This window comes from Microbulbifer sp. GL-2 (genome assembly GCF_007183175.1).
GTDB lineage: Bacteria > Pseudomonadota > Gammaproteobacteria > Pseudomonadales > Cellvibrionaceae > Microbulbifer.
This window is the reverse complement of sequence record NZ_AP019807.1, coordinates 4,466,099-4,523,769: the sequence shown is the minus strand read 5'-3', so window position 1 is coordinate 4,523,769 and position 57,671 is coordinate 4,466,099. Positions and strand designations below refer to the sequence as shown.

Sequence of the window (57,671 nt, the reverse complement as noted above, 5' to 3'; positions counted from 1 at the left end):
TTCTTTTTCTGCCCGTGAACGTATTCGCCGAGCTCGTGGTCATGCAGAGAATCAGTTGATTTGGATGAGTCATAAAGACTACAACCCGCTTGGTGAGGCCCTTGACGTTATTGATCGCTGGATGTCGAACATTGTCGAAAATCCATCCAAGGGAGTGGTTGGCAATCGCCCGGAAGATGCTCATGACCGTTGTTTCGACAAGAAAGGTAATGTGTTGGCTGCTGGCTCTGAAGTCTGGAATGGGGAGTGGAATGGCTTGGCCTCTGGTAAGTGTATGCGTGAATACCCTATCCATAGCACCTCCAGGCAAGAGGCTGGAGCACCAATCACTGACGACGTTTTCAAATGTGCGCTGCAGCCTGTGGAGCGGGCCCTAGCTAAGGGAGTGTACGGTCCTCATACAGAAGAAATTACCGGCCGAATAGATGATTTGTTACGCATATTTCCAACTGGGGTATGCAATTACAATGAACAGGATTTGGCACGGCCCAAAGATCAGTTAATTCCGCGGGGAATTCCAGTGAAGATAGCGGGTCATTTGATTGATCCAGATTACCGGCAGGGTAAGGTTCTTCAGGGGGCTAGTGCGGAAGAGGCTGAGATCAAGAGTGCTCCGGTATCTGTTCCAGTGGAAGGAGTACCAGAGCAGGAGCTTTAAAATTTGGCGCAAAAATTGTTGACAGGGAAATCCATTCCGGTAATATGCGCCTCGCTCAAGGGGGGCAAGGCCCTTACAGAAAAGAGCATTGGGTGGTTAGCTCAGTTGGGAGAGCGACGGCCTTACAAGCCGTAGGTCACAGGTTCGACCCCTGTACCACCCACCAACTTCCCTTTGGGAAGTGCACTACCGAGGACCGGTAGTTCAGTTGGTTAGAATGCCGGCCTGTCACGCCGGAGGTCGCGGGTTCGAGTCCCGTCCGGTCCGCCAAATACGAAAAAGCCCTCCTTCGTGAGGGCTTTTTCGTATTTGGGGTTTCCATTTCCACCTTGTGGTCAGCGATAAGTGGCAGTCGCTGCGATATTTATTTTGCCAAACCGTATCACTCGTGGGGGTGTGGGTTGAGCGAAAATACCAATGGGCTGCCGAGGCGCTTTTTTCCTATAGGGATGAAAATTGGCAAGCTGCCGAAAAGCTAGATTGACGATGCGATATTTCGCATTAATACCCGGCTGAAAAAAATATTAAATTATTGGAGCCCGCTGGAATTTCTGGCGGGTAAGTGTGAGCAGCTAATGATGACAATCTAGCAAGATCTACGCTGTCTGCTTAGTGAGTAACTCTAACCTAGGTGCCATCCAGGTATGGTGGGTCGCTACAGGTAAGTGGGGCTGTTCGATCTAAATTTTTTGTGCTACTAAGCTGTTTGGGTGATCTAGGCAGGTGTGGCCTAGTATCGGCTATCATTTTTTGCGGTATGACCAAGGCCTCTAAAGGGCAAAGACCTGCGACTGCGGAATAGCTTGGAGTTGGGCGAAGGTCGCAGGCTCATCCTTTGAGAGTGGCTGGGCCTCTTGCTTCGTTGCCAACCTTGCTGTAAATGTCAGCTGGCGGGCGTGAAGCGGCTGAGTAATCCTGAGAGCATTCATGGGGGCTAGTTGTTTATCCAGGCTGACACAAAAATTGTACTAACAAGGTGTAGCCATGTTACCCAGCTTTCTAGATCGTCTGGACCTGCAGGCATTTACCGATGCAGCTCGCGAAGTTCCATACCAGCAATTGAGTAATGCGCTTTTCCCTGGCTTAGATGTTTGGGTTAGGCGAGATGATCTAGTTGATCCGCTCATTTCAGGTAATAAAGCCTACAAACTAATTTTCAACCTGATAAAAGCGAGAGATCAGGGTGTCAGGACTATTATTACCTGTGGTGGAGCTTGGTCAAATCATGTGCATGCTGTTGCTGCTGCAGGGGCTCGATTTGGGTTTCAAACGGTAGGGATTATTCGCGGCGAGAGATCTCGGAGGCTTAGTGCCACCCTGCGGGACGCCGAACGCTTTGGTATGAAGTTGGAGTTTGTGTCGAGGTCCCAGTACCGGCAGCGAGGGGCATGTGGCTTTTTATTCGATTTGGGCTTGGAAAGAGAGGGGGGCTATTTTGTACCCGAAGGAGGTGCTAATTTAGCTGGGGTGAAGGGGGTCCAATTATTAGGCCGGGTAATTGAGGAAACATCTCCTGTCGCATTTGATCAAGTTTGGGTGGCTTGTGGCACAGGAGCTACGTTTGCGGGACTATTCTCAAGTATTCAGAGTATGTCTGTGGTGGGAGTTGAGGTCCTTAAGGCGGGGGATAGTATTTTGTCCAATGCTTCTTATTGGATTAAGAGGTTGGCTTGCGATTCTGCTTCTGGGCAAGCAGATGTTCAAAGGCTCTCTGAAAAGTCTCTTGGTGGCTGTAGTCAGAGCTTGTTAAGCAGCTTTCACTGCGGGGGCTACGGCAAGTTTTCGCCACCTTTACGGAAATTTAAGAGAGCCTTTGAGGCACAAGAACGCGTCCCCCTGGAGCCCGTATACACTTGTAAGTTATTCAACGCCCTTCACCGAAGGGCCTGTGAGGCAAGACGTGACGAGGTGGAAAGGGTACTTCTGTTGCATTCAGGTGGCCTCCAAGGATTACGTGGTTACGAGTAATTTGTGACCTAAGCAATTGATTTCCATCCTTTTTAACGCGCCAATCATATATCTACTATTCGACTCTAGAGATTCACTCCGGCATAATAGCCCGCTTGGTGTGTTGGACGGCTAACGTAGTAAATGTAAAAATCATTTGAGTAGAGGGTTTGGCTGATTACTTGATAAGGCCTGTGGGTGCGTGATAGGGGAAACATGTCAGAGTTTCAAAATATAGGCTTGATAGGCCGAACTGAAAGTGATAGTGCGGTCATATCCCTAAGGCGATTAATTGCTTTCCTTGAGGGTGAGGGTTTTTCCATAGTATTGGAAAGCGAAACTGCAGAAGCAGTTTTGGGGCACGAAGCTCGAGTATCCTCACGGGAGAGGCTGGGGCAATTGTGTGACTTGGTTATCGTTGTTGGGGGTGATGGCAGTTTACTATCGGCTGCGCGGGCCCTTGCCAAGTTTAGTGTACCTTTGCTAGGTATTAATCGTGGCCGTTTAGGTTTTTTAACAGATATCACACCTGATCAAATAGAGCAAAAAGTGGGCGAAGTGCTGGCTGGTAAGTATATGGCTGAGAGTCGCTTCTTGCTGGATATGTCGGTGACCAGAAATGGTAAGGCTGTGGGTGCCGGATCTGCCCTTAATGATATCGTTCTACACCCCGGAGAGTTCATAAGAATGATAGAGTTTGAGCTCTATATAGATGGACAGTTTGTTTACACACAGCGTTCTGATGGGCTAATACTTTCCACTCCTACGGGCTCAACTGCCTATGCGCTGTCCGGCGGGGGGCCAATCATGCATCCGAAACTGGACGCCGTAGTACTGGTTCCCCTTAATCCACATACGCTTACCAGTCGCCCTATTGTTGTGGAGGGGAGTAGTGAATTCAAACTTATTATTGGTAAGCAAAATATCACGAAACCTTATGTAACATGTGATGGACATGAACAATTGACTACCGAGCCTGGGGATGTAGTGCGAGTTCACAAAAAGCCACACCGACTTACTCTTATACACCCTATTGGTCATAACTTTTATGAGACATGTAGGTCAAAATTGGGTTGGCTTAACTAGCATCTCTGCGTGGGTTTTGAGTATGGGTAAATTGAAAGCTCTATATGGGGCTTTATTGTAGTTGGAGCTAAGACTAGGGGAGAGGTTTCGCCGGTGAAAGCGCGTATTTGGTTAATGTCCGGATTTAATACTAAATTTGTTTCTTTGATTAAGGGTAATTTGTTCCCGGCCTCAGTTAATTTTGAAGTAATTAGCAATATCCTCTCGATAGAAAGTGCAGCTATCCTTAATGAAGGAGAAGACTGTAAAGAGCTATTTATTTGTATGCATCCAAGTATATTGGTTGCCACTGCTATTGATTCTGGGGCGGATTTTTCTGAAACCCTAAATCTATGGATGGAGGAGGCGGGGGCCCTATTAAATGTAACTAATATAATGAAGGCCTCTCCAATTGTAATTTTTTATAATCAAATAATGAATTGCAAAGATCATGGTTTTAGCATCATTCGAAGTGCCTTAAATTATCCAGAAAGTAACAATAATGATTTCACAAAAAATGCGTTGGTAGAGCCTGCAGGGCTTGCTCTATATTTGGCTAAAGAATTTATTAAGTCTCATGAAAAAGCTACGTATTTTGAAAAAAGACTAGCTGAGAATTGTCTAAAGTTGAATGATGATGGAATTAGGGTGGCTTCTATTTCGCAGTTGCTGCAGGAATTCAAATTAAATTCCCTGCAGCTCTGTGATAAGAAAGAGCGGGCTAGAAGCTTAAAGGAAGAGAATGAGATTTTGCTGGCGGAGCTTCATCGAGTGGAGCGAGAAATGCAGAGTTTATTAATGAAAAAAAACAAGGTGAGGTATTACCGGAGTTTTTTGCTTTCTAGTATTTATCGCTACCTGTATAAGTCGCTAAGGGAGGTGGTCAATCCGAAAAATCCTTTGATATGGCGTTATACCACAAGGTTACGCTCCTTAGTGCGTTCGCTATTAGGAAGGCTGAGAGAAAACTAAAAAGAAATTTTTTATCTCTCACCGTGAATTGTATTAATCCTGTTTGGCACATGGTTTGATTATCTTATGAATAGCTGCCGTTCATGTTTCGCTATGGGTTTGGAGAAAGTATCCGCAATAATTGAGGGAAATCCAAATTACAATTTAGTGTTAGGAGAGCGTCTGAATCGACCAGAGTACAAGGTGATTAGGGGTGAGAACGGTAGAGTTTCAAGTGACCGCGCATTGATATTTATTCAGAAGCGCTTAAGACGAGCAAGTGTTGAGGTTTTTGATATAAAAGGCAATGATCGGAAGTCTGAAATTATAGCTTATGGGGTATCGGAGAATAATAGAAAAGAGTTTAAATTTATATCTGGGCTTTTGAGCAGGAATGGATTTGAATCTAAACTCTTGAATATCCGTGATCTTGATAGCTTTGCGATGCCCTTTTGGTTTTCCGCCAATAAACTTCTGAAAGCCGAAGTGAATGAGTCACTTCAAGCGTTTATATTGTCCCGGGATGATGTTAGTGTGGGCTTGCTGCATCAAGTGGTTAATTATTCAGTATCATTTTTTAGCGCACTTGAGACTTTGAGGCGCCTTAAGAGTAAGTTGTTTGTCGCTGCAAATGATCATTCCCCTGGGGCAGTTGCCTTTTTTGTTGTTGCCAAGTTGCTTGGCCTGCCAACTTTATATTCTCAGCATGCTGAAGTTACAAAGAGATTCCCCAAAAATGATTTTGATTTTTCAATTTTTAGAAACTCGGCTTCAAAGATAATTTATAGCGAGCTTTCTCGGGGAAGATTAAATTCTAGTATTTGTCTGCCAAGAACGGATAATACGATCTTGCCAGATGAGGTAATTTTGAGGCGAGATGAGTTGCGTAGGGCCGGTACAAATGTAGTGGTGATCTATCCTAGCGGCATTGTGGCCTTGGAAAGCCTTTCTGCACTAATTGAGAAGCTGAAAGGGAATGATTTAGTAGGAAAAATTTCCATTAAGCCTCATCCCGGAATGCGTAATATTGACTCAGTTTCTTGTTTGGGGGTTGAAATCGTTAATGCGATACCGGACTTTCCACATGTCGCAATCTGTGGGAATTCGTCAGTGGCTATTGAGCTTCTTTCGAAGGGGTGTTTGGTTTTTCAGTATTATGAGTTGGATGGTATTAAGAATGACTATTATGGGTTTCAAAGTGAGGGGCTGACTTATAAAATATCTCTTGAAGAGTGTGGAAGAAAATTTTGGTGTGAAGTGGATTGCCCTAGCTTTATCCCTAATTTAGCTAATTATTTACCTGAACTTAAGTCAAGCGATAACCTCCTTGAAAGTTCAAGGGAAAAGCTTTTCTTTTATCAGCTAATGCAAATGAGTAATTGTTCAGGGATTTCTTGCGCAGATGCTCTCAAAGAATATCAGCTCTTTAGAGGAATTTTTTTTCTCAAAGAAAGCTTTTTATACTCCCATAATATAAAGTGGCTTGAAGAGTATAATGACTATTGGACAGTATCTACCCTTAATACATACTTTGATGATCGTATTGCTGAGCTAAGTGAAGCCTATCGGATAGTAAATGTCAAACGATGTTGGTCCGTCTTACACTTTTGGCTTATTTCTAAGAAGATAGAGTGGACCGGTTATTTTCCTCATATAAACCTGCTTAGTGAGCTGCTTCAATTTGCTTTAGATCATAATAAATGTGAAAAGACAAAAATATGGTTAGAAAAAAAGATTTTTGATCTGATTATGCGTTATGGTGATGTTGATATTTTGGATCAGTTTTTGGCTAAAGCTAGCTCTTTTTCAATTAGGCGCGCCAGTATAAATCGAAAGGTTGCATATCTGCGATTTATCACTAAGAAATCAGCACAATCAAGTGCACTTGCAGATTTCTTCAACCCTGATGATGATAGCAGCCTTTCCAGCCTGGAAAGGCTGAAGTTGGAGGTTCAGGCTGATTGGGGGCGAGAAACACCACAAAATTATAAGCAGATTGAGTCTCGATATTTAAAGGCTCTTCCAGAGCTAAGTGTTGAATATGAAAAGTATGTTATAAAAGTATTTGATCAATTCGGGGATCGGGCAAGGTATATTGATGTCGCAAAGGACAACAGTCAAGCCGATAATTTTCTGTCGTTAATAAAGGAGAATTTAATAAAAGGCAGAGGGTTTTCTTTTATTCGCCTTAGTGATGGTGAGGGATATATTTTTCGTGAGTTCTCAGATTTTTTTAAAAAAGAAGATGCAAAAAATCGTGAGCGGCATTGGTGGGGGCAACATATTCCTGATGCTATTTCTACTGGACTAGTGTCGTCCGGTATTAGTGCTGTAAAGCAAGCTGATATATTGGGTGTCCCTACTATTTATCGCTTTTTAAGGGATAGTGAAAACTCGAAGAAAACGTTAGTTGGGACTATCCAGGGGCGAGGTCTATTATCTGTATTGGCGGGTGTCAAAAAAATAGATAATGGAAAAACTTTATACACGGATGATAAAACAAATCTCGCGATTTTTAATCAGTTAGAAGTGGTTAGGCAGTTGGGGCGATTAGCTAATAAGGTCGTTATTGTTTCCAGCGGCGATCCTGAAGTTTTAAAAAGGAAAATAGGGGGAGATATAGAGTGTATTGTTGTTAATATCCCAACTCACCATAAAACTATCAATAATGAAAAATATATAAGATCGGAATTAGCTCTGCCATATGTTTACCAGGAAATATCTTTAACTCTAAAGAGAGTAGTTTGTAAGGGTGACTTGGTGTTGGTAGGGGCTGGTGTCGCAGGTAAAAGTTTTGTGAACATCGCTAAGAGAAGCTCAGCCGTTGGCCTAGATATGGGAAGTGCAATGGATGAATTTCTTGAGGCTGGTATTCATTCGTTATATTAATTTTTTGGAGTATATATAATATGTTTAATAATGCAACAGTTCTGGTGACAGGCGGGACAGGCTCTTTTGGTCATACATTCGTCCCGATGCTTCTGGAAAAATATAATCCGGAAAAAGTGATTATTTTTTCGCGTGATGAAATGAAGCAATGGGATATGGCGAAGAAGTTTCTAAATGATCCCCGTGTACGTTTCTTTATTGGTGACGTTAGAGATCGTGAGAGAGTATATCGTGCACTTGATGGTGTGGATTATGTTGTACATGCCGCGGCAACAAAAATTGTACCTACGGCAGAGTATAATCCCTTCGAGTGTATTAAAACAAATGTTGTTGGCGCTATGAATCTTATTGATGCTTGTATAGATAAAGGAGTAAAGAAAGTTGTTGCTTTATCAACCGATAAAGCGAGTAGTCCAGTTAATCTATATGGAGCCACAAAACTCACGTCAGATAAGCTATTTGTAGCAGGAAACTCGTATGCAGGATCTCATCAAACACGTTTTTCTGTTGTGCGGTATGGTAATGTTATGGGGTCTAGGGGTTCTGTAATTCCCTTTTTTATGTCAATCCGAGGAGAGGGAAAACTCCCAATTACCGATCCAAGGATGACTCGATTTATGATTTCTCTGGAGCAAGGTGTTGAGCTTGTTTGGCATGCATTTAATGATATGGAGGGTGGGGAAGTTTATGTTAAAAAAATTCCATCAATGAAGGTCACTGATGTGGCTAAAACAATAGCTCCTGATGCAGAGCATGAAATTATCGGAATTCGCCCAGGTGAAAAACTTCATGAGCAAATGATTAGCGCTGAAGATTCTTTTTACACCTATGAATATCCAGAGCATTTTAAAATTCTACCGGCAATCCATAATTGGGATAAAGATATCAATAGAATCAAAGATGGAAGGAAGGTCCCAGAAGGATTTGTTTATGCTAGTGATAACAATTGTGAATGGATGGGTGAAGATCAGTTGGGTGAGTGGATTGACCTCAATAAGAGCAAAATAGGGAGTATTTAAGTGATACCTTATGGTCGCCAGAATATCACGCAGGCCGACATTGATGCCGTAGTGGAAGTCCTAACATCGGATTTTCTTACTCAGGGGCCTGTTGTCCCACGTTTTGAGCAAGCTCTAGCGAGTTACGTTGGTGCTAAACACGCGCTCGCAGTTAATAGTGCTACTTCGGCTCTGCATATCGCCTGTTTGGCGCTTGGGCTTGGAAAGGGTGATTACCTTTGGACCAGTCCTATTACTTTTGTTGCTTCAGCAAATTGTGCTCTTTATTGTGGAGCATCTATAGACTTTGTTGATATTGACCCTAAAACTTATAATATCTGTCCTCGCTTACTTGAAGAGAAGTTGATAGAAGCGAATCGAAATGGTTGCTTACCTAAAGTTGTAGTGATTGTACATCTTTGTGGGCAACCTTGCGATATGAAGAAAATTAGGGAATTAGGGGAACGCTTCGACTTTAGAATTGTCGAAGATGCTTCTCACGCTGTAGGCGGTAAGTATAGTGGGGAATTTATTGGTAGCTGTCACTATAGTGATATTACAGTTTTCAGCTTTCATCCCGTAAAAATCATTACTACCGCGGAAGGTGGTATGGCCCTAACAAATGACGACGAATTAGCTGAAAAGCTATCATTACTACGTAGTCATGGAGTTACACGCGATACATCTCTGATGACACATGAGCCTGATGGAGCATGGTATTATCAGCAAGTCGATCTAGGGTTTAACTATCGCATGACAGAACTCCAGGCTGCACTGGGAGTTTCCCAGCTTAAACGGCTAGATTCTTTCGTAAGGCGTAGACATGAGTTGGCTGCTCGATATAACGAATTATTAAGTGATCTTCCACTAACCACTCCGTGGCAGCATCCAGATAGTTATTCGGGTTACCATCTATATGTTATTCGGCTGCAGTTGAGTAAACTTCAAAACAGTCACCGCCAAGTATTTGATTCATTACGAGAGCAGGGTATTGGTGTTAATTTGCACTATATACCGATTCACACTCAACCATACTATAGACGTATGGGATTCTGTAAAGGCGATTTCCCTGAAGCAGAGAGATACTATAGTGAAGCGATAAGTTTACCTATATTTCAAGATATGACTGATGAACAGCAAAATCAAGTTATCAGTGCGTTGCGTGAGGCTCTCAAAGTATGAACTTTGCAGTTATCCCTGCACGTGGTGGAAGTAAAAGAATTCCACGTAAAAATATAAAGGAGTTTGGCGGTAAGCCAATGATAGCTTGGTCGATTGAAGCCGCATTAAAAAGTGGGTGCTTTAACCAAGTCATTGTTTCAACTGATGACCCTGAAATCGCAGAAACGGCTATCTCTTATGGAGCGAGTGTGCCGTTCATTCGGCCAGCAGAGTTATCCGATGACTATACCGGTACGATACCAGTTATTCGCCATTCTCTTCAATGGCTTCAAAACCAATATACGGATGTAAAATATATCTGCTGTCTTTATGCAACCGCACCATTCGTAAGGGCAAGCGATATTAGTACCGCCTTGAAGTCATTGGATAATTCTGATGCTGATTATGCTTTTTCTGTAACAAGTTATAGCTTTCCTATTCAGAGAGCAATTCGGCTCAAGAATACAACTCAAGTTGAGATGGTCTACCCCGAGCATTCCAATACTCGATCTCAAGACTTGGAAGAAGTCTACCACGATGCAGGTCAATTTTACTGGGGTAGAGTAAATGCTTGGCTTGCGGAGAAGATGATATTTTCACCCAACTCAATCCCAGTACGACTCCCAAGACACTTAGTACAAGATATTGATACTCTAGAGGACTGGAAGCGAGCAGAATGGATGTTCAAGGCTGCGCTTGCAGAAAAGGGTGAATGACTGGTGAAGATTGCATTTCGGGTTGATGCATCATTACAAATTGGTACTGGCCATGTAATGCGCTGTCTCACCCTTGCTGAAGAGCTTAAAAAAAATGGTGCAAGCTGTCATTTTATCTGTAGGGAACACACCGGAAATTTATTTGGTTTGATCAAGGATCGGGGGTTCGAGTTAACTCCCCTCCATTTTGAAGTGCCAAACAAATCTATTTCTAGTAAAGAACATAGCGATACTTTGAAGTATGCTTCTTGGTCGGGTGTCGATTGGAAATTAGATGCTGAGCAAACTGTCGCAGCTATTTCTAATTTCGAGCCAGATTGGCTTGTGGTTGACCATTATGGGCTGGACAGGGCGTGGGAGACCTATGTTAAGTCTTACACTCGCTACTTTATGGTTATAGATGATCTTGCTGATCGTTTCCATACCTGTGATCTTCTTCTCGATCAAAACCTAGGAAGGGTTGTAAGTGATTACTCTGCACTAACCCCTAAACAAAATGTAAGTTTAATTGGCCCTAAATATGCGTTATTACGCCCTGAGTTTGCTGCTCTAAGGGAATACAGTTTAAACCGTAGATCATATTCACAGCTCAAAAGTATCATGATTAGTATGGGGGGGGTAGATAACTATAATGCAAGTGGACAAGTGTTAAAGTCACTAGAATCAAGTAATCTTCCATTAGATTGCCAAGTTTCTATTGTATTGGGCCAGCATTCCCCATGGCTACAAAATGTAAGACAGGCAGCTAAGAAATCTAAACTACAAGTTAATGTGTTCTGTGATGTTAAAGACATGGCACGAAAACTGGCAGACTGTGACCTAGCAATTGGTGCTGGCGGTATTACTTCATGGGAGCGAGCGTGTTTAGGGGTGCCGTCTTTTATAGTTGTTCTTGCTGATAACCAACGACTTGGAGCTTCTGCATTGCATAATTTAGGTGCGGCAAAAATTATCGGGCAGATAAATGATATTCAGATTCAGTTACCCCTGAGAATTTCTGAAGTTATAGGAAGCTCTTTATTGGAAACTATGTCAAATAGCACTGCTGAAATTACGGATGGATTAGGCGCTTCTCGAGTGGTTGAGGTGATGAGGAGAGTGATTTCTTCATGAGTAAAAGCTTAATTCGGAGGATGACTGAGGCTGACCTAGAGCAGGTCTTGGAGTGGCGTAATCATATTGATATTCGAAAGTACATGTATACTCAGGATAAAATTAGTATGTCTGAGCATGTAAAATGGTATGAACGTTGCTCAAAAATGGACACAAAAACTCTATTAATTTTTGAGAGTCATGGGAAGTCTTTGGGTTTCATTAATTTTAGCCGAATCAAAAATAGCGACATTAGTGATTGGGGTTTTTATGTCGCACCAAATGCGGCGAAAGGCTCTGGACGTGAACTTGGACGGTTAGCAATTAATTTTGCTTTTGCTGAATTAAAGTTTCATAAAATTTGCGGTCAAGCTCTATCATATAATGAGCGTTCAATTAACTTTCATCGAAGTCTTGGGTTTCAGAAAGAAGGGGTACTGAGAGATCAGTATCAAGTTGATAAACAATTTTATTCCGTTGTGTGCTTTGGTCTTTTAGTAAAAGAGTGGCATATGACATTTAAGGAGCGGTAAGTGCAAAATTTTCCGAGTATAACAATTGCAGGGCGACGTATATCTACATGTGATACACCATATGTCATAGCTGAATTATCGGCAAACCATAATGGGAAACTTGAAACAGCCTTTGAAATTGTACGAAAAGCTAAGCTAGCAGGAGCAGATGCTATTAAGCTTCAAACGTACCGCCCTGATACAATTACACTGAAAAGTAATTCGAAAGATTTTAGGGTTGAAGGTGGGCTTTGGAATGGGCGTACCCTTTATGATTTATATGAAGAGGCTCATATGCCTTGGGAGTGGCATAAACCTCTGTTTGAGTTGGCGCGAGAGCTAGGTATTACCATATTTAGCTCTCCCTTTGACAATACAGCAGTTGACCTACTGGAAGACCTTGATGTGCCAGCTTATAAAATAGCTTCGTTTGAAGCTATTGACATACCGTTAATTAAGTATGTTGCAAGTACTGGTAAACCAATGATTATTTCCACGGGTATGGCTGATAAAGAAGAAATTCAGGAAGCAATAGAGGCTGCTCGTGAAGGAGGGTGTAGTGAGCTTGCAATTCTTCACTGTGTTAGTGGTTACCCCGCACCTGCGGGTGACTATAACTTAAGAACATTAGTTGATATGTCACAACAGTTTCGACTAGTAACAGGACTTTCTGATCACACATTAGATAATACAACTGCAATTGCTAGTGTTGCCTTAGGAGCTTCAATAATTGAGAAGCATTTTACTTTAGATCGAAATGGCGGTGGTCCTGATGATAGTTTCTCACTTGAGCCTCAAGAATTACAGGCATTATGCCGGAATAGTAAAACGGCATGGGAGGCTTTGGGGGGTGTAGACTATGGTCGTAAATCGAGTGAGCAGGGTAATGTTCGATTTCGTAGATCACTGTACTTTGTAAAATCCCTCGAAGCAGGGGATATAATTAACCGTGACTCAATACGTAGTGTAAGGCCAGGCTTTGGAATGGCGCCAAAGTTTTATAACTCAATTGTTGGGCGGAAAATAAAAGTAGCTGTTGATAAAAATACACCGGTCCTCAAGGAGGTTGTTGAAGGTTTTGATTCTTGAATGCATGCTAATTTTATTGATGAGTACTTTGGGGATTAATTAAGATTGTATAGGTATAGATGCGCACGTGAAGTTTTCCATCATCGTTCCTGTCTTTGAGCAATGGCATTTTGTTGATAAATTGTCAGCTTGTTTAGAAGCGCAAACAATCTGCAGGGACAGCTTTGAAGTGATATTTGTAGATAATGGATCAAAGGATTTTATTTGCCCTAATACGATGCCCAAAAATTTTAGGGTTATAAGTTGTAAAAAACCAGGTTCCTATTCGGCCCGAAATTATGGAATCAGGCAGTCTAAAGGCCAGTGGCTTGTGTTTACCGATGCGGATTGCCTTCCTGAACCTGATTGGTTGGAGAAAATTGATGAGCAAAGTGTGCTGAATCAAGATAATCATTGCATGATCGCTGGCGACGTAAAAATAGTAACTGAATCACAAAGTCCGAATATTTATGAAATTTATGACTTGGTTAAGGGTATTCCTCAGTCCTACTATGTTGAGCAGGGTTACGCTGCAACTGCAAATCTGTCATTTCATAAAAATTTAAATGACTTGCTTGGAGGGTTCGATGAGCGAAGCTTTTCCGGGGGTGACGTTGATTTTTGTCGTCGTGCAGCTGCTTTAAGAGCAAAGTTAATTTTTGCTAAGAGTGCCGTTGTTGGCCACAGATCTCGCCGCAACTGGACGGAAGTTATCACGAAGGCGCGTAGAATCAAAGGTAGCCAGTTTGGTGGCGGAACACTCGCCCTACAACTTTTTTGTATAGGAAGAACTTTGCTGCCTCCAGCTAAAGTAATTATCAGGTTTGCAAAGTCAAAAGAATATTCATTGTACTTTCGAGCCATTGCTTCTTTTGTTCAGCTTCAAATTTGGATGGTTGAATTATATGAAATATTGAGGCTGCTATTTCGAGCAGGCGCAGAGCGGCGATAAAAGAGACTATATGTATGGGTTTTCTTAAACAAACGAAGATATTTTTTCTCTGGTATGCCCGGGTTTTTGGTGAATTTTGGAGGGTCAAGCCCCGAGTCCTTATAAGTATAGTCTTTTTGGCGGTGATTGAGAGATTTTTTAGTCTTATAGCTTTAATTTTGCCATTAAAAATTATATTACTTGCTAGTTCTGACGGAATTCCTATTTATTTTCAGTTCTTTATGGATCCGAGTGACAAGCAATTATGGATCTTTGGGCTTTCAGCAGCTTCGCTTGGATTCCACTTAATGGGACTTGGTTTCAGTGCTTGGTCCGATAGATTAACTACTTCCGGTGGTGCTGAGGTTGTAGCGAAGGCTAATGATATTAACTTTGCTCACAAGGTAGAGAAACAATTTAAGAGTTACTATTTTGTGTTTTGCCGTGTTTTATCAAGTGCTGTATTTGCCCTTGTAGCATTCTCATTGCTGGCCTGGTTGGATTACTTTCTCCTTGCTGCACTTTTTTGTGCAGTTGCTGGAGAATATATTCTTTCAGCATGGATATTGGAAGGGGGAAGCTCGGGTCTTATTAATAATATTTCTCTTTTTGTTAGTGAGAAGCTGTCTGACTACTTGAATTTCTTCGCATTTCTCAACTTTATAATTTGTTTTGTAGTAGTTTTAATGCCTTTTGTGCTGGGTTATCCGGCTAGTGTTTTGGGGGCAATTGTTTCATTGATTTTACTAAGGCGTGCCATAAGTGATCTCTCTTGTATAGTGAAAGATAGTGTTAAATTATGGAGCTGGAAAGCGCAGATCGATCCCCTTGTTTTTAGGCATGTTCAAGTCAGTAAGGATGAGGTTCGAGAATCCATAAGTATGAATGAACTCCTGATGAAGAGTAATAGAGAAGTATGGATAAAAGATGTTCTCCCTAAAAATTACTCTCACCTAAAAGATGTGCGAGTTGAATGGATAGATCCACCTCAAAAAGGAATGGCAAAATTTAGTATTATTTTTGGTGATGTATATCTAGATAAGGATGAAAAACTACTATTACAAGTTTTAGATTCAAGGTTTCACCACTATATAACAAATGAGCAATATTTGTTTGAACATGTTTGCCGTAATGCCTTGCTTGCCCCCGAGAGTATTTCCACTTCTATTGTGGAAGAGTGTGCGGTTCAACTGCTTGCTATTGGGGTTTCTAAGCAAGTGGCTATTAGTAACTGGGAAGAAGCAGAGAAAAATATTCTTTTGGAGCACTGGGTCTGTGAGCCACCACCAGCTTTGGTGGAGGGCTATATTACCTCTCACCCTCTTCTTTACCAGCGCCTTTCTAAGAAAATTTTTATGAATGTTTCACTGGCGATAGACTCAAACGAGGAAATGAAAATTTTTCATGAGTTTATGCAATTCCACTCTCAGTTAATGGAAATTTTGGAATCTTTACCTTTATATATTTATAATCCAGATCTTCAGCGCAATAATGTATATGTTTCTGATGATGGAAATGATAGCTATTTTGTGGCGGGTTGGGGTAAGTGGAGTTTGGAGCCTGTTGGAGTAAGACTGCCTTTAGGAGCAGATGATGGTTTTCTCTTTGAAATGCTTGAGGAGTTAAAAGCAAAACGTATTGGGCTACCTCAAGAATACAATCTTATATATTTGAAAATTGCATATCAACTATTTCGGATTGAAAAATTAATTGTGGGTCAACGATATAAGGCCGTACTAGTAGAGATGTCTTTTATTATAGATAATTTAAAGCTATTAAAGAGGCAGCCCGTTGCAGAATTTGTATAGTTTTATTGTCACGATTCCTGGAGTGCAATTGATAAGGCGTGCTCTTCTATATATCTTAAGGAGAAAAACCACCAGGATAAATTTGCCCCTAAATCGTATTAGGCCAGCGCCAACAGCGGACAATTCTATTTCTAGTAATGGATCTCAATTATCGAAAGAACCAGATACTTTCGTGCTTTACCGAATAATCGGGAATGATTTAGTTCCTAGGCATGAAAAGGGTCAATCGAGAAAGAATCTTAAATTTATACTCGAAAATGAACCTAAGCTACTTGCCTGCGAGAAAAGGTTTGTTCTAAATAGAATTATTGACCATGATGAGGAACAAAGAATTATTGATATGCTTGAGGAGGCCGGGGTTCCTTACGTACGGATCCCTTTTGAATGGAATGAGTATAAACAAAAAAAATTAGATATAGAAGGCGTCCCCCTTGCTTATGCACCCTATAGTGCTCAATACAATCGGCTAAGTAAATATTCCCAGGCTCAGATAAGAATGCGCTTGCTGAGGTTTAAAAACAATTATGTTATAAATAATAACGGTGCAAGAAATCTAGCCTTGAAAGATGGTCGGAATCGAGCAAAGTGGATTCTTCCATGGGATGGAAACTGTTTCCTTACCGCTAGTGCTTGGGATGCTGTGCGGCGCTCTGTAATTTCCAATTATAAAATACCATATCATATAGTACCGATGGCGCGTGTCACCAACAACCAGGATTTACTTGATAAAAACTTTACCCCTGAACCAGTCGAAGAGCCCCAGATTTTGTTTCGAAGAGATGCTAGGGAAGAATTTAATGATTCTTTTTATTATGGAAGGCGCTCGAAAATTGAGTTGTTTTGGCGTTTAGGAGTCCCTGGAAAGTGGGATTTTTGGCCGATAGAGCCTTGGGATCTTGATTGTCCTAACTACTCACCTGATGTAGGCCAGTTCAATAGTGCTGGCTGGGTGGCGAGATTATACTCAGGGAAGCAACACTTGGAAAAGGCTGGGAGCAATGTGTCATGGATGAAACGCAGTGAAGCAAGAATGGAAGCAGTCACTAATCTTTTGCTCGGCTTGGATTTCAAATCATTATCTAGTAATTCTATAATTGGAAAGCAAATTTTTTCTGAAAAGGGTATGGATCAAAGTGGCTGCGATTCATTGAAGGTCTTCCTTCGTTCATCTGCCAATAAAGCTTTGGAGCGTGGTCCGCAATCTGTTGTTCATAAAAAGACGTTGCCACCAAGCAATAATAGGCGTGATTATTGGCACCCTGCTCCATATTATTGGCCACACCCTTTTAGAATTCCGGGTCTGCCCTATGTCCGTCGTGATGGTCAGCGTGTGCCTGGTACACATTTATATGATCCAAGAAGTGACGACTATGATCGGACGAGACTTCAACACTTATTCGATGACACATATATACTTGCTTTAGGACTCCTAAAATTTGATGAGTACAATTATGGAAGGCATGCTGCTGAATTGGTGAAAAACTGGTTTCTCGATTCTCAGATGTCAATGAATCCACATTTACAGTACGCGCAGGTAAGAAGAGGGCATAATAAAAATAAAGGAAGTAGTGCTGGAATTATTGAATTTAAGGATCTGTATTATTTCTTTGATGCTGTTCGAATATTGCACAATTACAAATGTATAAGCGATTATGATTTAAAAAATTTAAAAATATGGATGGGTAAATATTTGAATTGGCTGTGTGTCAGCGATCAAGGTAAAGGGGAGCGATCTGCTAGTAATAATCATGGGACTTATTATGATCTGCAGGTTGCTTCAATTTGTTTGTTTCTTGATGATTATAAACTTTTGCATGATACATTCCGTAATTCTCGATTTCGTATTCTAGAACAGTTTGAGGCTGATGGAAGCCAGCCTAAAGAGTTAAAGCGCTCTGCAAGTGCCCACTATTGTTGTTTTAATTTGCAAGGCTGGATTCATTTGGCACAAATAGCCGAATCGGTAGGCGAAGACCTTTGGGGTTTTACAGGACGTGATGGCAGAGGGCTGAGAAAAGGGATGGAGTGGTTCTTGTATTATTCAAACAAGCATTGGCCTTATGAGCAGATTAATGCATTTGACAAAGAACGTTTTCTACCTATTTATTTCTCGTATTTAGAGAGGTTCGGGGCGTTGCCTGTAGATTTTAATTTGGAGTTGCCGTGTATTAAGGATGTAAAGCCGATATTTTTTCCACATGATGGCATTAGACCGTTTTGGAATCTGGATATTCTTAATGGGTCATTAGTTGAATGTTTTTCAAAGAGCTTTAAGGTTGCTAAGATCTAATGAAGAAATCAAAATATTCGCTTGCACTTGTTCCTGATCGATTTGCGCATTATAGATATCCAGTATTTAGACACCTTAGTGATCAAGTGAAAAATGGGTTTCGAGTAGTAATTTATGCTGACGTTAATGAAGATTACTCAAAAGTCAAAATTACACCAAAAAGATATTGTAATATGAATCTAGGTGATGGTGGCGTGCTTTGGAAAAGAATCCACAGTTTATATTTAAAGAATCTTTGTGTTTGGCAAACCGGTTTGCTAAGGCTTGCTATATCTAAAAGGCATCAGGTCATAGTGTATTGGGGGAGGCGCATAGAATATCCACGTGGATCAGTGCAATTATTGCTAGGGTAGCGGGAAAAAAAATTGTCTTTTGGACACATGGTATATATGGGAATGAAGGTTATTTTAAGCGCAAATTCAGGGTAAATTTTTACCGGTTAGCGAATGTGCTATTTCTTTATGGAAAGCATGGAGTTAAACAGCTAACTGCCGCAGGTATCCCTAAGAATAAACTTTTTGTGATTAATAACTCCTTGGATGTTCAAGGGCAGCTTCAAACTATTAGGAAATTTCAAGTTGAAGATTTGAAACTGTTGCGTAAAAGTTTGTGTAAAGATGGCGATAAATTGGTGGTATTTGTGGGGCGCTTAGAAAAAGCAAAGCGACTTGATTTGCTCCTTAATGCAGTTTTTATTTTAAAAAATAAAAGTTTGAAAATTAAGGTGGTTCTAATTGGAAATGGCAATGCTTTTAGAGAATTATATGACCTTGCGAATAAATTAGGCATTCTTAATGCAGTGATCTTTTATGGAAGTTGCTATGATGATAGTGTGGTGTTGCCAATCTTGACTGTAAGTGATATCTGTGTTTCACCGGGTGAGGTTGGTTTGACGGCCATGCACTCATTAATATGCGGTACACCTGTTATTACTCATGATGATTTTTCGAACCAAATGCCGGAATTTGAAGCTATAAAAGCAGGGAGAAGCGGTGTATTTTTTCGCAAGGGTTGTGCTGAGGATCTGGCTGCAAAAATTTCTTTCTGTTTAGACTCTGTTGATAAAGGCGAAATCAATGAAGAGAGCTGTAGGGAAGTTATAAAAGATGAATACACGCCAGAGTTTCAGCGTTCTGTTTTTATTGAGGCTGTAATGCCTTTGTTTAGTTGAAAAAAGAAATATTCATTATTTGCTTAATAGTTGTAGGAATAAAATGCGAAAAGCGCTGATAACAGGAGTAACGGGGCAGGATGGATCATACCTTGCAGAGTTTTTACTCTCACGTGGGTATGAAGTTCATGGCATCAAGCGTCGAGCGTCCTCCCTAAATACGGATAGAATCAATCATTTGTACCAGGATCCTCATATAGTGGGTCGGAGTTTTTTTTTACACTATGGGGATCTTACCGATAGTTCAAATTTAACACGTATCTTGCAGGAAGTTCAGCCTGATGAGGTATATAACCTTGCGGCTCAATCTCACGTAGCCGTGAGCTTTGAGTCCCCTGAGTATACAGCTGATGTTGACGCGCTCGGGTGTTTGAGGCTTCTTGAGGCAATTCGACTTTTGGGCTTAAATAAGAAAACTAAGTTTTATCAGGCTTCCTCATCGGAATTGTACGGGCTTGTTCAGGAGACTCCACAGTCTGAATCGACCCCATTTTACCCGCGATCACCTTATGCAGTTGCAAAACTATATGCTTATTGGATTACTGTAAACTTTAGAGAAGCTTATGGGATCTATGCATGTAACGGAATTCTTTTTAATCATGAATCACCACGCAGGGGAGAGACTTTTGTAACAAGAAAGATAACTCGTGGCCTAGCCAATATTGCACAGGGACTAGAGTCCTGCCTTTATTTGGGGAATTTAAATGCCCTTCGTGATTGGGGGCATGCACGTGATTATATCGAAATGCAGTGGTTAATGCTCCAGCAGGAAAAGCCGCAAGACTTTGTAATAGCTACGGGGCTTCAAGCCTCAGTAAGAGATTTTGTGAAAATAGCTGCTAAAGAACTGGGTATTGAAGTAGATTTCACAGGAGAGGGTTTAGAGGAAAAGGGTATAATCACCTCGATCTGTGGAAGTAACGCTCCTGGGGTAAAATCTGGAGACACAATTATACGTGTTGACCCTAGATATTTTCGACCAGCAGAAGTTGATGCTCTGCTAGGTGATCCAAGTCGGGCGAGAAAGATTCTTGGGTGGGAGCCTAGAATAAGTTTAAGTGAACTTATAAGTGAGATGGTTTCAAATGATCTTGATCAAGCCAAGCGGGATGTGCTCTTGAGTAACAATGGGTTTAGCATAAATGCTCAAAGGGAACAGTGAATGAAAAAGCGTATTTTTATAGCTGGGCATCGTGGTATGGTTGGCTCGGCTTTAGTAAGAGCATTTAATAATATCGAGGGTTTCCAAGTTGTTACCAGAGCGCGTGCTGATCTTGATCTTACCAGTCAGGCTGCGGTTAATGATTTTTTTATCAATGAGAAAATAGATGCAGTATACCTAGCCGCAGCGAGAGTTGGCGGAATTTACGCGAATGCTAATTTCCCAGCAAATTTTATCTATGAAAATTTATCAATTGCGAATAATGTTATTCATGAAGCATTTTCTTCGGGAGTTAAAAAGCTTTTATTTTTTGGTTCTTCGTGTATATATCCGAGGGTTACCTCACAGCCAATACCTGAGAGTGCTCTGTTACAGGGTTCATTAGAGCCAACAAATGAGCCTTATGCGATCGCAAAAATTGCCGGTATTAAATTATGTGAGTCATATAATAGACAGTATGGTACTGATTATCGTAGCGTAATGCCTACGAATCTTTATGGACCAAATGATAATTTTCACCCGAGAAATTCTCATGTGATTCCGGCGCTGATTCGTCGTTTTCATGAGGCTAAGATAAACGGAGATACGAAAGTTGAGGTTTGGGGTTCGGGCTCAGCAATGCGAGATTTTCTTCATGTTGATGACTTAGCCCAGGCGTGTGTACATGTTATGCAATTGCCCGAAGATATTTATTCGAATGAAGTAGAGGCGATGGCTTCACATATTAATATAGGATCTGGTTCTGACTGCAGTATTAGGGAGATAGCAGAGAAAATAGCGCAAGTAGTTGGTTTTCCAGGAGAGCTTTTTTTTAATAGTTCCATGCCAGATGGCACTCCTAGAAAATTATTAGATGCTTCCTTTTTGAATTCGCTGGGTTGGCAGCCAAATATTCAACTTGAGGTAGGCTTAAAAGAAACTTATAAGTGGTTTCTCGCTAACAAGCATAAATAATTTATCTTGCAAATAGATAGTATGTGTTCTATATGAAGAAAGTAAGTATTATTACTGTTTGTTATGATAGTGTGGATACAATACAAGACACTTTAGAGTCTGTTTTAAAGCAAGATTATCCTAATATTGAATATATTATTGTAGACGGCGGATCTACAGATGGGACAATGGATATAGTGAAGTGTTATTCAGGCAGAATATCAACAATTGTATCTGAGCCTGATCGCGGTATTTATGATGCTATGAATAAAGGTATTGAGTTGGCAAGTGGTGATTTTGTTGGGATTCTGAACTCCGATGATGTTTATACTGATAACCGTGTAATATCAGATATTATGAAGCAGCTCACCATGACTAATTCAGATTGTATTTATGGTGACTTGGAAATCGTCGCTAAAGATGATTTGAATCATCGATTAAGATTTTGTAGTTCTAGAAAATTTTCCATCTCAAAATTTAGATGGGGTTGGATGATTCCCCATCCAACATTTTTTGTCAAGCTTAGTTGCTATAAGCGGCTAGGGTTGTATAAGCTTGGCTATCGGATATCTGCAGATTTTGAATTGTTGGTAAGGTTTTTATACTTAAACAGAATTAGTTCTACACGACTTCCTAGATGCATAGTTAGGATGCGGCAGGGGGGGTTAGCACTAGTGGGTTTTTTTCCAGGCTTGACCAGAATTTTGAGATAGTACAAGCCTGTAGAGAAAATGGTATTTACACTAATATAGGATTTGTACTCATGAAAACTCCATTTAAGTTATTTGAGTATGTAAAACGAGGAAGTGGGTAAAAGTATAGTAGTTCAGGCTTGATCTGACAGCTACCAGCTTTTCAGAAGATGTTCTGTCAGGTCAAATCCAGTTTACGAGTTTTTCCTTCTGGTGGATCATGCGGTTAATTCTGTAACGATTGCTTTGCCCGTTCGACCGATGCCAAAATTTGGTTGGCAGGCTTTGTTCATTTGAACGGCTTTGCGCTCTCCGTGTTATGGGCTTTGATAAATTTCTCAAGCTCCAACTTTAACTCTGAAATACTGGTGAATACTCCGCGATAAAATGCTCGACGCTCTAATTGAGAAACCCAGTCCTCTACAGTGTTCAGCCACGAAGAGCTGATTGGAGTGCAGTGTAAATGGATGCGAGGATGAGTATTGACCCACTCCAGAACTTCTTTTGTTTTGTGCGCGCTGAGGTTGTCCAAAACGATGTGGAGATCCTTATCCGAATTTGTACGTCGATCAATCAACTTCAAGAAGGATAAAAATTCCTTGCTGTTCATCCGCTCTGCCACTTCCCCAATCACTTTGCCCTTCAAAGTATTAAAATCTGCGTACAAACTGGCCGTTCCATGTCTTTTATAATCGTATGTCCGACTACCAATCCGGCTGGCTTGGATTGAGAGGAAGGCCTGGTTGTGTTCGGTCCAAAGCTTGAATCTGTGTTTTTTCATCAACACTTAGAACAATGGCGTTTTCTGGTGGATTCATATACAAACCCACGATGTCTACGACCTTATCAGATAGCTCTGGATCATTGCTGATCTTGAACGTTTTTAATCGGTATGGGCGTAAATCTGCGGCTGCCCAGATCTGCCGAACTTGCCAAGGTGTTATTTCCGTGTACTTGGCCATCAACTCAACGCTCCAGTGTGTAGCTTCTTCAGGGATGCGTTTTGTTGTCCGATCTACAACCTCTTTGTAGAGTGCAGTTGCTCGGTCGCTACGAGGGCGTTCAAGCAACCCATTAGGACCTTCCTCCTCAAACCGATTTCTCCAACGGTGAACTGACTTGGGCGAAGTTCGTTGCGCTTCGGCGACTTCAGTGGGAGTTATGCCTTCGCTGAACTTCAGAATAATCTTCGCCAGCATAATCTGCCCATGCGGCAGAGTCGTCGAGCGCAGGGCGCCCGCGGTTTCGCTAGAAATTTGAAAAGGTTTTGGTGTGCGCATAAATAGATGATACTCCCACCTGTCCATAAGTTATATTGTTTTCCGCATGCGCCACTAGATGCCTCTTCCATCTTCAAGAGTTGCTATCGGTGTGAGGGCGCAACACTTCTTGCCCTGGTGGGTGTGGTCATTATTATAATATAACGAGCCATCCATCTAGATCCTTTTATAGCCTGGGGGTTGAGTATCAATTTCACCACAGGCTTCATGGCTTCATCATCATACCGCTTTCGCTCTAAAGCCTGAACTTGTGACTCGGTGAGGATTAGTCCCTCCTCAGCTACCATGGCCTCAAGCTTTTGAAGTTGGCTTAGTCATGTCTTAACCAGATGCTTCGAACGCCACTTGGGACACAAATACACGGCGCTTACGCTATTCATTGGAGACTCTATCCTGTCTATGGGCAGGATGTTTGAGAGCATAAGTCAACACCGCCTACTCAGTAATATTGTCAACATGCCTCTTGTAGTTTGGCATTCCAAGATAGGCGCCCACGCTGCCACTTGTAAAAGCTTCCTTTTATCGATAGAGGGTGTCTCTCGCTTGCAAGCTTTGGTGATATTACTGAGTTCTTTTGCCCGACTGAGAGATCTGGTCTTGTGTTTGAAAATACGATCATTAGTATGGGTTATGGGGTTTACACTTGGTTTTGCTTCTAGGTTTAGACATCTTCATCAAAACCAATAAACCCCTCTTTTTCATGAGAATGTGTCAGATTTGGTTTGAACTAATCCATATTAACCATGATAGAACTTTGATAATAATTTTTATTTATGAGGTTAGCATTGTAATGCAATTGGGGCTGTTTTCTGTAAATGTTGTGAGCTTGATGTTTGTAGTTTACTTAATTTTTTACATGCTTCTTGCATTACGAGGGAAATACAATCTGTTGTTGGCGCGCTAAAATCTATCCATTGAGGAGCTATAATAGTTGAGTTAGTACTTAATTGATCTGCTTCTTTATTTCCTCCGGCGGTTCTTAGGAAATAATTTTCAGGTGAGAACCCTAGCATCCAAACTGGGGTTCCTGCCGCCGCAGCTAGTTCCATGGGTAGTGAGCTAATTCCGATCATTAAGTCTAAACCTTCGAGAATTGGTGACATGCCATCAAAGTCATTGAAAAAATCGATGCCTTCTACGATTTTGATATTATTTTTATGGCAGAATTCTAGTTCATCTTCCTCAATACAATGTTGCATAGACCAAATTTCTATATTCTCTAGCTTAGTAATGGGTAAGAAATCTTCTACCTTTAAATACATGAACTTTCGCCACATTGTAACGAAATGGCTACGCCAGAGTATTCCAATTTTTAATTTTGCTGTTGATTGGCGTTTAATGTTTTGACTAAGGTAGCCACCTTGTTTATTAAAAGGGATGTTGCCAATAAATCGATTGAAAAATAGGTTTTGGCCAAATGTTATTCCATCTGCTTGATCCATTAAATCTTTGCATTCATTAGTTAATATTTGGGACAGTTTTTGATTGAGCCCAGATATTCTCGGATCACTTGAGCTAGAATTCTTGGTAAGTCCTTTTCTATATCGTTCGACTGGGATAAAGGTAATATTAGGGAATGAGTACTGAAATATATTGGTAAGGCGAGGATCGCAGCTGATGGTGATTCTTTCAAATGTCTTGCTTAAGTAAGAATAGAACTGGGCAGTTCTTACCTCATCACCAACACCCTCATCTCCAATAATAAATAGATTTTTAATTGACCCATCGGTTGGTATCTGTTCATAGTTGTAAAAGCGATCACCATAAATTCGCTTTAGTAATTGCCAATGAGCAGCGTGCCTTTTTGAATATAATCCGCTTTTGTACTGGCCGCTCATGAGCAGGCTTATAGTTTTATCTGAGCCAATACTAGCATTGACTCCAGTCCTACCTGCGCCAGTGATCCCATAGCCATGTTTATTCCTAACTTCAAGAATGCTGTCCATTTTTCCGCCAGCTCTTGGCAAGGTTAATCGTAACCCTTGTGCGGCTATTGAGTCAGATGGATCCTCTTCGATCACACGTTTAAAGTGGTCCCTTGCGGATAAAAAGTTGTTGGCGACAAAGCAATTGAGCCCCTCTGCGGAAAACTGGGATAGTACAGTATTGGGAAGTTGCAAGTGGCTTGAAATTAACCCTTGAATTTCATCTAGTAAGTCGAGACGCAGTAATCGAGTTAGAATTTGGTCTTTCTTGTATATGTTTGCATCGTGATACAATTCACGAATCTTGTTCAGGGAGTTTTCATAAAGTATTTGAAAGTGTTGATTAATCTCTTTTTGATCATGTGCTAATTGTAATATATCTAAACGGTCCAAAAAACGTTCTGGTAAATCGCTTAGATTAACTCCAGGCCATTCTGGGTCAAAATTTAGTAAAGCCACTAAAACTGTGGGGTTTTGAAGGCCATGATATCGATAAAGGCGCTCCAATATTGATCGGGCTTCATTGGGGTAGCCCATTGCTTTTAGGTGAGAAATGTAACGTAAATGTATGCCGGGATTAGCTAACTCTAAGGTATCTATTTCAGCGTATTCTAATATATCTATATTTGAATCGACATTCAGTCGAATTCGAAACTCCTGAAATCTCGCATGCTTTCTTACTGTCTCGGATGTAGACGAGCAGATTACTTTGTTTAATCGCGCGAATTTTACCTCTGCTTTTGAGCCGGAAAAGAAAATCAGGTCAATGATTGCCTTTTGATCTGATTCTGATAAAGCTGATATGTCACTGTGCTGGATGTATTTATCTAGCATGAGGTCAGCATATGTGCCATCGGTGCTTGAAAGCAGGCATTTTATAATTTGAAAAAGGTCAAGTGGCGCCAGGTTCTGGTGCTCAATTGTTTTGGCAACTATAGATGCACTAGTGAAGTTTTTGAGTCGAAATAAATGTCGGAATAAATCTAATTTTGACTTCTCAGAAATCGGTTGGTCTATTAATGAAAGAAGCTGCTCTTTATTTTTGCTTTCTAGATTTTTTAATACTGAAGGGCTTTTTTGAAGCCTGGCTCTCTTGGGTTCATCTGGAGTTGTTTTATTGTGCGTGAATCTTGATTTAATGCGCGCGAGTCTATGAATTATGGGATGGTTTGCTCCAAAATTTATGATGAGAAATCGTTTTGTTAGTGTATAAATCATAATGTAAGACTCGAATTGACCTATTTGTGTGTTGAATATGTAGCGTCAATATAAATAAGTGAGGTATGAATGCCAATCTATGGGTGGTGAGAATCGCGGGATTATATAAGAAGTTTATGCCCTATGCATCTAGAAAATAGTTGCTTATCCCACCAATATTTCATCAGGGGTCAATTAGGGAGCCTATGATAGTTCTGAAGGTCACTGCGTAACTTGGGAGCTGCAGGTGTTAGGTGTAAGTCGCCGTAAATGATCCTAGTCTTTTGCTGGAGTTACAATGCCCCAGACGTGTTCTTTGGACCCAGGCGGCGAGGTTTTGAGGGTGATCAATGCTATGTGTTACGGCATTTTGAAAAATCTATTCACTCCTGCCAATCTTTGATTTAATTATGATCTGCCCGGAAAGCAAGGGGTGTCATGGATTTATATGGCGGTTCTTTAAGAGAAGAGCCGTGGTAATGCTTCTTCCTCACTTCGGAACTCAGGTAACTGCCTGCCTAGTAATCTTTCTATCAGCATCTTAATCTTTTGCTCATTCAATGGTCGGGAGGGCTTTTGATAGATAGCTGCATTCAGAAGCTTTTGTAGCTCCTTAAGCTCTTCAAAATCCAGTTGGTGTGCGATTTCTGTAAGGTTATTACTTTCGACTCGAGGCCATCGCGCATGAAGCCAGTTTAAGAGGGCATGTTGGATATGGGATGGATCACCATTGTCAACGGCCCTTTTTAAGCCTGATTCTTGCTGTGATTTAGTGCTTTCTTGATTTTTCTGGTTGTGCGTCTTCAGGTTGCCGATATTGCGGCGGAGTCGGTAAAAATACACTACCCACAGCAGGTGGGAGGCGAGGGCGGCTATGGCCAGGTTGCGCCAGAAGTGATCTCGTTCTGCCTGGGTTACAGTGCCTGGTATTGGAGTTGGTAGGTTGTTGACTTCCTGGTCTTGCGGTATGGGGGCTGCGGTGCCACTGACAGTAAAGCGAAAGGCGGGCAGCTGTGTAGCTCGTTGTTTTTTACTTTTGGTGTCCCACCAGGTAATCGTAATTGCTGGAAGCTGGTAGTCGCCAGGCTTGGTAGCGACGATCGCTGTGGTTTCTATGCGGCTGCCAGTAACACCGTTCGGGCCGATTTGATCCTCCTGTTGGGGTTGATCCGGGTAGGTTTTGAGGCCTTCCACATTGAGCCTGGGTAGTGGTGGTAGCTGCGCTGCGCGTAGACCCTCGGCACGAATAGTTAGGATGCGGGTAATGGGTTCGCCAACAGTAAAGGTATCAGGGTCCTGACTCCAGCTTTGTACTACCCCCAGGCTTGCTGCTGGCAGCCAGTGGGCGCCGCTATAGTTATCAGGTTTTGGAAGTACCTCAATCGTTTTTGCCTGGGAGCGCAAGCGCAAGCGCTGACTGTTTCGGTTAAATAGAGAGAAGGGGTCTCTGCGTCCGGCGATGGCAACATAGGTCAGGGCGGGTATGGAGAGCTGTCCGGAACTGTCGGGGAACACTGCGTAAGTAAGCTCATAAACTGCATGGCTAACACCATCGAGCTTGCGTTCGTATCGCTGTTCATCGACCTTTTCAACATGTGCGCCGGCGACCTGGAGTGGTTCAGTGGCAATATCGTGCAGGCCGATAGTGGTAAACAGGCGCACTTTGACCAGTAACTGCTCTTGGACATAGGCCTTGTCTTTGTCTAACTCGACCTCCAGAAATGCCTTGCGGTTAGCGCCGTCAGGAGCACTCCCTGCTTCGCTAACAGTAATAGGAATAGCATCAGAAACTTGGCCTTTATAGTGGAGCGAGGGGATGAACAGGTCTCCTTCACGCTTGGGGGCGAGTGTGAGCATCCATTCCACGAAGCTTTCTGCTCGGCCATTGATAACACGGTATTGGTTAGATTGCTGCCTTGAGAGGATGTCAAAGTCCTGCTCTAGTTGCTCGAAGTCAGGTTGCCCACCATTTTCATCGCCAGAGTAACGTACGCGCAGGTTTAAAGTTTCATCAATGCCGATCTTATTTCTATCGACACTGGCACTGAGCTCATTGCCTAAGGTGATATTACTGATGCCGAGCAACAAAAACATAAGGAGTAGGTGGAAAAAGCCGGCCTGGCTAATACCTTTATTCAGTGATTGTTTTTTGTTGACGTGTACCATTAACTTTCCTGGATTTAGTGCACTCATAAGATATTGTGGGGTGGAATCTTTTCCTACCATCTTTGGGTAGCACCATTTTCAGGGGGCTCCCATTCTCCACTGCGATAGGCCCGGCGCCGTTGCAGGCTTTCATATTTGAACTTTTCACGCATCAAGCCGGCGGGGTCGTCTGGGATTTGCCTCAGCCACTGATCGAGTGCCTGTTGGGTTTCCGGGTCCAGTGGGCTCTCATCAGCGCCTGCAGCTTGCTTCTGATCCTGTTGTTCCTTTTGCTCTTTTTCACCTTGCTGAGATTGTTGTTGGGATTGTTCCTGTTGTTCTTCTTGCTGCTCGTTCTGAGTGGGCTGCTGCTGTGCAGACTGTTCCCCATTCAGCTCGGATTCCTGCTGTGAAGATTGAGATTCACTGGATGAGGGCGGTTGCTGGTTTTTCTGTTGCTGATCCTGTTGGTCTTGCTGCTGTTGATTTCCGGACTGTTGGTCCTGATTCTGGTCCTGCCCTTGCTGTTGCTCCTGCTGCTCCCCGGACTGTTGCTGGGATTGTTGTTGCTGTTGTTGGCGTTCTTGTAACTCTTGCAATTTTTTTGCGATATCCCTGTTATGTGCAGCATCGGCAAACTGAGGGGTTTGTTTCAAGGCCTTATTGTAGGCTTCGATGGCCTGTTCGTAGTTGCCTTGCTGAACCAGGCTGTTGCCGAGGTTATACTGTCCCTGGGGATCATTGCTCAGGGAAAAATCCTCTTGCGCAGCGGCGTAGTCCCCAGCGCGATAATTGGCTGTCCCACGCCATTCCGGGTTGTGGAAAGTTTCCGCCGCCTCTCCGGCCTCGCCCTCATTTAATAATTTCTGGCCTTGCTGATCTTTGCGTTGCCATAAATCTTTCCATTCGATGGCGCGGCTTTCGTGGGGAAAACCTGCTAGAAGAGCAATGGGTAGGATGCAAGCTAAAGCTCCACGACGGAAAAATAGAGCGGCGAATGGCAGGATTAGCAGGATAAGTAACGGTCCCTCATCTCGCCATTGGTCAAATTCCCTTTCGGTTAATTCGGCGCGCTGTGGGCCCTCAGTTTGTGGAAGAAGGTGTTCGATATCTGAGTCACTTACAGAAATCTTTGCATAGCGGCCACCGCTATCTCTTGCGAGTTGGCGAAGTTCTCGAGGATCGAAATTAGAAATTACTATGGCCCCCTTGCTGTCGGTGACAAAGCCGCCGCTGTTGCCTCGCGGGATCGGGCTGCCTTCGCCGCTGCCTACGGCAAGAATATTCAGTTCGACATTCGCATCTGACAGGGATTTTGCCACCGTATCTGCCGCCATGGGGTCTATACCGTCGGTTACGGCCAGTAATTGCCCACGCCCAGCGGCCCCATCTTTCAATAAGCGAATTCCTGTTGTAACAGCCATCTCTATGTTGCTGCCGGGCACTGGCATAATTGCGGGCGACAGGGCGGGCACTAAGTTGGCAATAGTGGCGGTATCCTCCGTGAGTGGTGTCACCACGTGGGCCTCTCCGGCATAGGCGACCAGGGCAGTCAGGCCGTCCTGACGCTCACGCAAAATATCAAGGATTTTTAGGCGTGCTCGTGTCAGGCGATTTGGAGAGAGGTCCGTGGCCATCATGGAAGGCGACAGATCCAACAGTATGACCAGGGCATCCTGGTTGCTGTATACCGGTGTGGGCAGTTTTCTCCAGGTTGGCCCGGACAGGGCAATAATCATAATAGCCAGTAGGGCAAAAATCAGGCTGAACAGCCATGGACGTCTGGCACCGCCGCGCATCAGAAGATGTGGCAATAAATCTGCATCGATGATTTTCTGCAGCTGAGAGCCATTGAGAATGGACTTGCCCAATCCCCAGCAAACCAATGCTGCAGGAATTAAAAGCCACAGCCAGTGGGGGCGGAGAAAATGAAAAGACTGAAACAGTTCTGCAGTGCTCACCGGGCCTGGCCTCCGTTGGTCATTCTTTGGTTGCTTCCGTTTTGCTGCTGTCTCATGTTAGTGGCAAGTGGGAACAGGGCCCAGGTACCAGCGAGCAGCAAGGCAACGCTAAGAGGCCAGATAAATAGGGATTTTAGCGGGCGATAACTTTCGGCCTCCTGTTCTACTGGTTCCAGTTCGTCTAGCTCGGCATAAATGTCTGCAAGCTCCTTGGGGTTGTGCGCCCTGAAATAGCGCCCCCCGGTTTCATCGGCAATAGCCTGTAGGGTTTTACTGTCCAGATCGCGAGAGGGATTGATACGGCGGCTACCATAACGGCTCCCCAGCAATCCTGGTTGAACCATCTCTTCGGCGCCAACGCCAATGGTATAGACAGTTATTCCAGCCTGTTGCGCCAGCTCGGCCGCTTTCAATGGGGAGACCTCCCCCGCGGTATTGGCTCCATCAGTCAGCAGGATCAGGACCCGTTGGTCGGCGGGGCGCTGGGTAAGCCGTTTCACGGATAAACCTATGGCGTCGCCAATGGCTGTGCCCTGTCCGGCGAAGCCTATCTGCGCCTCGCGCAGCAAAGTACCCACTGTTTCGCGATCATAAGTAAGCGGCGCCTGGAGATAAGCGCGGGTGCCAAAAAGTACCAGGCCCAGGCGGTCTCCCTGGCGGCGCTCTACAAAACTCCCAACGACCTGTTTGACAGCGTTGATACGCATAGCGGGCCGACCGCCAATCATCATATCAGGGGTTTCCATACTGCCTGAGATATCCACTGCTACCAGGAGGTCGCGGGCGCTGCTGGTCTGAGTAATTGGCTCGCCATACCAGCGTGGACGTGCGGCAGCAATAATCAACAGCAGCCATATAAGTGTGAGTAATAGCAGGCTGAAGTAATTGCGCTGTTCCCCACCACTTCGCCGGGATACATCAGCGTAAAAGGGGACCTTCAGAGCACTGCTGAGTGGCTTGTCTTTGGGTAGTAGCCAGCGGGCCAGAAATGGCAGGGGGGCGAGAAAGAAAACCCAAGGCCAGGCGAATTCAAACACTGGCAACCTCCTTACCAATCTGTACAGGAGGGGTGTTTTTGTGTGAGTCGTGCATTTTTACCCAGCTAATGGCGTATTCGCACAGAGCTTGATTGTTAGCGGGGTCAGATGTTCCTCGGTAGAGCTGTTCCAGCAAAGCCTGGCGAGCACCGGGGGGCATTCTTGGGGAGTGCAGCTCTCCAGGAAATTCAGCCACTGGGTACCGGTTAAGTTTCCACAGCGGGCTCGACCAAAGGTGGTTACGGCAGCACGCTTGAGGATTTCATTGATCTCTGCAGTTGCTGCAGGTTTATCTATATCCACCGCTTCCAGTAAGGTAACTGCTTCCAGGCGATAACGGTTACGCGCAGCCTTTTTGCGTCGGTATCTGGTTAACAGGATGATGCCCAAAAAGCAAAGTAGAAGAAGCAAGATGAGTATCCACCACCCAGGTGCCGGCGGCCACCAGCTTACCGGGGCAGGCTCCTGTATATCGTGAAGTTGAGCCAGTAATTCCTGGGCCTCTGGTGATGGAGGTTGCATCTGTTGCTGTTTTCTCAGCATGCGTTCTTTTCCGAAAGTGCTAGTACTACTACGGTGAAATAAAAACCGGGCATCAAAAACACATTTACTTCCTTATCAGTCACGGTTACTGCCTTTTGTTTTTGTGCCAACCATTTTGCTGGCGTGAACCGTAAAATGACATTAGCTCTGACACCAGGGGTTTGGTGTTGTCAAAGTCCAGTAGTGGCAGCTTGTGCCGACGACAAAGCTGCTCTACATCCATTCGAGCCTGAGCCTGTTTATCTGCAAAGTGTTCACGTAGCGATCGGTTACCCGCATTGAGGAAGGTCCGTTGACGGCCATCGGATATCGTGAGTGATTGTGTTGGCAGCTGCAGTTCGAGGGGGTCGGTAACCCGAATCACTTGTAGGTCGGCGTGCCGGGATAGAAGATACAGTGATTGAGAGCAGTGCTCGTCAAGGTCGTGGCAATCACTAATCAGGAACAGGGCACTGCCAGGACGGGCGATGCGTCGCGCCTCCTCCAGGAGTGTTTTCATGGTTTGGCTGCCATTTTCCGCAACGGGGCTGCGTAGTTCTGCAGCTCTGGCGACGATATTGTGAATCATTGACAGTACCGCGTGATGGCTGCGTCGAGGCCGTACAGTGTCAATTTCCTGATCGCAGAAAAGCAGGGCGCCAATGCGATCGCTATGTTGGAGCCCAGCCCAGCCCAGCGCTGCGGCGATGCCGCTTGCAGCGACGGACTTAAAGGCTCGATGGCTGCCGAAAAACATAGGTGAGCGCAAGTCCAAAAGGATTACCACGGGCCTCTCCCGCTCTTCCTGGTATAACTTGGTATGAGTTTTTCCTGTTCGGGCTGTCACGCGCCAATCGATAGAGCGCACATCATCGCCGGCCTGGTAGTCCCGCACTTCTTCAAAATTCATCCCACGCCCACGATAGCGGGTAAGCAGGTTGCCGGCCTGATCGCTACGAACCAAGCGAGGCTTGAACAGTTGTAACTGGCGCGCGGCATAGCGCATTTGCACGAGAGGGCTTACTTCCGGGTAAGCCCCGCGTAAATCCAGTTCAGTTGGGGAAGCTGCGACATGCATTAGATTGCCGGCACCTGTTGCAGCAGGCGTTGAATTACCTGGTCGGTAGTTATACCAGCAGCTTCTGCTTCAAAACTGAGCAATAAGCGGTGGCGCAGAATATCTGGCGCTACATCCATTACATCATCGGGCGTGACATAGTCGCGCCCTGCGAGCCAAGCCCGGGCGCGGGCACAGCGATCGAGAGCAATTGTTGCCCGCGGACTTGCACCAAAATCTAGCCATGACGCCAGCTCGCTGTCATACTTCGCCGGCTCGCGTGTAGCAATGACAAGTTGGACAATATAGGTCTCCACGGCTTCAACCATCTGCATCTCAAGAATCTGGTTGCGAGCCTGGAAAATTGTCTCTTGATTGATGGTCTCTGAGGGGCGGTTTTCGCCAAGAGTAGCCTCGGATCTGGCCAGGCGCAGGATTTTTGCTTCCGCCTCTGCGTTGGGGTAGGCAAGATTCACCTGCATTAAAAACCTGTCCAGTTGAGCCTCTGGCAGAGGATAAGTCCCCTCCTGCTCAATAGGGTTTTGGGTGGCCATCACCAAAAATAATTGCGGCAGCGGATAGGTTTTGCGACCTACACTAATTTGTCGCTCGGCCATGGCCTCCAGCAGTGCCGACTGCACTTTGGCCGGCGCGCGATTTATCTCATCGGCCAGGATCAGGTTGTGAAAGACCGGTCCAGGCTGAAAATGGAACTCACCGGTTTCTGGCCGGTAAATGTCGGTACCGGTAATATCTGCCGGTAGCAGGTCTGGCGTAAACTGAACGCGATGGAAGTCTCCCTCAATAGCTTCGCCCAGTGTTTTAATCGCCTTGGTTTTGGCCAGGCCAGGGGCACCTTCCACCAACAGGTGGCCGTCTGCAAGCAGGGCAATCAATATACGATTGACCAGTGTCTCCTGACCGATAATCTGCTCTTCCAGCCAGTCGCCCAGCGCGATAATGCGATCTCTGAAATTCCGGTTTGCTTCCATAGCGTCTCTTCTTTTGCGATTGCGCCTGCCCTGTCGATTTGGGTGGCTATCTACCATCGTTTATATATAGTCGCCGCCAAGAAGGTGGGGCACGTTGATTTTAGCGGCATTAAATGAAGAGGCAACCACCGCAGACAAGCCAACTGATTAGGCGACATAATTTTGAGGAGGCTCTGGCGCCTTCCTCAAGGCTAACTGAAAGTTTAATTTTTAGGACTCTCTCCTGCAGCATTCAGGGGATGAGATGACGATCTTTTCGGATCTACTGTCATTGGATCCGGTGTGACAAAAATGAGATTGGGAGGTTCCCCGTGAATATGGCGACGGTGATTACCGATAGCCGTGAAGAGTTGGTGGCACAAATTTGTGAACTGATTCGCGATAAGCTGGCATGTGAGGCTGAGCCAGTGGTGGCTTTTGCGCAACAGTTCCTGCACCAGTACCCGCTGGAGGATTTGGAAGGCCGGCGCCTGGTGGATGTATACGGCTGCATCTATTCCTGGTGGAACTTTATTCAGCAACGCTCGGATGATTTGCCCAAGGTGCGAATTTTCAACCCGCGCCTGGAGGATGATGGCTGGGAGTGTTCGCATACGGTTATCGGCATTCTATTGCGCGATATGCCTTTCCTGGTTGACTCCGTACGTATGGAGATCAACCAGAGAAATACCGTTATCCATTCCATAAAGAGCACTGTCCTGCGGCTTGAGCGCAATGCCAGCGGCAAACTAAAGCATTTGCTGCCACCTCGAGGTGAGTCCCTGGATCTCTCCTATGAGCATGTCTCAGGAAAGGATCACAAGCCTGTCAAAGGCTCGAAGTTGTTTAATGAAGCCCTGATTTATATTGAAGTAAATCACGATACTTCGACAGAATTTGCATCAGGCTTGGCGACCGCATTGAAAGATATTCTTGGCGATGTGGAGCTAGTGGTCGATGATTACGCGCCGATGCTCGAAACCTGTAGTGCGATGGAGGGGCAGCTGCGCGCAGGGCTTTCTGAGGATGAAACCAATTTGCTGGAAGCCTGCGCCTTCATGCAGTGGATGCGCGATGGCAACTTCACATTCTTGGGGTATCGCGAATATGAGTTCAGCCAGGTGGGCGACAAAAAAATTCTCAGTGAGGTTGAAGACCGCCGTCTGGGGATTTTCAAAAAACTGGAAGAAGCTGCAGCCCCTATGCCGGAGACCGCTTTCAGTGAAGGCAAACAGCGTTTTTATCAAGGCCCGAATTACCTGACCTTTGCCAAGTCCTCGGTCAAATCCCGCGTACATCGCAGCGCGTATTCCGACTATGTAATGATCAAGCGCTACAACGCCGAGGGTGAGGTGATAGGGGAGTCCGCCTTTATGGGGCTCTATACCTCGCCAGTGTATACGGAGAGCCCGGCTAAGATCCCGATTATTCGTCGTAAAATGGCCTCCATTATTGAGTCAAGCGGTCTTTCCGGACACGGCCACGACGGCAAGGCGCTGCGCCGTATCCTGGATACCTTTCCCCGTGACGAGCTGTTCCAGGGGAGCACCCAGGAGCTGTTCAATGTGGTTTTGGGGGTGTTGAGCCTGAATGAGCGTGCGCATATCCGCTTGTTTATGCGCCGTGACCCCTTTGGTAAGTTTGTTACCGCGACTGTGTATGTACCTCGGGAACAATTCAGTAGCAGTGTGCGTGAGTTGATTTGTTCCCACATTGCCAAGGCTATTAAAGCCAAGGATTCGGACTTCACCACATTCTTCTCCGAATCTATCCTCGCGCGGGTGCACTTTGTCTTCCGCGTTTCACCCGACGAGCCCGTAGATATAGATGTAGCGCTGTTGGAGGCGCAGATTGTGGATATAACCCGCTCCTGGGAGGATGTATTTCAAAGATCACTTATTGACAACAGTGGTGAGGAAGAGGGCAACCGTCTTTTCCGCACCTTTGGTCGCGCTTTCCCCGCTGGCTATCGCGAAGATTTTGAGCCGCGTATTGCTGTGCAAGATGTGGCTGCAATCCAAAGCCTCAATGAAAGTAACCGGGTGGCAATGAGCTTCTACCAGCCGGTTGGTGCCGCCCAAGGCAGCCTGCGTTTTAAAGTCTTTAACTGGGGCAGTGGTCTCACCCTCTCTGATGTAATTCCGGTGCTGGAGAACCTTGGCCTGCGGGTAATTGGTGAATTCCCCTATACGATTCGCCCCTGTGGGGCCACCGATGTGTGGATGCATGAATTCCATTTGGAGTTCGGCTTGCCAACCAAGGTTGATGCACAGGCATCCCGCGGATTATTCCAGGATGCTTTCGCAGCTATCTGGAATCATACCGCTGAGAGTGATGCCTTTAACCGTTTGGTGTTGGCTGCACGCTTGAATTGGCGCGAAGTCTCTATGTTGCGAGCCTATGCCCGCTACCTGAAGCAAACCAAGTCCGGTGCCAGCCAGAGTTATGTCGCAGCGACACTGGCCAGTCATGTGGAAATCACCCGTAATCTGGTAGCGCTTTTCCGCGCTCTGTTTGACCCCCGGCTCAGTACTGGCAAGCAGGAGCAGACCCGGGTTGAGCGCTTGATTAGCAAGATCCACGACGGTTTAGATAATGTCGATAACCTCAACGAAGATCTGGTGTTGCGCCGTTACCTTGAATTGATACTGGCTACTTTGCGCACAAACTTTTTTCAGCCTGATGAGGAAGGGAACCCTAAGGATTACATCTCAATCAAGTTCAGCCCACGAGATATTCCTGGTATACCCGAGCCGCGCCCTGAGTTTGAAATTTTTGTCTACTCGCCCAAAGTGGAAGGCGTACACCTGCGCGGGAGTAAGGTTGCGCGTGGCGGCCTGCGCTGGTCGGATCGCTTAGAGGATTTCCGTACAGAGGTGCTGGGACTGGTAAAAGCGCAGGCGGTCAAAAATGCAGTGATTGTTCCCAGTGGTGCCAAGGGTGGATTTGTGGTGCGCCGCCCGCCGGCGGATGGCAGTCGCGAAGCCATGATGGAAGAGGGGATAGCTTGTTATAAAACATTTATTCGCGGTCTGTTGGATATTACCGACAACCTTAAAGATGGCGATATAGTGCCGCCACGACAGGTTGTACGCCGGGATGAGGATGACCCCTACCTGGTAGTGGCCGCAGATAAGGGGACCGCGACTTTCTCGGATATCGCTAACGGTATCGCTCAGGATTATGGCTTCTGGTTAGGGGATGCTTTTGCTTCTGGCGGTAGCCAGGGGTATGACCACAAGAAAATGGGAATCACCGCACGCGGCGCCTGGGTATCGGTGCAGAGGCATTTTCGTGAGATGGGCATAGATGTCCAGAGGGAGGACTTCTCTGTAGTTGGTATCGGTGATATGGGTGGAGATGTTTTCGGGAATGGAATGTTGCTCTCCGAGCATATCCGCCTGAAAGCTGCATTTAACCATATGCACATCTTCATTGACCCGAGCCCGGATGCAGCTTCCAGCTTTGAGGAGCGCAAGCGCTTGTTTGAGTTGCCGCGTTCCAGCTGGCGGGATTACGATCGCAAACTGATTTCTAAGGGAGGGGGCATTTTTGAGCGCCGTGTTAAGGCGATTAAAATCTCTCCGGAGATGAAAGAAGCCTTTGACATTAAAGATAACCAACTTACACCCAATGAATTGATCAGTGCACTATTGCGCGCACCGGTGGACTTGATCTGGAACGGTGGTATTGGAACTTACGTCAAGGCAGCTACTGAAACTGATGCCGAAGTAGGGGACAAGTCCAATGATCACCTGCGAGTCAATGGTTTGGAACTGCGTGCGAAAGTCTTTGGCGAAGGTGGCAACCTGGGGGTGACCCAGCGTGGGAGAATTGAGTTTGCCCTTAACGGTGGTCGGTGTAATACCGACTTCATTGATAATGCCGCTGGCGTAGATTGCTCTGACCATGAAGTAAATATCAAGATTCTCCTCGATAAAATAGTGGCTAATGGGGACTTGACTGAAAAACAACGCAACCAGCTGCTGCACGGCATGACCGACTCAGTGAGTGACCTGGTGCTGCACAACAACTATGACCAGACTCGTGCCCTGAGTGTGGCGGAGTACCAGGTCTCCAAGCGCCTGGATGAATACCGTCGAACGATCAATACCCTGGAGGAAGACGGTCGCCTGAATCGTGCGTTGGAGTTTATTCCCGACAATGAGCAGATCTCTGATCGCGTGCACAAGGGGCAGACCCTTACCCGGCCGGAGCTGTCGGTATTGATTTCCTATGTAAAGGTGAAGCTCAAAGAGGAATTGCAGGGGGCGGAAATTACCAGTAATCCCCGTGTGCGTGAGGCGGTAGAGTCAGCTTTCCCGGCGGAGCTGGTGGGGCGCTACAAAGAGCAGGTATATGAGCACCCGCTACTGCGCCAGATTGTTTCCACCCAGGTGGCTAATGAACTGGTCAATAGTATGGGTATTACCTTCTATAACCGTATCAGTAGCGCCACCGGTGCCGATGTTAACGATGTCGCCGCAGCTTATATCAGCGCCCGCGATGTCTATGAGATGCCGGAATTCCAACAGCAGCTGGCTCAGCTGGATTACATGGTGCCGGCAGAGCTGCAGACTGAACTGCTCAATTCCATGATTGGCCGAGTTCGCCGGGCCACCCGCTGGTTCCTGCGTAATCGCCGCAGCGAGCTGGAGCCGGCACAAAACTGTGAGTTGTTCCAGGAGTCAGTGCAGAGGGTAATCAAGGCGCTACCTAAAGTCTTGAGCGGAGCTCCCTTAACCGAGTGGGAGCAGCGTTACCAGAAATTACTGGAAGCAGGGGTGCCGGAATCCCTGGCGTTGCTGTCGGCATCACCCACCTACCTTTATTCGGCCCTTGGTATTTCTGAGTCAGCCCGCGCGAGCGAAAGGCCAGTGGAAGAGGTTGCCACTGTCTATTTCAGGCTTTCAGATGAGTTGAACTTGCATTGGTTTGGCAACCTGATAGTGGATCTGCCGGTGGATAGCTTCTGGCAAGCGCAGGCCAGAGAAACCAGTATGGATGACCTGGATAGTCAGCTCTCGACTCTGGCGGTGCACATTATGCGTTTGGCGAGTGGCGAGAATTTGGATGTGGATAGTGCAATGTCGCGCTGGAGCGCTATCATGGCGCCTGCTATTCAGCGCTGGCACAATATGATTGCCGAGCTGAAGGCCGCTGCCGTTGGTGATTTCGCAATGTTCACTGTGGCGCTGCGCGAGCTGATGTATCTCGCTCATGCGACAGCCGATCGCGAAAACCTGGCGGAGTAGCTAGTCAGGTTTATCGAGAGGCCACCCATGAGTGGCCTCTCGTATGTTTACTGAAACACACTCCACTCGTTAACGCCTGGCGAGTGGGGCCAGCCCCCATGTAAGGAAAGGTATGTATTCGACTCTGCGTAAAGCTCTGTTTGCGCTCGATCCCGAGCGGGCCCACCATCTCTCACTGGATGCGATCGGTGCCGCCGAACGCCTTGGCCTGATGTCTCTTATCAAGAGGCCGATAGCGCATGACCCGGTAGAGTTGATGGGATTGACTCTGCCCAACCCCGTGGGGCTGGCGGCCGGTCTAGACAAGAATGCTCAGGCCTTCAATGGATTGGGTGCGCTGGGCTTTGGCTTTGTGGAAGTCGGAACTGTGACGCCACGCCCTCAGCCTGGCAACCCGTTGCCGCGGCTGTTTCGGGTTGAAGAGGCCGACGCCATCATTAACCGTATGGGCTTCAACAATCTTGGCGCCGATTACCTTATTCAGCGTGTGAAACACCGCCGCTATAAAGGTGTACTGGGTATCAATGTGGGTAAGAATTTTGATACTCCGGTGGAAAAGGCCGCCGATGACTACTGCCTGTGTATGGAAAGGGTCTATCGCTATGCGGATTACATTACCGCCAATGTGTCCTCTCCCAATACCAAGGGGCTGCGTGATCTGCAGTTTGGCGATAGTCTCAACCGACTGTTGGGGAGCATTAAAGACAAGCAGATGGAACTGGCTCAAAAGAGTGATCGCTATGTGCCTGTGGCAGTTAAAATTGCCCCGGATATGGAAGGCGACGCCATTGCCCAGATAGCTGAAACTCTATGTGAATACAGCATCGACGGGGTAATCGCGACCAATACCACTATCGACAAGTCCTCGGTTTCCAACTTGCCCCACGGCAATGAGGAGGGGGGGCTCAGTGGAAAGCCGCTACAGGAGCGCTCTACCCAGGTAGTCGCACAGCTTTCCAAAGCGCTGGATAAACAGATACCGATCATTGGCGTTGGTGGTATTTTTGATGGAGACAGTGCCGCGGATAAAATTCGTGCCGGTGCAACTGCGGTACAGGTGTATACCGGTTTTATCTACCGAGGGCCTGAGTTGATACGTGAGGCGGCAGAGTCAATTGCTTTAGAGCGTCGTCGCGTGGAAAGTAATAAAAATTGACCTGGGGACTTAGCGATAGACACATGTTTATGTAGTTTCGCTCACTGGTAATAAAATTAGGGCGCGCCTTACCTTAAAGGAGGCGCGCTTTTCTATTTCTGGCCCGGCCGGGCAAATTTATGCTCAACTCCTGTTAGTTAAATCGTGCTCCACCCATCTGGATACTGGATATCGGTGGAAACAGCGCCATAAATTTCCAGTTTTTGCGCCTTGGTGATCCTGTCAAAGCCGTTCCAGTAGTCTTCCCGCCCTTCACGCCAGCCATTGACCCACTCCTGATGGGGGTCGCTTTCGACAAAGGGGCAACTGTCAATGGATTTATTGTTAAGGGCAGCCAAATAGCCCTTGTAGAAGGCCCTGTCGGCGTGATTGCGTTTTTGGCGTCTCATCAATACGGCACCTCTGCTTGTAGATGTACGGATTGTTGCGCGGCGCTATGGATGCTCATTACAGTTTTATTGCATCCGCACCCTTGAGTTTAGTGTGTCTTTCCTGCGGGCAGCCTCGCGCTACTCCTTTCGCTTCTCCACATACCAAGAATACTGTGGGGCAAGGGGAATCGGAAAGATTAGGTCCAGTGGGCCGGGGTAGTGGGGCTGAAGCGGGGAAATTTCATTTGACTAACTGGACATTTGTAGCACTTCTGTATCTGACGTAGGCGTAGCCAGCGCAAAGTGGGATAATTGCGCCATGAAGGTGCCAGCCGGAGATAGGCAATAGGCAGATGATCTCAATTCATGTTTGCCGGGCAACCCCCGTGTTCTAATCGATGCCTAATGGCGTGAAATACCCCAGTTATTTGGGGCTTATCGAGTAAAAGTTTTGACAGACTCTCATATTGAAGAATTTCAGTTCACCGCTACCTGCCCTAAGGGGCTGGAGAGCCTACTCGCCCAGGAACTGTGTGCCCTGGGTGCCGATATTCAGCGAGAGCAGCCGGCGGCTGTTTATTTTTCGGGCTCTTTGAAGTTGGCTTATCGTTGCTGCCTATGGAGCCGCTTGGCGAACCGTATTTTGTTGCAATTGGAGCAAGTCCGTATCAATGGGGCGGAGGATCTTTACCGGGCCGTAGCTGCACAGCCGTGGGAGCAGCATATCCGGCCATCCGGTAAGCTCTGGCTACAATTTTCCGGTACAAACCGTGAGATCCGCAACAGCCAATTTGGTGCGCAAAAGACTAAAGATGCGATTGTTGACCGCCTGCGCAACCAGACTGGAGCCAGACCAAGTATCGATAAGCACCAGCCAGACCTGACAGTAGCTCTGCGCTTAAACCGGGATAAGCTGGATATCGCGATCGATCTCAGTGGTGATAGCCTGCATAAGAGAGGTTACAGAACCCATATCGGTGCTGCGCCACTCAAGGAAAACCTGGCGGCGGCGTTGTTATTACGTGCCCGCTGGCCCCAGATTGCGGCAGAGGGAGGGGCGCTACTGGATCCAATGTGTGGCTCCGGCACCATTCTTATTGAGGCTGCCATGATGGCGGCAGATATTGCCCCCGGACTGTTTCGCGACAGCTTTGGCTTTGAGCGCTGGCTCAACCACCAGAGTGATATCTGGAATAACTTGCGTGAGGAAGCCCTTCAGCGCCGCGTCGTCGGCCTTGAAAAAGATTTACCGGAAATTCGCGGTTATGATTCGGATGCCAAGGTCCTATTCGCGGCTGAGGCCAATATTGACAGGGCTGGGCTAGAGCGCCAGGTTCGGGTTAGCTGCCGGCCAGTAGCAGCTTTCAAAGTTCCAAGCCATAGGGAGGTTGAGCCGGGATTGGTACTGACCAACCCTCCCTATGGTGAGCGATTGGGTGAGCAGGAAGCCCTGCGCGAAACCTATGCTGAGCTGGGGCGCCAGTTGAAAACGGGATTTGCAGGTTGGCAAGTGGGTGTTTTTACTGGCAATCCTGAGCTGGGCTACTCTACTGGGCTGCGCTCACACAAGCACTACCAGTTGTACAACGGCAGCATTCCCAGTCAATTATTGCTTTTCCAGGTACATCAGCAGAGTGAACCGGGCCGAGCAGTTGATAAAGAGCGTAAGTTATCTGCAGAGGCGGAAATGGTAGCCAACCGCTTGCGTAAGAATCTCCGTACTACTGGTAAGTGGGCTTCAAGAAGCGGTGTAGATTGCTACCGTCTTTATGATGCCGACTTGCCGGAATATTCTGCCGCAGTGGATTTGTATAAAACCCTCGACGGCAAATTGTATGCGCATCTACAGGAGTACCGTCCACCTGCCAGTATCGATGAAGGGAAAGCGCGTAATCGTTTGCGCGATCTTCTACGCGCAGTGCAATCTGTCCTGGACTTGCCCCGAGGAAATATCAGTATCAAGGAGCGTCGTCGCCATAGTCATAAGGGTGGGCAAAAAGGCGGTGGCCAGTATCAAAAGCAGGCAGAAGCCGGAACGACTTTACGGGTGATGGAGTATGGGGCTGAACTCGAGGTGGATTTGTGGAGTTATCTCGATACCGGCCTTTTCCTTGACCATCGCCCGGTGCGCAAGTATATACGTGAGTTAGCTTCCGGGAAAAAGTTTCTTAACTTATTCTGCTATACCGCCACTGCGTCAGTGCAGGCCGCTATGGGAGGCTGTGTGCAGAGTACCAGCGTGGACATGTCAAGGACCTACCAGTCCTGGGCTGCGCGTAATTTTCGTGCGAATAATATGGACCCTTATAAGCATCAGTTGCTCGAAGCTGACTGCCTACAGTGGCTAACTTCTGCCCAGCAGAATCGCAGGGGCCATTACGACCTGATCTTCCTCGACCCCCCGAGCTTTTCTAATTCTGCCAAAATGCGTGGAGTGCTGGATATTCAACGTGATCACGCCAACCTGGTGCGCCAGTGCATGGCGCTGCTAGCACCGGGTGGCATCCTGATTTTTTCCAATAACCTGCGCAGTTTCAAAATGGATGGAGAGATAACAGAGGAGTTTTCTGTTAATTCTCTGAAGCTGTTGGATAAGGATTTTCAAAGGAATCCAAAAATCCACAATGTCTGGGAAATTCGAGCTGGGGAAAAATAAAAATTCAGTGGATACGCACTGAAATAATAGAGAGCCCGAGCGCATAGTCACTCGGGCTTTTTTACTTACGGCTGTCAGTCCAATTCCATTACTACACGAATACCAACATCCTTTGCGCGGCTGTCTTCGCTGAGCCCTTCGCGATATCCTACCTTTATCCTATTAGCGGGATCTCGCATGGATCCGCCTCGCACACTGCGTAGTGTGCAATTTGCAATCTCCTTTGGTTGGGCATAGTTAAAGCCCTTTTCGTAGCCTGGCTGGTAACAGTCTTGGACCCACTCGGCCACATTACCCGCGGTATCGTACAGCCCAAATGGGTTGGCTTGGTAGTGTCCGGTGGGGCCGGTTTTATTTGAGAACAAGCTATTAAATTCGCTGTTACAACCGCGCCGGCAGTTCGCTTTACCCCGGGCGTTCCCGCTTTTCCACCAGAAAGGTTCGGAGATATTGGCGCGAGCTGCATACTCCCATTCGGCTTCAGTGGGTAGGCGATATTTCAGGCCTGTTTCCCTTGAAAGCCACTCCACATATTTCTGCGCATCCCGCCAGTTTACATTGATAACTGGCCTGTCTTCACGCCCCCAGCCGGCATCGCTGGGCCGAGGGGTTCCTGTGGCCAGGGCAAAGCGGTCATATTCCTCAAAGGTGATCTCATGGGTAGAAATGGCGAAAGACCGTTTAATATCCACTCGGTGTGCTGGGTTGCTATAAGGGTGGTTATTATCCCCCATGGTAAAACTGCCTGCCTCCACAACCACCATTTGAGGTCCCCGGCCGCCTGAAGACAGTGCGGAGTGAATTCTTTTACCGGCAGAGTAGGCTCTCTCAAGGGCTATGGAAAGTGTAACATTTTGATCTTTAACTTCGATCCAGCGGCGGATCTTGGTAAATCCGCGCTTGCTGATCTCCAGGTCGTATTTTCCCGGCTCCAGCAGAATACCCGGCTGATAGCGCGGAACAATATTCATAATTCGAACGCGGGCATCCCTGGGGGTTGCGTTTACGCTGAGGGAGTAAGACTCAGGGGGTACCTGTTGCTTACTTTGGAGTGCGCCAGTAAGTGTGTTATCAGTTTGCTCAGAGAGCTTTATTTCTTTGTGAGCCCCCTTTGGCAAAATGATCGTGGGGCTCTTTTGTCCTGGTGGCTCTTCACGCGATGCTCGCTCTGGGGTGAAAGTATCAGCCAAGAAATTTTTGCTGGCGCCGACTGTATGTAGCAGTTGGTCTTCTGTGGATTTGGTAACTCCCCAATTTCCATCTTTTGTATTGTGGTTTTCAGAGGCGTCCACACCGAGGAGGGATTCAGCAGTAAAGCTGCTGACATTATCCAACAATGGCAGTCCGGTTTGCCAATGGGCTTTGGTGCTGATCAAGCTGAAGAGCCCCCAGCAAAACAGCAGAGAGGCAGTGGTGGTAGCGCTAATAAGCCAGGAGCGCTTATGCTTGCTCGGTTCACTGAGCAGCTGACGCAATCGTACTAAGGTGTCTTGCCCTGTACGAGTTTGGGCTATTTTTTCTGGACTTTTCTTGCCCATTTTCAAAATGCTTGTTAGTCGTTCACCCATACTGCTGAACAAGGTGAGGAGTAAGGCGCGGGCCAGACTGGAAACCCCAAGGGAGGTATTGTTCAGTTGGCTGATATGATGATTGGGCTTGCCTGCTAGTGTTGCAACCAGTTGATCTGCGGCATCTGCTACATCTAATCCGCGCTGGAATCGTTTGTCAGGATCTTTAGCCAGGAAGCGATCAGTTAGCGATTGGTATAGCGCATGGCGTGCAGGCAGTTTGGGAATGGGGTCCGTAAGGTGCTTAATGGCAATGGCCACGGCTTCTTCAGCTTGGAAGGGCACTGCACCGGTTAACATCTCGTAAAATACTATGCCGAGACTATATAAGTCTGCACGGCCGTCTATAGCGGCTCCTCGAGCTTGTTCTGGGCTCATGTAATAAGGCGTTCCCACTACCATGCCACTGTTGGTCATGCGGGTTGTGCGTGCTATGGCCCGGGCTACTCCGAAGTCACTCAATACTGCGGACCCATCTTCCCGGAACAGGATATTTTCTGGTTTGAGGTCCCGGTGTATATAGCCTTTACTGTGTGAGTGGTCTAATGCCATGGCGATTTGCCGTACCACATTTAAGGCTTCAAGCGGTTCCAGAGGGCCTTTTTCAAGTCTCTCAGATACAGATCCGCCGGGCATATAATCCATGGCGATATAATTGAGACTTCGGTAGCGGCCGATGTCATGAATGCCAACTATATTGGGGTGGGACAGCTGGCCGACAATATTGGCTTCTCGTTGGAAGCGTTCACTAAAAATCGGGTCGGCGTTCAAAACTGGAGACATAACTTTCAGGGCGACCTGGCGACCCACACTACGCTGGATAGCCAGGTACACGGTGGACATGCCGCCCTGGTTTATCTTTTTGACGATACGATAACCGGGGATTTGCAGCGACGAGTTGCCGTTGTTGATGACTTCCATCGCGGGCTGCTGATCTGTCAAAGCAGCCTGAGAAGCACGAATGCCAGGGCTGCGATAGCCCCAGTGGCGACCAGTAAGAGTGAGAAAATTCTCCAGGCTTTCTCCCCGGGTTCTGCAGTTGGGCCGTTTTCAGAATTTTCAGGGGGGGAGTTGTGGTTTGCTTTGAAAGCGGGAGCTTGGAGGGGTGCGTCTACAACTAAAACGGTTATATTGTCTTTGCCGCCGGCATCAAGGGCCGCGCTGATAAGAAGATCTACTATGCGAAGATTATCGGTGTTCTCCGCGATGATCCGTGAAATTTTCTCATTTGCCACCTCTGAGCTGAGGCCATCGCTACAAAGTAATAGTTTCTGTCCGGCAGACCAACGATAGGAAACCCGGTCAACTTCTAACTTGGGGTTGGTACTACCGCCGATACATCGGGTAATAACATGCCGATTGGGGTGCTTTGCAGCCTCCTCAGAATTGATAGCACCCGAGTCCATTAACATCTGGACATAGGAGTGATCGCTGGTTAACTGGCTGAATTCTCCATTTTGCTCACCCGGTGTCCAAAGGTAGGCGCGACTGTCACCAACCCAATAGATGTGAAAATAATCCCCTTCCTCGGCTAAGACAACAGCGGTTGAGCCCATATTGGCGGTGTTGTGCTCGTCACCCAAAAGCAAGGCGTGAGCTTTCTGCAGGGCGCGTTCGTAATGGCGGTCAGTGGATGCGGATTGTTCGATTTCCTCTACGACGGTCTTGCTGGCAAGCTCTCCAGCATGATGGCCGCCCAGGCCATCGGCAACAACCCAAATGCCTTTTTGCTCATCTGCCCAATAGGCATCTTCATTCTGTTCACGCCGGTAACCAGGGTGGGTGCCGCCAGCACTACGTGTAGTACTTGGTGTATGATGAACTACTTCGCTTTGCCGCGATACTTCGCGTACTTTGGCTTCACTCACTGGCGTGCAACTACCTGTAATGTATTCTCATTTCATTTGACGGTGATGGCCAACCTGGTGACTTTCCGTCTCTTCCCTGTGGCGCTGCAAGTGTACTTTATATAACCACACCTGTGACAGCGGTAATGGCCATCATTGTAATGGCTGAATACTAGACCTTTGAGCCATTGTAAGCTGCAAACCCAATCACACGCTAAGGATATTGCCCATGTTAAACTGCTTTAATCTTGTATAAAAAGCACATTACAGCAGCTTACAGGCAGCCTATAAATGCCTCTTGCTACGATAGTGCCTGCTTTTAAACCTCCTTCGAGCTGAGGGGCGATATCAATGTTTAAACTTTGTGATGTAAAAGACCCGGGCCAGGGTGTTTGGCTGGTTTCACCAGGCGTAACTGTTGGGCGTGACCAAGGCTGCGACCTTTCTATTGCTGATGACTCTGTGGCGAAATTGCACCTCAAAATCGCTGTGAAAGGTGAACAGTTGACCCTTGGAAATGCTTCTGGAGGCTCCAGGGTTCTGGTTAATGGCATGCCTGTGGAGGCGGCTTGTCGGCTAAAACTCAACGACCAGATTACAGTTGGTACCCGCACATTAAAAATTATTGACCCCAAAGTAACCAAACTTAAAGCCGCTTCGGTAAAAGGTGTAGCCTGGGCTTTGAGGGCGAATCATCGTGCAATTGCGGGAAAAGTATTCCCGCTGAAAGACACTTCTGTAGTGGGGCGCTCCGATGAATGCGATATCACTTTCTCACTGTCTCATCTCTCGCGGCGTCACGCACGCCTGGAAGTGCGCGAGGGACTGTTGTTTGTCATTGACCTTGGCTCGGCAAATGGTACTTATGTAAATAATCGAAGGGTTACTGAATCTCGTGTGCGGCGCGGCGATGAATTACGCTTCGACACTCTCAGTTTCTCAGTGGTAGGGCCCACGGATGATCTCGATAGGACCGCGGTACGGCCGGCGCTCCCGGAGATGGAGCTGATGAAGGCTGGCGGATTATCTTCAGTCAGTTCGGCCGGTGTGGATGTTACCCAGCCATCTTTCGTTTCACCGGATGGCGAACTGCAGGACAGCATGGCGGATGCCGTAATCGACAGTAAATCAAATGCCAGAGTACTGGGCCTGGTCCTGCTTTTGGTGGTTGGGGCAGTAGGTTATTACTGGGTGAATACCCAGGGAGGGGGCTGATGAACCGGCCTTCTGAATTGATTCTTTACACCACTCTGGGCTGTACCCTTTGCGAAAAGGCCAAACTGGAAGCTTGGCCCTTGCTCAAGCAATATGGTTTGCAGTTGCGGGAAGTTGATATCGCCGACAATGATGACCTGTTCGAGCGTTTTCGCCTGACTATCCCTGTCGTTGGTCTTGGTAACCCAGGCGATGTGTGCGCCTGGCCATTTAGTCAGGCTCAATTAGATGCGTGGCTGTCGCAGCGTTTAAGTTGATTAAAGTTTGCTCCCGGCTTCATTCTCCCGCAGAAGCTGCAACTTAGTGCCGCTGCGGTAGGCGTAAATTACCGTATATGCGAGAACGTTTTGCACGTAATTTCGGGTTTCCTTGTAGGGGATTGTTTCGATCCACACATCGTACGGCAGGCGCTTGCGGGTTTCCTTTAACCACTTGGCTACGCGGGTCGGCCCCGCATTATAGGCCGCGGCGGCGAGGAAGCGATTATTGTCGAAGCGGTTGAGTAGGGTACTTAGATAGAAACTACCCAAAGCAATATTTGTACTGGGGCTCAATAGGTCCCAACTGCGGCGGTAGCGCACCCCGGCGCGCCGAGCAGTTGCACGGGCGGTGGAGGGAAGTAGCTGCATTAACCCCAAGGCTCCAGAATTGGATTTTGCATCGTGGCTGAAGTGGCTCTCCTGCCGCGCGACTGCGTAAATCATAGAGGGCTCAAGTGGTGTGCTCTGGCGTCCAACCTGTGCACTGACATCACGCACTATATCCGCAAAGGCCAAGGGGAAACGCAGCTCCAGGTCATCCAGGTAATCGGCCGCAAGTACCGATTGTATCGACTTGTGATACCAGCCCCAGGCACTGGCTACCTTGCCGGCTGCAAGCAGTTCCTCATGATTCATTGGCTTGGTGGCATAGCTCCACTCCCGGCGTGCGTGGAAGAGTTCGCCAATGGCCTGTAATTCTCGAGCGCGCTGCAGGCCTGGACGCTTAGCCATTTGCTGTACTTGCACGGGAGTAATGGGGGCAGGTCTGTGAACGAAACTGTAATTTTGTCCCAGGGCATCGGCAGCGAGAAAACCGTAATAGCTGCGTTCCTGAGCAGCTTTGCGATATAGAACAGATGAAGACTCGGATCGCGCCTTACCGTAAAGCTCATCCAGGGAACGTGCTTTCCAATACAGCCAGCGATCGATCAGCTGCTTTTCTGGCGGTAAGCGGTCGATCCAGAATGCGACCTGCTCCCAGTCCAGTTCGCGAAGGGACTGTCGAGCCAACCATTCGATCGAGTGTCCGTCATGGATAGTATGATTCTTTGTCAGACGCAAAAGCCCCGGCATGTCGTCCTGTCGCGCGAATTGGCGAGCCAGGTGACGCAGCATATTTTCCTGCTCGGCATTGCTGAACAGAAGACTGGCACTATAGCGCTGCCAGGCCTGCTCGGCTTTCGCTGCATCTTCCCGAGCCAGCCGGTGTAGACCATGCAGGATGATGTCCCGGTTTTGTTCTGGTGCGCCCAAAAAGCGAGAGTGGTTGAGCAGTTGCTTGGGGGATTTGTGTACATTTCGCAGTAAAGCAGCCCTGCCGCTGTATGGGGGCTCCATTTTCCTGGCGATATAGGTGGCTAGCTCCAGGTTGCCCTCTTTAACAGCGAGCAGATGGCGCTTCCAGGCCATCCCCTGGGTGAGGCCTCCGTCGCGTATCCAGCGGGCAAATACCGGATCGCACTCTTTCGCCTGGGAGTGTCCCACTAGCCAAAGCTCACTTACAAGCTGGTACGCATCCTCTTTGTCGCCATGACGATTCAGGGCATCGGCGTAATAACAACGGAGACTGGCGCGATTTTGTTTCTCGGGCTGATAATAGTTCAGGAAAGTATTGAACTGGCGCTGTTGTCCCAGCTCCCTGAGTAACCTGATCCGCATCCAGTCGCCGATGGCACTATCTTTATTTTCGGCCAGGAACCGGTCGGCTTCCGCCAGGGGCAGGCGACGCAATTTCCTGCTGATAGCCCAATAATCCAGATATGGGGCTAATGGATAATCTTTTAGCTCGCTCTTCAGTTTTTGCAGTTGGCTCTGATCGTTATGTTTGATGGCAAGCCGTGCGCTGCGCAGCTTTTCGCGCTGATTGGCAAAGGCTTCCTGACGCTGCTTGAGTTCCTGTTCCTCGCCTTGTACCGAGGCGTTAATGGGGGTGCTGAGGCAGGCCCAGATAAGCAGGAGTGCGGAGCGTAGGGCGATTCTCTTTGAGTCAGCCGTCATCACAGTTACCCCGATAAAATTTGTGCACCCGCAAGTTTGCGAGACGGCACGATAAAAATGCGTAAAATAGCGGGTTTTTCACAGGACCCCTAGTACCAGTTTCGCTTATCTCACCAGCGGATTTGTTTTCCGGGTCTGTTAATTGTAGTGCCTAATTATGTTGCTTCTATTGGATGGGGTCAGTCTTCGCTACGGGACCCAAGTACTTGCAGACAATGTCAGTGCGAAAATTGAACGCGGTGATCGAATTTGTCTAGTGGGCCGCAATGGAGAGGGAAAGTCTAGCCTGTTGCGTCTGATTGCGGGGCAGGTAGACCCAGATGGTGGTGAAATTGTCCGCGCCAGTGGCTTGGTGATGGCGACCCTCGAACAGGAGTTGCCGGCAGACTGCACAGATTCTGTTTATAGCTATGTCGCCAAGGGATTGGGTGAAATTGGTGCGGTGCTGGCTGGTTATCGTGACGACCCCACAGCCGAACTACAGGCACGTATAGAGGCCGAGCACGGCTGGGAGCTGTTGCCGCGTGTTGACAGCGTCCTGGATCGTTTGGGGCTCAATGCCGACGAGCGAGTGGCCGACCTTTCTGGCGGTTGGCAGCGCCGCGCAGCTCTCGCCCGTGCATTGGTCATCGAGCCTGACCTGTTGATACTCGACGAGCCCACCAATCACCTGGATATTGCTGCGGTTGAATGGCTTGAGGGATTCCTGGCCAGCTACCGTGGCGCCCTGTTGTTTGTCAGTCATGATCGGGCCTTGGCCCAGCGGCTTGCCAGCGTAGTTTGGGATCTGGATCGTGGCTATCTTCGTGTATTTCGCTGCCAATTTGAGCGTTACCAAGAGGAAAAGGAAAAGCTTCTTGAAGAAGAGGCGCGCAACGAAGCGCTGTTTGATAAGAAGCTGGCCCAGGAAGAGACCTGGATCCGTCAGGGCATCAAGGCGCGCCGCACTCGAAACGAAGGGCGTGTTCGCGCTCTGCAGGCGCTCAGGCGTCAGCGGGAGGCACGTAGAAGCCAGCAGGGAATTGCGCGGATGTCACTCGATAGTGGGGAGGTATCTGGCAAGCTGGTGGCAGAGTTAACAGACGTTACCTTTGCCTACCAGGGTGAGGTGCCCCTGATCAGGGATTTCTCCTTTACTTTGATGCGGGGTGATAAGGTCGGTCTTATCGGCCCCAACGGTGTCGGTAAGAGCACCCTGATTCGGGTGCTCTTGGGGGATTTACAGTCACAGACCGGTAACGTGCGCTTGGGAACCAAGCAGCAGGTAGCTTATTTTGATCAGCGACGCGACCAGTTAAATCCCGAACTTACCGTCTTGGACAACATTGCTGAGGGGCGGGATTCTGTAACCATCGGTGGTAAAAGCCGCCACGTCATGTCGTACCTGTCGGACTTTCTCTTTAGTGGCGTTAAGGCGCGGACAAAGGTTGGCGCCCTCAGTGGTGGAGAGCGAAACCGCGCCCTGCTGGCAAAGTTATTCAGTCAACCCGCCAATATTCTGGTGCTCGATGAGCCAACCAACGATCTGGATGTGGAAACCCTGGAGCTGCTGGAAAAACTGTTGCTGGAGTTCAGTGGCACCGTGCTGCTAGTGAGCCATGATCGTGCTTTCCTGGACAATGTGGTGAATTCTTGCCTGGCTTTTGAAGGTAATGGCCGTATCCGTGAATACGTTGGCGGTTACGGTGACTTTATCCGCCAGGGGGGAAGTTTCGCGGCGGATAACAAGGTGGAAAGTAAAAACCCAAAGGTGTCCGAACCGACCCCAAAATCGGCTGGTGGGGAAAAGGCTCCTGGCAAAGCAAAGAAGCTCAGTTATAAGTTGCAGAGGGAATTGGACAGCCTTCCCGCCTTGATTGAGCAGCTTGAGGAGGAAATAAATGCCATAGAGGCAGAGGTGGCTGATCCCAGTTTTTATCAGCAAGAGCAATCCCTGATGCAGGAACGCTTGAGTTTGCTCACAGAGAAGCAGTCTCAACTGGAGACTGTATTTGAGCGCTGGTCTGAACTTGAGGGTGGTGGCAAATAGGGGGAAGAAAGGCGCCGTACTTTGTGCGGCCCTTTCTAATAAGATTCCGGCCTAACCAGGTTCCTGCTCACTCATCCTCTATATGAACGCGAACCGCAAGTACATCGCACTTGGCTCCGTGTAAAACGCCGTTGGCTGTAGAGCCGAGTAGCAGGGCGAGGCCGCGGCGACCATGGCTGCCGATAACGATTAGATCGGCTTCTAGGTCTTTGGCCAGGCGGTGAATTTCGGTTGAGGGTTGCCCCAGGATAACATGCTGCCTTTCGGCGGGAATATTAAGTGGAAGGGCCGCTTTCTGCAGCTGCTCCTTGGCCTGACTCTGGAGCTGGTCTTGAACTTCGGACAGGTCCATCGGGATATCTCCGCCATAGGCGAAAGTCAGTGGCTCAATGGCATGGACCAAACTTAGCTCAGCTCCAAAGGCCCCGGCCAGTGCGGCGGCCTTGTCCAGTACTTGAGAGGATTCCTCAGAGAGATCTAGTCCAACCAAAATCTGATGGTATTTCGCCATAATTTCATTCTCCTGTCCCATGTGTGTGCTCAGTAGGTGCACCTGTCGACAGACATTTTCAGTCTACCGTAAAAAAAACTGATTGACATAGATCACACAAGGCACCGCACAATAGTCATTTATTTCTACTCGTAAGGAGCTGTTATGTCCGAGTGGCTGCCGGTGATTATCATTGGTTTTGCCATTGCACTGGTATTGGGACCGGTGATGTGGTTGAAGCCCAGCCAGCGCGACAGCCGCTTGGCCGACCTGCGTAGCCGCGCTGCTCGCGGAGGAATTACTGTGCAAATCCAGGCGCTTCCCCCCGTGCAGGGTGAGGGCACAGCTGCTGTTTATTACTACCGTTGGGGTGATCGCAAACGCCTGCAAATAGGCTGGACCCTGCAGCGTCAACGAGTGGTGCATGAATTAAATTTTGCTGGGAGCTGGGACTGGAGCAATGGTCGCGCAGCCCCTAAACCGGCATGGAAATACTTGCTCCAGTTACTCGATGCAATTCCTTCTGGCTGTTGTGCGATTATCGCAACTGATATCGGTTTGGGGTTGCAATGGAGTGAAAATGGCGGTGATAAAGCTTTTGAACAGCTTTCGGCAACTTTGGCGGAATATACACCCCTTATAGAGGAAGCTATACGTAAAGTGAGTCCAATAAAGCTCCCGGAGGACTAGGTCTTCAGCCGCCTTGAGTGGTGCAGGAAACCGCTTGCAATGGCGCTTAAATAGTCAGGTTTTGGGGGTGGAATATGGCGACCTGGTACGGAAAATTGTCAGCTTTGCTTGACCGCGCAGGATGTGAGGCTTATATATTCGCGCAGCACAGGTCCGCTGAAAGGGCCTGAAAGGCTTCGGACAGCAGTAAAACTTTCTTATGAAATCAAGGGCTTATGGGTAAATCACTGGTCATCGTCGAATCACCGGCCAAGGCGAAAACGATCAATAAGTATCTCGGCAAGGACTTTGTTGTGAAGTCCAGTGTCGGTCATATTCGCGATTTGCCAACTGGTGGTGGCAACAAGCAACCTGTTGATGCAAAGGAGCGTGCACGGCGTGCGGCTGAAACCCGCAAGTTATCTCCCGAGGCAAAAGAGGTTTACAAGCGCAAGAAAAACCGTGAACAGCTCATCAAGCGCATGGGTATTGATCCAGATCACGGTTGGCAGGCGCACTACGAGATTCTGCCGGGCAAGGAAAAGGTAGTCAGTGAGCTGCAGAAGCTTGCGGAGAATGCCGATCACATCTATCTCGCAACGGACTTGGACCGTGAGGGAGAGGCGATTGCCTGGCACTTGCGGGAGGCGATTGGCGGAAACGATGATCGCTATCGCCGTGTGGTATTTAACGAAATCACCAAGTCGGCGATCCAGGAAGCGTTTAAGGATCCCGGACGCCTGAATATCAACCGGGTTAACGCTCAGCAAGCACGTCGTTTCCTCGATCGCATCGTTGGTTACATGGTGTCGCCTCTGTTGTGGGAGAAAGTGGCTCGCGGGCTCTCGGCTGGACGGGTGCAGTCTGTAGCAGTTCGTTTGGTTGTAGAGCGAGAGCGTGAAATCCGCGCGTTTATTCCGGAAGAATACTGGACCCTCTTTGCTGACACGGCTACGAAGAAAGCAAATAAGTTACGCCTTGAGGTGAAAAAGCAGGCTGGTGAGGCATTCCGCCCCACCAATGAGGAGGATGCGAGCAGTGCTACCCAAAAGTTGCAATCCTGTGATTTTGTTGTCAGTGGCCGCGACGACAAGCCGACCAACTCCAAACCCGGTGCTCCCTTTATAACCTCGACACTGCAACAAGCTGCCAGTAACCGCCTGGGCTTCAGTGTTAAAAAAACCATGACCCTAGCTCAGCGTCTGTATGAAGCGGGCCATATTACTTACATGCGTACCGACTCCACCAACCTCAGTAAAGAGGCGGTGGAATCGGCGCGTGAATATATTGGCGAAAATTACGGCGATAAATACTTGCCGGAAACGCCAAACAGCTACAGCAGTAAAGAGGGTGCGCAGGAGGCTCACGAAGCAATTCGCCCTTCGGATGTGCGTATTGCACCGAATATGCTATCCGGAGTAGAGAGGGACGCAGAGCGACTCTACAACCTAATCTGGCAGCAATTTGTGGCCTGCCAAATGACACCGGCTCAGTTCACCTCCACTTCAATTGTTGTGACTGCCGGTGAGTTTGAACTTCGTGCTCGAGGTCGAGTAATCCGCTTTGATGGTTTCCTCAAGGTGGCGCCTCCAACGGGCAAGAAAGATGAAGACCTGTTACTGCCCGACGTAAAAGTCGGAGATAAACTGGCTTTGGAGAAGCTGGATCCAAAACAGCACTTCACCAAGCCACCAGCACGTTTTAGTGAAGCGGCGCTGGTTAAAGAGCTGGAAAAGCGCGGTATTGGCCGCCCCTCCACTTATGCCTCGATTATTTCTACCATCCAGGACCGCGGATATGTGCGCCTGGAAAATCGTCGCTTCTATGCGGAAAAAATGGGTGACATTGTTACCGACCGCCTAAGCGAGAGCTTCAAGAATCTGATGGACTATGGCTTTACCGCAAACCTGGAGGAATCCCTGGACGCGGTGGCCGATGGTGACAAAGGCTGGAAGCAGCTGCTCGATGAGTTTTACCAGGACTTTTCCTCTCGCCTGGAAAAAGCGCAGTCCAGTGACGCCGGCATGCGTCGCAATACCCCGACGGATACAGATATTGAGTGTTCCAAGTGTGGACGCCATATGCAGATTCGCACCGGTTCCACCGGCGTGTTCCTAGGTTGCTCAGGTTATGCGCTGCCGCCAAAGGAACGCTGCACCAATACCATGAATTTGGTTTCCGGCGATGAAGCGGTCGATGCGGACAAGGACGAAGAGGCGGAATCCCGATTACTGCGTGAAAAGCGCCGCTGTGCCAAATGTGGTACGGCGATGGATAGCTATCTGGTTGATGAACACCGCAAACTTCATATCTGTGGCAACAATCCGGATTGCAGTGGATATGAAGTAGAGCAGGGCACTTTCAAAATCAAGGGCTATGACGGCCCGATTATTGAGTGTGACAAGTGCGGCAGTGATATGCAGCTCAAGTCTGGTCGCTTTGGGAAGTACTTTGGCTGTACCAATGAAGCCTGCAAAAATACTCGCAAGCTTTTAAAAAACGGCCAGCCTGCCCCGCCGAAGATGGACCCGGTACCAATGCCTGAATTGGCATGTTTGAAAGTGGAAGATCACTACATATTACGCGATGGAGCCTCGGGCCTGTTCCTGGCTGCTAGCCAGTTCCCCAAAAACCGCGAAACCCGTGCACCTCTTGTGAAGGAATTGCTCCCTCACAAGAGTGAGATCGACCCCAAATACAGCTTTCTGTTCTCGGCGCCGGTGGAGGATGACCAAGGAAGAGATACAGTAATTCGCTTTAGCCGAAAGACCCAGGAGCAATATGTCCAGTCCGAGGAGGAAGGCAAAGCTACCGGCTGGAAAGCGTTCTATCGTAGTGGCAGCTGGCAGGTTGAAACCAGCACCAGGGCTACCGCGGCAAAGCGTAAGCCCGTGGGCAAAAAAGTGGCTGCAAAGAAATAAATGAGTAACCCTCATACTGGCCAGGTAGTTTCGGCTCTACGCAAAACTCAGTTGTTACTGCAGTTTTCCAGTGAAACTCCTCTGCAAAGGGTTGCACTGGAAGAGGCGGCCGTTTTACAGCTCTGGAAAGCTTATAGGGCTTTCCTTGCTGAGCTTTCCCACCAGCTGCAGCTGGGTCTTGCGTCGGATTCCCTTCAGGTGATTGCCGATAGTCTTGAGAGTCAAGGTAGGGCCAGTATTGAGGTGAAAGAGCTGCAGCAGCTGAGTGAGGAGCCTTGTAGCTGGCTCAGTCAGTTACTACAGGCCTGGACCCAGCTTGTCTCAGCACCATCAAATACTGAGGTTAAGCACAATAGCCCCAACCTTATTCCTCTGCACAATCTCGCTGCTTCTGAGCTGGTAACTATTTCTGATGAAGTGCTTCTGCAATGGCATGCTTCCCTGAGTGAGTTGGTGCGTAGGCAGCGTGCCAATTTAGAAGAGTGCTAGTTGCAGGTACTGGTACCGGGGTGCCATATTTCACCGTTTGTAGGCCTCTGATACTTCCAGTTAGCCTGTGGTACACTGGGCGCAAACTGATGTGTGGTGAAGGAAAAGAGAATGTCCTCCGAAACTTTTGAAATTATTGAGTTGGCCAATGGCGATGTGGCATTGCGCCGCGCTGGTCACAAGGAGGACCCTCTGGTGAGTATTTCTTTCTCAGCCGAGAGTCTTCAGTTTCTGAGAAAACACAAAGTTGCCGTAGCGCGCGCAATGCTGGAAGCCGGTATTGAGGCAGTACAAAATCTGGATGATTTGGAGCCTGGCTACTTTGAGGAAGAGGATGAGTCAATGCCGGTTAATCATACGATCCACTGATCGAAGGGTTAACAAAGTGTGATCCAACAGCGGCCAATAGGCCGCTGTTGTTGTATTGGGGGCTGGGTGGGAGCTTTATGGAGTCTGGCGAATAACGCCCACTGCCAAACCTTCTATTACAAAGTTTTTGTCTCGCATGTCCACCTGGATAGTTTCAAAGTCTTCATTTTCTGGCAGCAGTTGCACAGTTGCCTGATTACCTTTGCGCCGGAAGCGCTTGACTGTTACCTCTTCGTCAA

At 47.2% G+C, this 57,671-nt stretch carries 40 protein-coding genes, 2 tRNA genes and 2 pseudogenes (2 of these 44 running past the window's edge); 30 read left to right on the top strand and 14 right to left on the bottom strand.

Translation table 11 applies throughout. The annotated features are described in order from the left end of the window. From GL2_RS19545 to GL2_RS19450, 20 genes and pseudogenes are all read left to right on the top strand, one after another. A pseudogene (locus tag GL2_RS19545) lies at positions 1-658 on the top strand (DUF6351 family protein) (it extends 1,720 nt beyond the left edge of the window). 90 nt (positions 659-748) lie between these two features. Beyond that, positions 749-824, top strand: a tRNA-Val gene (locus GL2_RS19540). Positions 825-851: 27 nt separating this feature from the next. Further along, positions 852-928 (top strand) — tRNA-Asp (locus GL2_RS19535). Positions 929-1,642: 714 nt separating this feature from the next. Beyond that, positions 1,643-2,626: a 1-aminocyclopropane-1-carboxylate deaminase/D-cysteine desulfhydrase gene (locus tag GL2_RS19530; RefSeq protein WP_143732411.1), complete on the top strand. Its 984-nt coding sequence runs from the start codon at positions 1,643-1,645 to the stop codon at positions 2,624-2,626. A 195-nt stretch (positions 2,627-2,821) separates the two neighbouring features. Next, positions 2,822-3,691 (top strand): NAD(+) kinase, encoded by an 870-nt coding sequence (locus tag GL2_RS19525; protein WP_143732410.1) that lies wholly within the window; start codon positions 2,822-2,824, stop codon positions 3,689-3,691. Between the two features lie 93 nt (positions 3,692-3,784). Beyond that, positions 3,785-4,642 carry a hypothetical protein gene (locus tag GL2_RS19520; protein ID WP_143732409.1) on the top strand — a complete coding sequence of 286 codons (858 nt, stop codon included), beginning with the start codon at positions 3,785-3,787 and terminating at the stop codon, positions 4,640-4,642. Positions 4,643-4,708: 66 nt separating this feature from the next. Beyond that, a complete protein-coding gene (locus GL2_RS19515; protein ID WP_143732408.1) occupies positions 4,709-7,510 on the top strand; it encodes a hypothetical protein in 2,802 nt (933 codons plus the stop codon). A 20-nt stretch (positions 7,511-7,530) separates the two neighbouring features. Continuing rightward, positions 7,531-8,529, top strand: coding sequence for a UDP-N-acetylglucosamine 4,6-dehydratase (inverting) (gene pseB / locus GL2_RS19510; protein ID WP_143732407.1), 999 nt, complete (start codon positions 7,531-7,533; stop codon positions 8,527-8,529). Continuing rightward, positions 8,530-9,690: a UDP-4-amino-4,6-dideoxy-N-acetyl-beta-L-altrosamine transaminase gene (gene pseC / locus GL2_RS19505; RefSeq protein WP_143732406.1), complete on the top strand. Its 1,161-nt coding sequence runs from the start codon at positions 8,530-8,532 to the stop codon at positions 9,688-9,690. Continuing rightward, positions 9,687-10,385, top strand: a complete 699-nt coding sequence (pseF, locus tag GL2_RS19500; protein ID WP_143732405.1) for a pseudaminic acid cytidylyltransferase — start codon at positions 9,687-9,689, stop codon at positions 10,383-10,385. Before pseC ends, pseF begins: the two co-directional genes overlap by 4 nt. A gap of 3 nt (positions 10,386-10,388) precedes the next feature. After that, the gene (pseG, locus tag GL2_RS19495) at positions 10,389-11,498 is read left to right on the top strand and encodes a UDP-2,4-diacetamido-2,4,6-trideoxy-beta-L-altropyranose hydrolase (protein WP_143732404.1); all 1,110 of its coding nucleotides are present in this window, start codon (positions 10,389-10,391) and stop codon (positions 11,496-11,498) included. Further along, positions 11,495-12,010 carry a UDP-4-amino-4,6-dideoxy-N-acetyl-beta-L-altrosamine N-acetyltransferase gene (gene pseH, locus GL2_RS19490; protein WP_197736483.1) on the top strand — a complete coding sequence of 172 codons (516 nt, stop codon included), beginning with the start codon at positions 11,495-11,497 and terminating at the stop codon, positions 12,008-12,010. The genes pseG and pseH overlap by 4 nt, the downstream gene beginning before the upstream one ends. Next, on the top strand, positions 12,011-13,078 hold the full coding sequence (gene pseI / locus GL2_RS19485) for a pseudaminic acid synthase (protein ID WP_143732403.1): 1,068 nt from the start codon (positions 12,011-12,013) through the stop codon (positions 13,076-13,078). A 67-nt stretch (positions 13,079-13,145) separates the two neighbouring features. Continuing rightward, positions 13,146-14,009: a glycosyltransferase family 2 protein gene (locus GL2_RS19480; RefSeq protein ID WP_197736482.1), complete on the top strand. Its 864-nt coding sequence runs from the start codon at positions 13,146-13,148 to the stop codon at positions 14,007-14,009. A gap of 14 nt (positions 14,010-14,023) precedes the next feature. After that, the gene (locus GL2_RS19475; protein ID WP_143732402.1) at positions 14,024-15,796 is read left to right on the top strand and encodes a hypothetical protein; all 1,773 of its coding nucleotides are present in this window, start codon (positions 14,024-14,026) and stop codon (positions 15,794-15,796) included. Between the two features lie 82 nt (positions 15,797-15,878). Next, the gene (locus GL2_RS19470) at positions 15,879-18,086 is read left to right on the top strand and encodes an alginate lyase family protein (protein ID WP_197736481.1); all 2,208 of its coding nucleotides are present in this window, start codon (positions 15,879-15,881) and stop codon (positions 18,084-18,086) included. 298 nt (positions 18,087-18,384) lie between these two features. Then, positions 18,385-19,257, top strand: coding sequence for a glycosyltransferase (locus GL2_RS19465; RefSeq protein WP_143732401.1), 873 nt, complete (start codon positions 18,385-18,387; stop codon positions 19,255-19,257). A 43-nt stretch (positions 19,258-19,300) separates the two neighbouring features. Further along, positions 19,301-20,419, top strand: a complete 1,119-nt coding sequence (gene gmd / locus GL2_RS19460) for a GDP-mannose 4,6-dehydratase (protein ID WP_143732400.1) — start codon at positions 19,301-19,303, stop codon at positions 20,417-20,419. Beyond that, positions 20,420-21,373, top strand: a complete 954-nt coding sequence (locus tag GL2_RS19455) for a GDP-L-fucose synthase (RefSeq protein WP_143732399.1) — start codon at positions 20,420-20,422, stop codon at positions 21,371-21,373. A 32-nt stretch (positions 21,374-21,405) separates the two neighbouring features. After that, on the top strand, positions 21,406-22,065 hold the full coding sequence (locus tag GL2_RS19450) for a glycosyltransferase family 2 protein (RefSeq protein ID WP_232053690.1): 660 nt from the start codon (positions 21,406-21,408) through the stop codon (positions 22,063-22,065). A 271-nt stretch (positions 22,066-22,336) separates the two neighbouring features. Here the strand turns inward: GL2_RS19450 and GL2_RS22500 are convergent. From GL2_RS22500 to GL2_RS19400, 8 genes and pseudogenes are all read right to left on the bottom strand, one after another. Next, positions 22,337-23,324, bottom strand: a pseudogene (locus tag GL2_RS22500) (IS630 family transposase); the annotation flags it as partial. Positions 23,325-24,103: 779 nt separating this feature from the next. Then, a complete protein-coding gene (locus tag GL2_RS19430) occupies positions 24,104-26,467 on the bottom strand; it encodes a glycosyltransferase family 9 protein (RefSeq protein WP_143732396.1) in 2,364 nt (787 codons plus the stop codon). Between the two features lie 438 nt (positions 26,468-26,905). Further along, entirely contained in the window at positions 26,906-28,612 is a 1,707-nt protein-coding gene (locus GL2_RS19425) for a BatD family protein (RefSeq protein WP_143732395.1), read from the bottom strand. Between the two features lie 53 nt (positions 28,613-28,665). Next, positions 28,666-30,552 carry a VWA domain-containing protein gene (locus GL2_RS19420; protein ID WP_143732394.1) on the bottom strand — a complete coding sequence of 629 codons (1,887 nt, stop codon included), beginning with the start codon at positions 30,550-30,552 and terminating at the stop codon, positions 28,666-28,668. Then, a complete protein-coding gene (locus GL2_RS19415) occupies positions 30,549-31,589 on the bottom strand; it encodes a VWA domain-containing protein (protein ID WP_143732393.1) in 1,041 nt (346 codons plus the stop codon). Before GL2_RS19415 ends, GL2_RS19420 begins: the two co-directional genes overlap by 4 nt. A 57-nt stretch (positions 31,590-31,646) precedes the next feature. Next, a complete protein-coding gene (locus GL2_RS19410; RefSeq protein WP_143732392.1) occupies positions 31,647-32,132 on the bottom strand; it encodes a DUF4381 domain-containing protein in 486 nt (161 codons plus the stop codon). Between the two features lie 85 nt (positions 32,133-32,217). Then, positions 32,218-33,189: a DUF58 domain-containing protein gene (locus GL2_RS19405; RefSeq protein WP_143732391.1), complete on the bottom strand. Its 972-nt coding sequence runs from the start codon at positions 33,187-33,189 to the stop codon at positions 32,218-32,220. Beyond that, entirely contained in the window at positions 33,189-34,160 is a 972-nt protein-coding gene (locus tag GL2_RS19400; RefSeq protein WP_143732390.1) for a MoxR family ATPase, read from the bottom strand. Before GL2_RS19400 ends, GL2_RS19405 begins: the two co-directional genes overlap by 1 nt. A gap of 317 nt (positions 34,161-34,477) precedes the next feature. Here GL2_RS19400 and GL2_RS19395 point away from each other — a divergent pair, with 317 nt between their 5' ends. Together GL2_RS19395 and GL2_RS19390 are read left to right on the top strand one after the other, a co-directional pair. Next, on the top strand, positions 34,478-39,394 hold the full coding sequence (locus GL2_RS19395) for an NAD-glutamate dehydrogenase (RefSeq protein WP_232053862.1): 4,917 nt from the start codon (positions 34,478-34,480) through the stop codon (positions 39,392-39,394). A gap of 112 nt (positions 39,395-39,506) precedes the next feature. Then, positions 39,507-40,550, top strand: a complete 1,044-nt coding sequence (locus tag GL2_RS19390) for a quinone-dependent dihydroorotate dehydrogenase (protein ID WP_143732387.1) — start codon at positions 39,507-39,509, stop codon at positions 40,548-40,550. A 137-nt stretch (positions 40,551-40,687) separates the two neighbouring features. Here the strand turns inward: GL2_RS19390 and rmf are convergent, their stop codons facing one another. Continuing rightward, positions 40,688-40,939 carry a ribosome modulation factor gene (gene rmf / locus GL2_RS19385; RefSeq protein WP_143732385.1) on the bottom strand — a complete coding sequence of 84 codons (252 nt, stop codon included), beginning with the start codon at positions 40,937-40,939 and terminating at the stop codon, positions 40,688-40,690. A 433-nt stretch (positions 40,940-41,372) separates the two neighbouring features. Here rmf and rlmKL point away from each other — a divergent pair, with 433 nt between their 5' ends. Beyond that, positions 41,373-43,577: a bifunctional 23S rRNA (guanine(2069)-N(7))-methyltransferase RlmK/23S rRNA (guanine(2445)-N(2))-methyltransferase RlmL gene (rlmKL, locus tag GL2_RS19380; RefSeq protein ID WP_232053689.1), complete on the top strand. Its 2,205-nt coding sequence runs from the start codon at positions 41,373-41,375 to the stop codon at positions 43,575-43,577. Positions 43,578-43,651: 74 nt separating this feature from the next. Here the strand turns inward: rlmKL and GL2_RS19375 are convergent, their stop codons facing one another. Both GL2_RS19375 and GL2_RS19370 read right to left on the bottom strand, forming a co-directional pair. Beyond that, positions 43,652-46,066 (bottom strand): bifunctional serine/threonine-protein kinase/formylglycine-generating enzyme family protein, encoded by a 2,415-nt coding sequence (locus GL2_RS19375; protein WP_172621208.1) that lies wholly within the window; start codon positions 46,064-46,066, stop codon positions 43,652-43,654. 17 nt (positions 46,067-46,083) lie between these two features. Then, a complete protein-coding gene (locus GL2_RS19370; RefSeq protein WP_143732381.1) occupies positions 46,084-47,013 on the bottom strand; it encodes a PP2C family serine/threonine-protein phosphatase in 930 nt (309 codons plus the stop codon). Positions 47,014-47,343: 330 nt separating this feature from the next. Between GL2_RS19370 and GL2_RS19365 the strand changes: the two genes are divergently transcribed. Both GL2_RS19365 and GL2_RS19360 read left to right on the top strand, forming a co-directional pair. Continuing rightward, on the top strand, positions 47,344-48,207 hold the full coding sequence (locus GL2_RS19365) for an FHA domain-containing protein (RefSeq protein ID WP_143732379.1): 864 nt from the start codon (positions 47,344-47,346) through the stop codon (positions 48,205-48,207). After that, complete coding sequence (locus GL2_RS19360) at positions 48,207-48,464, top strand: glutaredoxin family protein (protein ID WP_143732377.1); 258 nt, start codon at positions 48,207-48,209, stop codon at positions 48,462-48,464. Before GL2_RS19365 ends, GL2_RS19360 begins: the two co-directional genes overlap by 1 nt. Here the strand turns inward: GL2_RS19360 and GL2_RS19355 are convergent, their stop codons facing one another. Continuing rightward, positions 48,465-50,465, bottom strand: coding sequence for a transglycosylase SLT domain-containing protein (locus tag GL2_RS19355; RefSeq protein ID WP_143732375.1), 2,001 nt, complete (start codon positions 50,463-50,465; stop codon positions 48,465-48,467). A gap of 157 nt (positions 50,466-50,622) precedes the next feature. On the opposite strand from GL2_RS19355, the gene GL2_RS19350 reads away from it, so the two are divergent. Next, positions 50,623-52,494, top strand: a complete 1,872-nt coding sequence (locus tag GL2_RS19350) for an ATP-binding cassette domain-containing protein (RefSeq protein ID WP_143732373.1) — start codon at positions 50,623-50,625, stop codon at positions 52,492-52,494. A 67-nt stretch (positions 52,495-52,561) separates the two neighbouring features. Here GL2_RS19350 and GL2_RS19345 read toward each other — a convergent pair whose 3' ends face one another. Further along, on the bottom strand, positions 52,562-53,005 hold the full coding sequence (locus GL2_RS19345; protein ID WP_143732371.1) for a universal stress protein: 444 nt from the start codon (positions 53,003-53,005) through the stop codon (positions 52,562-52,564). A 144-nt stretch (positions 53,006-53,149) separates the two neighbouring features. Between GL2_RS19345 and GL2_RS19340 the strand changes: the two genes are divergently transcribed. The 4 genes from GL2_RS19340 (at position 53,150) to GL2_RS19325 (ending at position 57,432) form a co-directional block, all read left to right on the top strand. Beyond that, positions 53,150-53,674, top strand: a complete 525-nt coding sequence (locus GL2_RS19340) for a hypothetical protein (RefSeq protein ID WP_143732370.1) — start codon at positions 53,150-53,152, stop codon at positions 53,672-53,674. 215 nt (positions 53,675-53,889) lie between these two features. After that, entirely contained in the window at positions 53,890-56,574 is a 2,685-nt protein-coding gene (gene topA, locus GL2_RS19335) for a type I DNA topoisomerase (RefSeq protein WP_143732368.1), read from the top strand. After that, on the top strand, positions 56,575-57,063 hold the full coding sequence (locus GL2_RS19330) for a DUF6586 family protein (protein ID WP_143732366.1): 489 nt from the start codon (positions 56,575-56,577) through the stop codon (positions 57,061-57,063). 111 nt (positions 57,064-57,174) lie between these two features. Further along, positions 57,175-57,432, top strand: a complete 258-nt coding sequence (locus GL2_RS19325) for a hypothetical protein (protein ID WP_143732365.1) — start codon at positions 57,175-57,177, stop codon at positions 57,430-57,432. A gap of 75 nt (positions 57,433-57,507) precedes the next feature. Here the strand turns inward: GL2_RS19325 and lexA are convergent, their stop codons facing one another. Further along, positions 57,508-57,671, bottom strand: the 3' end of a protein-coding gene (gene lexA / locus GL2_RS19320; RefSeq protein WP_143732363.1) for a transcriptional repressor LexA. 442 nt of this gene lie beyond the right edge of the window; only the last 164 of its 606 coding nucleotides appear in the window; its start codon lies beyond the right edge, outside the window; it ends in the stop codon at positions 57,508-57,510.

Excerpts from the sequence above, each read along its gene's own strand:
- GL2_RS19530 (WP_143732411.1), top strand. The coding sequence starts at position 1,643 with ATGTTACCCAGCTTTCTAGATCGTCTGGACCTGCAGGCATTTACCGAT.
- GL2_RS19410 (WP_143732392.1), bottom strand. The coding sequence starts at position 32,132 with ATGCTGAGAAAACAGCAACAGATGCAACCTCCATCACCAGAGGCCCAG.
- rmf (WP_143732385.1), bottom strand. The coding sequence starts at position 40,939 with ATGAGACGCCAAAAACGCAATCACGCCGACAGGGCCTTCTACAAGGGC.
- GL2_RS19400 (WP_143732390.1), bottom strand. The coding sequence starts at position 34,160 with ATGGAAGCAAACCGGAATTTCAGAGATCGCATTATCGCGCTGGGCGAC.
- GL2_RS19475 (WP_143732402.1), top strand. The coding sequence starts at position 14,024 with ATGGGTTTTCTTAAACAAACGAAGATATTTTTTCTCTGGTATGCCCGG.
- GL2_RS19325 (WP_143732365.1), top strand. The coding sequence starts at position 57,175 with ATGTCCTCCGAAACTTTTGAAATTATTGAGTTGGCCAATGGCGATGTG.
- pseH (WP_197736483.1), top strand. The coding sequence starts at position 11,495 with ATGAGTAAAAGCTTAATTCGGAGGATGACTGAGGCTGACCTAGAGCAG.
- GL2_RS19455 (WP_143732399.1), top strand. The coding sequence starts at position 20,420 with ATGAAAAAGCGTATTTTTATAGCTGGGCATCGTGGTATGGTTGGCTCG.
- GL2_RS19345 (WP_143732371.1), bottom strand. The coding sequence starts at position 53,005 with ATGGCGAAATACCATCAGATTTTGGTTGGACTAGATCTCTCTGAGGAA.
- GL2_RS19340 (WP_143732370.1), top strand. The coding sequence starts at position 53,150 with ATGTCCGAGTGGCTGCCGGTGATTATCATTGGTTTTGCCATTGCACTG.
- GL2_RS19360 (WP_143732377.1), top strand. The coding sequence starts at position 48,207 with ATGAACCGGCCTTCTGAATTGATTCTTTACACCACTCTGGGCTGTACC.
- GL2_RS19430 (WP_143732396.1), bottom strand. The coding sequence starts at position 26,467 with ATGATTTATACACTAACAAAACGATTTCTCATCATAAATTTTGGAGCA.
- GL2_RS19375 (WP_172621208.1), bottom strand. The coding sequence starts at position 46,066 with ATGGAAGTCATCAACAACGGCAACTCGTCGCTGCAAATCCCCGGTTAT.
- GL2_RS19450 (WP_232053690.1), top strand. The coding sequence starts at position 21,406 with ATGAAGAAAGTAAGTATTATTACTGTTTGTTATGATAGTGTGGATACA.
- GL2_RS19515 (WP_143732408.1), top strand. The coding sequence starts at position 4,709 with ATGAATAGCTGCCGTTCATGTTTCGCTATGGGTTTGGAGAAAGTATCC.
- GL2_RS19425 (WP_143732395.1), bottom strand. The coding sequence starts at position 28,612 with ATGGTACACGTCAACAAAAAACAATCACTGAATAAAGGTATTAGCCAG.
- GL2_RS19395 (WP_232053862.1), top strand. The coding sequence starts at position 34,478 with ATGGCGACGGTGATTACCGATAGCCGTGAAGAGTTGGTGGCACAAATT.
- GL2_RS19350 (WP_143732373.1), top strand. The coding sequence starts at position 50,623 with ATGTTGCTTCTATTGGATGGGGTCAGTCTTCGCTACGGGACCCAAGTA.
- pseF (WP_143732405.1), top strand. The coding sequence starts at position 9,687 with ATGAACTTTGCAGTTATCCCTGCACGTGGTGGAAGTAAAAGAATTCCA.
- topA (WP_143732368.1), top strand. The coding sequence starts at position 53,890 with ATGGGTAAATCACTGGTCATCGTCGAATCACCGGCCAAGGCGAAAACG.
- pseB (WP_143732407.1), top strand. The coding sequence starts at position 7,531 with ATGTTTAATAATGCAACAGTTCTGGTGACAGGCGGGACAGGCTCTTTT.
- GL2_RS19405 (WP_143732391.1), bottom strand. The coding sequence starts at position 33,189 with ATGCATGTCGCAGCTTCCCCAACTGAACTGGATTTACGCGGGGCTTAC.
- GL2_RS19330 (WP_143732366.1), top strand. The coding sequence starts at position 56,575 with ATGAGTAACCCTCATACTGGCCAGGTAGTTTCGGCTCTACGCAAAACT.
- GL2_RS19390 (WP_143732387.1), top strand. The coding sequence starts at position 39,507 with ATGTATTCGACTCTGCGTAAAGCTCTGTTTGCGCTCGATCCCGAGCGG.
- GL2_RS19525 (WP_143732410.1), top strand. The coding sequence starts at position 2,822 with ATGTCAGAGTTTCAAAATATAGGCTTGATAGGCCGAACTGAAAGTGAT.
- gmd (WP_143732400.1), top strand. The coding sequence starts at position 19,301 with ATGCGAAAAGCGCTGATAACAGGAGTAACGGGGCAGGATGGATCATAC.
- GL2_RS19365 (WP_143732379.1), top strand. The coding sequence starts at position 47,344 with ATGTTTAAACTTTGTGATGTAAAAGACCCGGGCCAGGGTGTTTGGCTG.
- GL2_RS19355 (WP_143732375.1), bottom strand. The coding sequence starts at position 50,465 with ATGACGGCTGACTCAAAGAGAATCGCCCTACGCTCCGCACTCCTGCTT.